General features: G+C 35.9%; 45 protein-coding genes, 1 tRNA gene and 4 pseudogenes (2 of these 50 running past the window's edge). 37 read left to right on the forward strand and 13 right to left on the reverse strand.

Annotation, left to right across the window (positions count from 1 at the left end; genetic code table 11):
* Nucleotides 1–51, forward strand: partial view of a PfkB family carbohydrate kinase gene (locus QZL88_RS04785; protein WP_296938908.1) — the final stretch only. The gene continues 1,026 nt to the left of window position 1, outside the view; 51 of the gene's 1,077 nt are visible here — the last part of the coding sequence; its start codon lies off the left edge, out of view; the stop codon is at nucleotides 49–51.
* A 33-nt stretch (nucleotides 52–84) separates the two neighbouring features.
* On the opposite strand, the gene QZL88_RS04790 is transcribed toward QZL88_RS04785, so the two are convergent.
* From QZL88_RS04790 to QZL88_RS04805, 4 genes are all read right to left on the reverse strand, one after another.
* Nucleotides 85–990 carry a glycosyltransferase family 2 protein gene (locus QZL88_RS04790; RefSeq protein WP_296938909.1) on the reverse strand — a complete coding sequence of 302 codons (906 nt, stop codon included), beginning with the start codon at nucleotides 988–990 and terminating at the stop codon, nucleotides 85–87.
* 90 nt (nucleotides 991–1,080) lie between these two features.
* Complete coding sequence (locus tag QZL88_RS04795) at nucleotides 1,081–3,657, reverse strand: hypothetical protein (protein WP_296938910.1); 2,577 nt, start codon at nucleotides 3,655–3,657, stop codon at nucleotides 1,081–1,083.
* 9 nt (nucleotides 3,658–3,666) lie between these two features.
* Entirely contained in the window at nucleotides 3,667–4,569 is a 903-nt protein-coding gene (locus tag QZL88_RS04800) for a class I SAM-dependent methyltransferase (protein WP_296938911.1), read from the reverse strand.
* Nucleotides 4,569–5,228 (reverse strand): HAD family phosphatase, encoded by a 660-nt coding sequence (locus QZL88_RS04805; RefSeq protein ID WP_296938912.1) that lies wholly within the window; start codon nucleotides 5,226–5,228, stop codon nucleotides 4,569–4,571. Before QZL88_RS04805 ends, QZL88_RS04800 begins: the two co-directional genes overlap by 1 nt.
* A gap of 437 nt (nucleotides 5,229–5,665) precedes the next feature.
* On the opposite strand from QZL88_RS04805, the gene QZL88_RS04810 reads away from it, so the two are divergent.
* On the forward strand, nucleotides 5,666–6,268 hold the full coding sequence (locus QZL88_RS04810; protein WP_296945010.1) for a nitroreductase family protein: 603 nt from the start codon (nucleotides 5,666–5,668) through the stop codon (nucleotides 6,266–6,268).
* A 145-nt stretch (nucleotides 6,269–6,413) separates the two neighbouring features.
* Here QZL88_RS04810 and QZL88_RS04815 read toward each other — a convergent pair whose 3' ends face one another.
* The 3 genes from QZL88_RS04815 to QZL88_RS04825 form a co-directional block, all read right to left on the reverse strand.
* On the reverse strand, nucleotides 6,414–7,796 hold the full coding sequence (locus QZL88_RS04815; protein WP_296938913.1) for a tyrosine phenol-lyase: 1,383 nt from the start codon (nucleotides 7,794–7,796) through the stop codon (nucleotides 6,414–6,416).
* 193 nt (nucleotides 7,797–7,989) lie between these two features.
* Nucleotides 7,990–8,508, reverse strand: a complete 519-nt coding sequence (locus QZL88_RS04820) for a thermonuclease family protein (RefSeq protein ID WP_296938914.1) — start codon at nucleotides 8,506–8,508, stop codon at nucleotides 7,990–7,992.
* A gap of 76 nt (nucleotides 8,509–8,584) precedes the next feature.
* Nucleotides 8,585–8,672: transfer RNA gene (locus tag QZL88_RS04825), tRNA-Ser, on the reverse strand.
* Nucleotides 8,673–8,807: 135 nt separating this feature from the next.
* Here QZL88_RS04825 and QZL88_RS04830 point away from each other — a divergent pair.
* From QZL88_RS04830 to QZL88_RS04855, 6 genes are all read left to right on the forward strand, one after another.
* Nucleotides 8,808–9,980: a site-specific integrase gene (locus QZL88_RS04830; protein ID WP_296938915.1), complete on the forward strand. Its 1,173-nt coding sequence runs from the start codon at nucleotides 8,808–8,810 to the stop codon at nucleotides 9,978–9,980.
* 571 nt (nucleotides 9,981–10,551) lie between these two features.
* Entirely contained in the window at nucleotides 10,552–11,646 is a 1,095-nt protein-coding gene (locus tag QZL88_RS04835) for a nitronate monooxygenase (protein ID WP_296938916.1), read from the forward strand.
* On the forward strand, nucleotides 11,639–12,685 hold the full coding sequence (locus tag QZL88_RS04840) for a hypothetical protein (RefSeq protein ID WP_296938917.1): 1,047 nt from the start codon (nucleotides 11,639–11,641) through the stop codon (nucleotides 12,683–12,685). The genes QZL88_RS04835 and QZL88_RS04840 overlap by 8 nt, the downstream gene beginning before the upstream one ends.
* A 64-nt stretch (nucleotides 12,686–12,749) precedes the next feature.
* The gene (locus QZL88_RS04845) at nucleotides 12,750–12,989 is read left to right on the forward strand and encodes a hypothetical protein (RefSeq protein WP_006844264.1); all 240 of its coding nucleotides are present in this window, start codon (nucleotides 12,750–12,752) and stop codon (nucleotides 12,987–12,989) included.
* A gap of 152 nt (nucleotides 12,990–13,141) precedes the next feature.
* On the forward strand, nucleotides 13,142–13,432 hold the full coding sequence (locus QZL88_RS04850; protein ID WP_288210246.1) for an RNA-binding protein: 291 nt from the start codon (nucleotides 13,142–13,144) through the stop codon (nucleotides 13,430–13,432).
* Between the two features lie 148 nt (nucleotides 13,433–13,580).
* Entirely contained in the window at nucleotides 13,581–14,141 is a 561-nt protein-coding gene (locus QZL88_RS04855; RefSeq protein WP_296938918.1) for an AraC family transcriptional regulator, read from the forward strand.
* A gap of 83 nt (nucleotides 14,142–14,224) precedes the next feature.
* On the opposite strand, the gene QZL88_RS04860 is transcribed toward QZL88_RS04855, so the two are convergent.
* Nucleotides 14,225–22,930 carry a glucoamylase family protein gene (locus QZL88_RS04860; RefSeq protein ID WP_296938919.1) on the reverse strand — a complete coding sequence of 2,902 codons (8,706 nt, stop codon included), beginning with the start codon at nucleotides 22,928–22,930 and terminating at the stop codon, nucleotides 14,225–14,227.
* 202 nt (nucleotides 22,931–23,132) lie between these two features.
* On the opposite strand from QZL88_RS04860, the gene QZL88_RS04865 reads away from it, so the two are divergent.
* From QZL88_RS04865 to arsM, 6 genes are all read left to right on the forward strand, one after another.
* Complete coding sequence (locus QZL88_RS04865; RefSeq protein ID WP_255351472.1) at nucleotides 23,133–23,267, forward strand: hypothetical protein; 135 nt, start codon at nucleotides 23,133–23,135, stop codon at nucleotides 23,265–23,267.
* 721 nt (nucleotides 23,268–23,988) lie between these two features.
* Entirely contained in the window at nucleotides 23,989–24,309 is a 321-nt protein-coding gene (locus tag QZL88_RS04870; protein WP_026625803.1) for a metalloregulator ArsR/SmtB family transcription factor, read from the forward strand.
* A 1-nt stretch (nucleotide 24,310) separates the two neighbouring features.
* Complete coding sequence (locus tag QZL88_RS04875; RefSeq protein WP_026625802.1) at nucleotides 24,311–24,775, forward strand: GNAT family N-acetyltransferase; 465 nt, start codon at nucleotides 24,311–24,313, stop codon at nucleotides 24,773–24,775.
* Between the two features lie 73 nt (nucleotides 24,776–24,848).
* Nucleotides 24,849–25,274 (forward strand): arsenate reductase ArsC, encoded by a 426-nt coding sequence (locus QZL88_RS04880; protein WP_026625801.1) that lies wholly within the window; start codon nucleotides 24,849–24,851, stop codon nucleotides 25,272–25,274.
* Nucleotides 25,267–26,301: an ACR3 family arsenite efflux transporter gene (arsB, locus tag QZL88_RS04885; protein WP_296938921.1), complete on the forward strand. Its 1,035-nt coding sequence runs from the start codon at nucleotides 25,267–25,269 to the stop codon at nucleotides 26,299–26,301. Before QZL88_RS04880 ends, arsB begins: the two co-directional genes overlap by 8 nt.
* 15 nt (nucleotides 26,302–26,316) lie before the next feature.
* Nucleotides 26,317–27,126, forward strand: a complete 810-nt coding sequence (gene arsM / locus QZL88_RS04890; protein WP_288210251.1) for an arsenite methyltransferase — start codon at nucleotides 26,317–26,319, stop codon at nucleotides 27,124–27,126.
* Between the two features lie 97 nt (nucleotides 27,127–27,223).
* Here the strand turns inward: arsM and QZL88_RS04895 are convergent, their stop codons facing one another.
* Together QZL88_RS04895 and QZL88_RS04900 are read right to left on the reverse strand one after the other, a co-directional pair.
* Complete coding sequence (locus QZL88_RS04895; protein ID WP_108821997.1) at nucleotides 27,224–29,221, reverse strand: BCCT family transporter; 1,998 nt, start codon at nucleotides 29,219–29,221, stop codon at nucleotides 27,224–27,226.
* Nucleotides 29,222–29,263: 42 nt separating this feature from the next.
* Nucleotides 29,264–30,442 carry a hypothetical protein gene (locus QZL88_RS04900; protein ID WP_080904972.1) on the reverse strand — a complete coding sequence of 393 codons (1,179 nt, stop codon included), beginning with the start codon at nucleotides 30,440–30,442 and terminating at the stop codon, nucleotides 29,264–29,266.
* A 398-nt stretch (nucleotides 30,443–30,840) separates the two neighbouring features.
* Between QZL88_RS04900 and nhaA the strand changes: the two genes are divergently transcribed.
* From nhaA to QZL88_RS04960, 12 genes and pseudogenes are all read left to right on the forward strand, one after another.
* The gene (gene nhaA, locus QZL88_RS04905; RefSeq protein WP_080904973.1) at nucleotides 30,841–32,169 is read left to right on the forward strand and encodes a Na+/H+ antiporter NhaA; all 1,329 of its coding nucleotides are present in this window, start codon (nucleotides 30,841–30,843) and stop codon (nucleotides 32,167–32,169) included.
* Complete coding sequence (locus tag QZL88_RS04910; RefSeq protein ID WP_108821998.1) at nucleotides 32,169–33,563, forward strand: potassium transporter TrkG; 1,395 nt, start codon at nucleotides 32,169–32,171, stop codon at nucleotides 33,561–33,563. The genes nhaA and QZL88_RS04910 overlap by 1 nt, the downstream gene beginning before the upstream one ends.
* Nucleotides 33,564–33,575: 12 nt before the next feature.
* Nucleotides 33,576–34,274 (forward strand): TrkA family potassium uptake protein, encoded by a 699-nt coding sequence (locus tag QZL88_RS04915; RefSeq protein WP_026625794.1) that lies wholly within the window; start codon nucleotides 33,576–33,578, stop codon nucleotides 34,272–34,274.
* Between the two features lie 99 nt (nucleotides 34,275–34,373).
* Entirely contained in the window at nucleotides 34,374–35,717 is a 1,344-nt protein-coding gene (locus tag QZL88_RS04920) for a TIGR00341 family protein (RefSeq protein ID WP_026625793.1), read from the forward strand.
* A 446-nt stretch (nucleotides 35,718–36,163) separates the two neighbouring features.
* On the forward strand, nucleotides 36,164–36,523 hold the full coding sequence (locus QZL88_RS04925; RefSeq protein ID WP_183308893.1) for a MarR family winged helix-turn-helix transcriptional regulator: 360 nt from the start codon (nucleotides 36,164–36,166) through the stop codon (nucleotides 36,521–36,523).
* 50 nt (nucleotides 36,524–36,573) lie between these two features.
* Nucleotides 36,574–38,223: pseudogene (locus QZL88_RS04930) on the forward strand (CoA-disulfide reductase); the annotation flags it as partial.
* A gap of 138 nt (nucleotides 38,224–38,361) precedes the next feature.
* A pseudogene (locus tag QZL88_RS04935) lies at nucleotides 38,362–38,550 on the forward strand (DUF6132 family protein); the annotation flags it as partial.
* Nucleotides 38,533–38,880 carry a rhodanese-like domain-containing protein gene (locus tag QZL88_RS04940; protein WP_349630702.1) on the forward strand — a complete coding sequence of 116 codons (348 nt, stop codon included), beginning with the start codon at nucleotides 38,533–38,535 and terminating at the stop codon, nucleotides 38,878–38,880. The pseudogene QZL88_RS04935 and the gene QZL88_RS04940, both read left to right, overlap by 18 nt.
* 4 nt (nucleotides 38,881–38,884) lie before the next feature.
* Nucleotides 38,885–39,121 (forward strand): hypothetical protein, encoded by a 237-nt coding sequence (locus QZL88_RS04945; protein ID WP_026625791.1) that lies wholly within the window; start codon nucleotides 38,885–38,887, stop codon nucleotides 39,119–39,121.
* 2 nt (nucleotides 39,122–39,123) lie between these two features.
* Nucleotides 39,124–39,594, forward strand: coding sequence for a thioredoxin (trxA, locus tag QZL88_RS04950; RefSeq protein ID WP_026625790.1), 471 nt, complete (start codon nucleotides 39,124–39,126; stop codon nucleotides 39,592–39,594).
* Nucleotides 39,595–39,618: 24 nt separating this feature from the next.
* Entirely contained in the window at nucleotides 39,619–39,996 is a 378-nt protein-coding gene (locus QZL88_RS04955) for a winged helix DNA-binding protein (protein WP_006800614.1), read from the forward strand.
* 428 nt (nucleotides 39,997–40,424) lie between these two features.
* Nucleotides 40,425–41,534, forward strand: a complete 1,110-nt coding sequence (locus tag QZL88_RS04960; protein WP_296938923.1) for a trehalose-6-phosphate synthase — start codon at nucleotides 40,425–40,427, stop codon at nucleotides 41,532–41,534.
* 97 nt (nucleotides 41,535–41,631) lie between these two features.
* Here the strand turns inward: QZL88_RS04960 and istB are convergent, their stop codons facing one another.
* The 3 genes and pseudogenes from istB to QZL88_RS04975 form a co-directional block, all read right to left on the reverse strand.
* Nucleotides 41,632–42,378, reverse strand: coding sequence for an IS21-like element helper ATPase IstB (istB, locus tag QZL88_RS04965; RefSeq protein ID WP_296938925.1), 747 nt, complete (start codon nucleotides 42,376–42,378; stop codon nucleotides 41,632–41,634).
* 22 nt (nucleotides 42,379–42,400) lie between these two features.
* On the reverse strand, nucleotides 42,401–43,921 hold the full coding sequence (gene istA / locus QZL88_RS04970; protein WP_296938926.1) for an IS21 family transposase: 1,521 nt from the start codon (nucleotides 43,919–43,921) through the stop codon (nucleotides 42,401–42,403).
* A 191-nt stretch (nucleotides 43,922–44,112) separates the two neighbouring features.
* Nucleotides 44,113–44,700 (reverse strand): annotated as a pseudogene (locus QZL88_RS04975) (Arm DNA-binding domain-containing protein); the annotation flags it as partial.
* 299 nt (nucleotides 44,701–44,999) lie between these two features.
* Here QZL88_RS04975 and QZL88_RS04980 point away from each other — a divergent pair.
* From QZL88_RS04980 to QZL88_RS05030, 11 genes and pseudogenes are all read left to right on the forward strand, one after another.
* Nucleotides 45,000–45,164: pseudogene (locus QZL88_RS04980) on the forward strand (tyrosine-type recombinase/integrase); the annotation flags it as partial.
* An 84-nt stretch (nucleotides 45,165–45,248) separates the two neighbouring features.
* The gene (locus QZL88_RS04985) at nucleotides 45,249–46,136 is read left to right on the forward strand and encodes an Abi-alpha family protein (protein ID WP_296938927.1); all 888 of its coding nucleotides are present in this window, start codon (nucleotides 45,249–45,251) and stop codon (nucleotides 46,134–46,136) included.
* A gap of 129 nt (nucleotides 46,137–46,265) precedes the next feature.
* Nucleotides 46,266–46,766, forward strand: coding sequence for a hypothetical protein (locus QZL88_RS04990; RefSeq protein ID WP_296938928.1), 501 nt, complete (start codon nucleotides 46,266–46,268; stop codon nucleotides 46,764–46,766).
* Nucleotides 46,767–46,856: 90 nt separating this feature from the next.
* Nucleotides 46,857–49,028: a hypothetical protein gene (locus tag QZL88_RS04995; protein WP_296938929.1), complete on the forward strand. Its 2,172-nt coding sequence runs from the start codon at nucleotides 46,857–46,859 to the stop codon at nucleotides 49,026–49,028.
* A gap of 76 nt (nucleotides 49,029–49,104) precedes the next feature.
* The gene (locus QZL88_RS05000; protein ID WP_296938930.1) at nucleotides 49,105–50,721 is read left to right on the forward strand and encodes a hypothetical protein; all 1,617 of its coding nucleotides are present in this window, start codon (nucleotides 49,105–49,107) and stop codon (nucleotides 50,719–50,721) included.
* A gap of 4 nt (nucleotides 50,722–50,725) precedes the next feature.
* On the forward strand, nucleotides 50,726–52,594 hold the full coding sequence (locus QZL88_RS05005; RefSeq protein ID WP_296938931.1) for an SIR2 family protein: 1,869 nt from the start codon (nucleotides 50,726–50,728) through the stop codon (nucleotides 52,592–52,594).
* A gap of 225 nt (nucleotides 52,595–52,819) precedes the next feature.
* Nucleotides 52,820–53,089: a hypothetical protein gene (locus QZL88_RS05010; RefSeq protein WP_296938932.1), complete on the forward strand. Its 270-nt coding sequence runs from the start codon at nucleotides 52,820–52,822 to the stop codon at nucleotides 53,087–53,089.
* Between the two features lie 126 nt (nucleotides 53,090–53,215).
* Complete coding sequence (locus tag QZL88_RS05015; protein ID WP_296938933.1) at nucleotides 53,216–54,244, forward strand: DUF3871 family protein; 1,029 nt, start codon at nucleotides 53,216–53,218, stop codon at nucleotides 54,242–54,244.
* 62 nt (nucleotides 54,245–54,306) lie between these two features.
* Entirely contained in the window at nucleotides 54,307–55,626 is a 1,320-nt protein-coding gene (locus tag QZL88_RS05020) for a hypothetical protein (RefSeq protein WP_296938934.1), read from the forward strand.
* 658 nt (nucleotides 55,627–56,284) lie between these two features.
* Nucleotides 56,285–56,857 carry a hypothetical protein gene (locus tag QZL88_RS05025; RefSeq protein ID WP_296938935.1) on the forward strand — a complete coding sequence of 191 codons (573 nt, stop codon included), beginning with the start codon at nucleotides 56,285–56,287 and terminating at the stop codon, nucleotides 56,855–56,857.
* A gap of 149 nt (nucleotides 56,858–57,006) precedes the next feature.
* Nucleotides 57,007–57,671 carry the 5' portion of a TIR domain-containing protein gene (locus QZL88_RS05030; RefSeq protein ID WP_296938936.1) on the forward strand. Its footprint extends 532 nt past the window's final position, so only the first 665 of its 1,197 coding nucleotides appear in the window; the start codon lies at nucleotides 57,007–57,009; its stop codon lies off the right edge, out of view.

Genomic DNA, 57,671 nt, shown 5'->3' on the forward strand with positions numbered 1-57,671 from the left:
ATCCTGGCAATTGGCCAAATAATCAGAAGTGAACTTATGTCAGAAGATTAGCCAATATAGTCGATCGGGGGGTGTCAGTAAATGCTATTTACCCAGCAATCCCTTACTTACATACCATCTGAATTGCAGCAATTTCAAGCCCTTGCCCGGAGAAAGCATCAGTGTGTATCCGGTAAACAGGACAAGAGATGCCATCCATTTCTTGCATTCCGCCAATACCCTGTTCCGGTATGCCTTCAGGGAGACACCTTTTGTGCGAATCCGCTCGCTTTTTCCTATGGAATATGTCAGTTCTCTGAAATGTGCTTTAGTCAGTTTCTTTTCGGGTATATAGTGATGAATTCCCATCTGTGGCAGATAATAGAATTGCTCATTACCACGCGTAAGCCTGTCATAAAGGTCTTTTTCTTCCGCCCCTATCAGTCCTGTACCTTTCCGTCCGAGTTCGACATTGAATAGTCCGTATTTTTCAAAAACTTCTTTTCTGAATGCAGAATTTCCTCCTCCGGGATACCTCCCGTTTCTGAACGGTTTCACTTTATCACCTTCATACAATGCACCTCCAAGAAGCTGCTCGGTATAATGGGATAGCCATTTCGGTTTTTCCACCTCATATACGGGGACAATAGGGCCTCCGCAAGCATTCACTTCCGGATAGCTATCAAAGAAGTTATTTATTGATGATAAATATGATTCGAATACAGTTGCGTCATCGTCCACAAAGACAAGAATATCTCCCCGACTCTCCTTCACGCCCCTGTTACGGGCATACGACAACCCCTGATTTGTCTCGATAAAATAGCGGAATCCGACCTGTGGATAATCTTCACTGAAGCGGTTGCATATACTTTCCGTACTATCTGTACTGTTATTATTTATAAGCACTATCTCATAGTCCGTGTATGGAAAGTCCTGTTCGGCAATGCTTTTCATGGCATTGTAGATATATTTTTCCCTGTTGTAAGTACAAAATATGACGGAAAATTTCATCCTATCTCGTTTTTCTCTGTTATTCTGAACGCAGTGAAGAATCTCATGTTTTGTAGATTCTTCACTTCGTTCAGAATGACAAGAGTATATTTATTCTTCTTGTTTTTTCCTGACAAAAGGCATTACCACCATACCGATCAGCAACAATATCAGGGCAGCGGATGAAGCAGTAGCAACTGTACGGCTCAGATAATAGTCTTTAGGTTCGAACTTGAATACAATTTCATGTTCGCCCGCAGGAACACGCATTGCCCTCAGTGTCCAGTCGGCACGGAAATGCGGCGCTTCCTTACCATCAATATATGCCTGCCAGCCGTCAGAGAAATAAACCTCCGATAATACGGCTAATTGCTCGGTTGCGGCTTTCGACTTATATTTAAGTATGTTCGGCTTGTATTCTGTCATTGTGATTGTAGCTGTCGAATCCGTAACTATATTCAGCCCCGACAACTCCTGTTCGAAGCGTTTATCTATAACTGCCATTTCAAGCGGGTTAAGGGTATTGACAGCCGTGATCTCTTCATCGGCATTATTCACAAACTTATATGCCGGTACAAACCATGCTTCACCCAGAGCATACGGATTCACTATCGGTGCCAGTTCCGGATGATAAATCACATATTTGGCATTCAGCATATTCAATGCTGTAGTGGCTCCAAACATCGGAGAAATACTATCTTGCATAGCCTGGTTGATAGTCTCGGGGCTTCCCTGTCCTTGTTGAAGTTTGGCGACTTCCTGCTGCAATAAAGCATTCGCTTTTTGCCGGATAAATCCGACTTCGTTAAACAAACGGTGGTCTATCAACTCCTGATAACGCTTCAATTTGGCGGCATGGTAACCACCTATAGATTTATGATAATAAGACGTATTTGCATCTTCGAATGTATTTGCAAGATTCAATACCCTGTATGATGGATATTTATCTTGCAGGATAATCTTATCAACTGTCGATTGTGGGAAACTTTGAGTTTCGTATGTATTTTTATTGACGAATTTAGAGTCATTCAGATAGCGCTTGTCTACACCCCAAAGATCAACCAATACCAACAATATAATAGCTATAGAACCATATAATGCCAGTTTTTGCTTTTCCATCTTTGTCCGGAGTGAGAAAAACAGCACTGCACCTGCCAGCAATACAAATATCAATGAACGCAGTGCATCGGATGATAACAGATCTTTACGGTCGGCAAGCAAAGCATTGTAATACCAATCAGGCACCTGTGTACGCCAAGCGGCATCGGATTCGGCCATAAAGTTGAAGAAGAAACCCGGAGCGATCCAAAAGAACAGGCACAACCCACCTATTATACCAAGAGAAATATAAAGCGCCTTTTTCAGTTTTTCTTTATCTATATCTGCCGTAAAGAATCCCTTCAGTCCCCATACGGCAATTATCACCATTGTGAGAGCCGGAATAACCAAGGCTGTAGATACCGCCCTGAATTTGCTATAGAGAGGAAAATGGTAGAAAAACAGATCATTGAACCATTCCATATTCTTACCCCATGCAAGAAAAATAAAGAATACAGTCGCAATCAGCAATCCCCACTTTACTTTACTACGGATTACAATCATCCCCAATACAAAAAGAAAACATATAATCGCCCCGAAATAAACAGAGCCTTGAGTAAATGGCTGAGCTCCCCAGTATGTATATGCCTGTACTCCTTTAGGGTCTACCTGCGCCCCCTGTTTTACCATTTCTTTATACAAATTCGAAGACTGGTCCAATGTACCGCCGGATACACCTCCGTGTATATTGGGTATCATCAGGGTGAAAGTCTCAGCTTTTCCGTAACTCCAAGCAAAGACATAATCTTTGTCGAGTCCCGTCGATTGTTTTTCTCCGGCAGAAGCCGCAGCAGCGGTAAGCTCCGATTTTCCCCGCGTACTTTCCCTTGCCATTTCCATATTGGCATAGATACTTCCCATATTACACAAAGCAGCGAGTACCAGCGCGACAGCCATCGCTCCGGATGCTTTAAGGAGGGATTTTATATCTTTCTCCGAAAGCATCTGCACGGCAAACGCAATGAACAGAATAGCACAAAGGATGCCTGTATAATAAGTTATCTGTAAGTGATTGCTTTTAATTTGCAATGCCAAACCTAAAGCGACGAGGAGACCTCCGAGAAGTATTTTCTTCCGGAACAGCACCATTATCCCCGCCACAATCAGCGGCATATAAGCGAGTGCCCACGCTTTGGTCACATGCCCGGCTTCGAGGATGACAATATTATAGGATGACAGCGAATAGGCGATTGCCCCAAGTATGGAGAATCCGGGCTTGAATCCCATCAGGCAGAATAATATATAAGCCATCAGCATCCCTGCAAAGACAGGTCCGGCTGAGCTTCCACCCAAGGCTTTCAACGGATATTCTATATAATCGAGAAAATTGGGGCTACCACCCCATATACCTATCTGGTAGGCAGGCATACCCGAAAACATAGCACCTGTCCAGGCAGAAGATTCTCCTTCATTGTTATAATATTCTCGTAATTCCTGCGATCCTCCGGTATAGTGCATCACATCGTTCTGAGACAATATCTTTCCTTCCATCAACGGGCTGAAATAAATCATCGTTATTGCCAAAAAAGCTATAATAGCAATAATATGTGGTACTATTTTCCCAACTAATGATTGTTCCTTTTTTATCATCCTATTTTATTATTTTTTGTTTTTCTTCAGTATATATATCAGCGAACTGCTATTCTTCTTATCGGCCAGTGTACGTAAGAAGAATATTCCACCTTTGGCTAAGCCTACTATAGTGGCCAGAAAAGTGCCCTTATTTTTCTCGCTAAGCATCGAAATATAGAAAGCATCGAAATACATCGGCTTCACATCTATCACTTCTAAGTGGTGTTTCTCTGCCAAACGCTCAAAATCGGGAAGAGAAAAATGCCATAAGTGGCGGGGTACGTCATAAGCAGCCCAGTATTCTTTATAATGAACGGCATCGAGCGAACTTTTATTAGGCAATGCGATAATAACTGTTCCGTCATTTTTCAATATGGCCGAAAGATGTTCCATCACATGGTTCAGATGCTCCATATGTTCGAGTACATGCCACATAGTGATCACATCTTTTGTTTTTTCACAAACATTATTAAGATAGTCGGAACATTGGCAATCGATATCAAATTTCTGTTTTGCATACTTGCGTGCAGATTCAGATTTTTCAATGCCTGTAACGATCCATTTTTCTTCTTTCATCTTATTCAGAAAATAGCCTGTGCCCGAACCGATATCAAGCAGCATTCCCGTTTTTTTAGAAGCATAGCGGCTCACTATCTTCGATTTGGATTTCAAGGACATCTTCCTAGCCAAATGGTACAAGGTATTTATAACACCTCTGCGAGTATCGGAATGCGAGATGTATTCCGGAGCATCGTAATAAGGGCCAATCTCCTCTTCGGCAGGAAAATCCTGCGTAAACGCAAAACCACAAGATTTACACTGGCAAATATCAAAGACTTCCTGTGTTGTCAGATAATCTTTACAAGACAGATACGGAACCAGTTCTATACTTCCGCAAACAGGGCATATATCGGTGTGTATTTTCTTCATCAACGCTTAATTTGTGTCCTGTCTACTTCATCGAAACTTTTGATAATCTGGCAATCCGCCCAATCAGTATAGTCATCGTCATTAGAGTCCACCACGATAATTTTTCCGGCTTGCGCATTTCTGGCAGATTGTAAACCTGCGACAGCATCTTCGAAAATAATTACTTCTCCGGGCTTTTTATTTATCACTGACAATGCTGTTTGATATATCTGTGGATCAGGCTTACCTTTTATCTTACCATTATTGTAAACTACCTTATCATATTCAAACCACTTGCTGAGCGGCAGATGCTCGAAGTAGAAATCAAGATTTTCTTTTCCTGATGCGGTTGCTATTGTAAAAGGAACATTTTCATCTTTCAGGAAATCGAGAAAACCAGTAACTCCGGGAGCCAGCTGCATGTCTGTGCTTAAACACAATTCCTGATAAAGCATTTCCTTTTCCATTGTATAATCAATTATCTGCTGATCGGAAAGTTGCCCGCCAAAAATAGAGATAAATAGATCACGGTTATTTTTTCCATGCATTTTGGAAAATTTATCCTCATCGGAAAGATATAAGTCATGCTTGGTCAGGAAAATATCCCATGCTTTGTTATGCAATTTGGTATCCCAAAACAATGTCCCGTTAAAATCGAAAATTACTCCTGAAAACGACATATGTTAAATATTAGAATCAGCCACAAATGTACGAAATACTTGGATATGGTCGCAGACCTTTTTATTACTTTTATAGATATAAGGTTTAATTTTAAATTCAGAGAGACTTTTATCTCGTCAGTCGATAAAATATTATAGATAAAAACACATCATTCTGCGGCCTATCTTACTTATATTCCATCTAAAATGGGTGCAAATTTAGTATAACATACTTAGACCTGAAGTACAGAAAGTATCTAACTTCCGCCACAGCTACAACCTAAAAAAATAACAGCGTAAGTTTAACTCAGCATACTTTGCAGCAAAACACGCATTAATTATATAAATATATATAAGAATATCTATTATTATTTTTATACCTTTAATCAAAACTTTTACGCTTACATTAATGTTAAATAGTGAAATAAACTATAATAGTAATACACAAAAACAGACACATTATGAAAAATTTGAAAAAAGCAATTGAAGGACGCCGAACTTATTACAGCATCAGTGACAAAAGCCCTGTATCGGATGAAGAAATAAAAGAAATCATCGATTTTGCTGTATTAAATGTTCCGTCAGCATTCAACTCCCAATCGACAAGAGTAGTTCTTTTACTGAACGACAATCATAAAAAACTGTGGAATATCGTAAAAAAAGTATTGAAAAAAATTGTTCCTGCTGATGCATATCCTTCAACAGAAGCAAAAATAAACAATGCTTTTGCTGCCGGCTATGGCACTGTGCTTTTCTACGAAGACCAAAGCGTTGTGGAAGGCTTGCAAAAGGCATTTCCTTCATATAGCGAGAATTTTCCTGTATGGTCACAACAGACATCAGCCATGCATCAGTTCACCATCTGGACAATGCTCGAACAAGTGGGATTCGGAGCATCGCTGCAACATTACAACCCTATAATAGATGAAGAAGTAGCTAAGTCTTTTTCTATCGATGCTAAATGGAAATTGATTGCCCAAATGCCATTCGGCACTCCTACCAGCGAACCTGCGCCAAAAGAATTTCAACCACTCGAAGAAAGAGTTGTGGTTTTTAAATAAGCAGGTGATTACATATAATTCAAAAGCGGATGAATATTGAGTTCATCCGCTTTTTCTGTTTAATCTCTCACTACTAATCTACAAATAAGGTCACAGACCTTTTGTTAGTTATAATAAAACTATTACGTCAAATCCTTTCTACATATCATAGCTCTTCGAAACGTGCCTGGAAGAAACGAAGATATTTCGGTTCATAAACCATTTTCAAACCTCTTGCTTTTTCCCTGTTTTTATACATTTCTATAATACTCCACGCAGCCACATCGAAATGCGCCTGCGTATATACACGCCGGGGAATAGTAAGGCGTACGAGTTCCAACGCCGGATAATAATGGTCGCCTGTTTCCTTATTCCGTCCTGCAGAAACAATTCCGCGTTCCATACCCCTCACTCCTGATTCGATAAATAAATCAGCGGCTAATTTCTGAGCTGGGAACTGATCTTGCGGAATATGGGAATAAAACTTTTTAGCATCCAGAAACACACCATGACCACCTATTGGTAAAACAATCGGAATACCCGCATCTTTAAGCAGATTACCAAAATATTCCACCTGCCTTACACGCGAAGCAATCATATCGTCCTGAACGGCTTCTATCAACCCCTGTGCCATTGCTTCCATATCTCGACCGGCAAGGCCTCCATAAGTAGGCATACCTTCGTAAACTACTATCAGGCTGCGTAATTCATCAAACAAATCGGGGTCATTACACATTACCAGCCCCCCGATATTTACATACAGGTCTTTCTTCGCACTTACAGTTGCCGCATCGCTATATGAACAAAATTCATGGTTGATATCCTCTACCGTTCTATTTTTATAACCCTCTTCACGCTGCTGGATAAAGTAAGCGTTTTCGATATTACGGGTTGCATCCAGCACAACCTTAATGCCATGTTTATGTGCAAGTTCAGACACAGCCTTCATATTGGCCATACTTACAGGCTGCCCTCCGGCCATATTTACGGGAGCACCTACTGTAATATATGCTATATTATTTGCTCCTTTATCATTTATCAGTTTTTCGAACTTATCCAAATCTATATTCCCTTTGAACGGATGATCGGACTGGCTTTTGTGAGCTTCGTCTATGATCACATCCACAAATGTACCTCCGGCAATTTCCTGATGTTGGCGTGTAGTGGTAAAATACATATTTCCGGCAACAAACTGTCCGGGTGTGATAGTACATTTACTCAAGAGATTTTCAGCCCCCCGTCCCTGATGAGTAGGTAAAATATATTTATATCCGTAATATTTCCGACAAACTTCTTCCAGATAATAGTAGCTACGGCTACCTGCATACGCTTCATCTCCTATCATCATACGCGACCATTGCATATCGCTCATAGCATTTGTACCGCTATCGGTAAGCAAGTCGATATATACATCATCGGCATGGAGCAGAAACGTATTCCATCCGGCCTCTTTCATTGCTTTCAAACGATGTTCACGTGTTGTTGTTTTCAATGGTTCTACAACCTTGATGCGGTAGGGCTCTGCCCATGGTTTCTTAGAGAATGCCATACTGTAGTATTTTAGGGTTAAACTTCTATATCGAGAATATACTAACCAATGCTAACAGCTATCTATTTGACTATAAAGACAGCGACATTCAACAAATATAAGATATTTATACGAGAAAATAAGCGATAAACATATTTATTTTTCTGTCATTTTATCACAAAGCAATTCACTTAACATTATAAACTCTCCATGTTTATTTATCTTTATTCCTTTTGTTCTTTCTGAATTCGTGAGGAGGAACCGGATTTTTCATACTCCATATGTTTAACCTCTGACGACGAGCGGATTGCTCCAAAGCCTCAAGTTTCGGGTCATTGGCATAATGGCTGTAATACCACGCCAGACCGTTGCGCACCATTTCTTCATTCAGATTCACGCCATCCGCAAATGCAATGCCCAGAGTACGGCCATATTGGTCTGTATCCTTTTTTTCTATAGTAACCATCTTCCCGTAACATAAATCATTCAGGAATTCGCGCGATTTGGTTCCGAAATCCTGTCCTCGCTCGGGCGCATCTATGGCATACAAACGAATTTTAACCCGTTCATTATTGTCCGTCAGCAGGGTAAACGTATCGCCATCGGCAACACTCACAACTTTACCTGTTAATGATCCTGTTGCAGCATCGCTCCCACCCTCTCCTGTATAGGCTGTATAAATAATCAGTGCTGTGCTTAGCAGAAGAGATAATATAGTTAGTATTTTTTTCATCAGAAGAGTATTGTTTAAAAAGAAAAAGGACCAAAATAGGGTAATACCCCGTTTTACTCCTTTTATTTTTCCTATGCGGAGAGGAAGAGATTCGAACTCTCGATACCCTTTAGGGGTATACACGCTTTCCAGGCGTGCCTCTTCAACCACTCGAGCACCTCTCCTTAATGTGGTTAAATCATTGTGGGTGCAAAGATACAAGATATTTTTGGATATGCAAGAGGTAAAAGTATTAGTAGTTTTTGATATGATTTTAGAAGCTTTTGAAGCATTGGTGTATACAAAAGTGTATACAAAAAATGAAAGCTAAAATTGATGTAATTGGAGAAAATCACAGACCTTCTGTAAATGGAGAAATTCCTTTATCAATAAGACTTACACAAAACAAAAAGAGGAAATATATTAGAATAGGAATTAATATACAACCTCAATATTGGGATTCAAAAAAGAATAAGTTAAAACCCAATTGTCCAGATAGAGAATACTTAGATAACATTATCACAGAGAAATTATCTAAATACCAAAAACAAATATTAGAATTTCAATCTATAGCTAAGGAGTATTCAATAAACCAACTTATTGAATCTGTAGAAAGACCAACAAAGAATATATCTATAAATGATTATCTAAATTCAGTCATAGAGAACCTGACAAAAGAAAATAGAATAGGCAATGCAACCCATTATCAAGCATTGTATAATTCTTTAGAAAGATTCACAAAAATTAATCAATTACAATTTGTAGATATAGATGTACCCTTCCTGAATAAATATGAAACTCATTTGAGAAACATGGGAAATAAAAACAATAGTATCAGCATAAAAATGAGGACTCTTAAAGCAGTCTATAATAAGGCTGTGAAGGATAACATTGTAAAGAAAGACTATTATCCATTTAATGAATATAATGTATCTAAACTGAAAGATTCTACGCCAAAGAGGTCTATTCTTAAAGAAGATATTCAGAAAATTATATCTTTGGATGTACAGACAATCAGCAAAAGACCTCAATCTTTATTACAGTTCAGTAAAGACTTGTTCCTATTCAGTTATTTAGGGTGTGGTATAAATATGGTGGATATGGCACATTTAAAAAGGAGTAATATAGTTTCAACCAGAATAGTCTATAAAAGGCACAAGACTGGAAAGCAAATAAGTTTCTTATTACAACCTTATGCTTTAGAAATTATACAGAGATATGAGAATGGTAATAATGACTATATATTTCCTATTCTGGATGATTCTATACATACTACAGCAGAACAGCAGTTCAGAAGGATAAAGAAAGTAACTTATGTAGCTAATAAGAATCTAAAGAAGATTGGGGAAAGTATTAATCTTTCTATACCTCTGACTACATATTGTGCAAGACATAATAAAGCTCATTATTATCTATTAATCAATCGATTACGCAGCATTCGCCTTTCGACAGGTAACGATTTAGAAACCAGCTTAGTTCTTAGATATGCTTAATTTCCTCACTATACAAAGAGCGACTTATCTTTTGCAAAGATATAAAATGCTTTATTCTAATGTTTCTTTTTCTGTACTTTTTTCTAATTTTCACTTGAAGAAGTTGGTCGCAAACTATAGATAAGAATTCTGTTGTATATGAACAAGCATTTCTATACAATTTCCATTTCTTCAAAAGGTATTCTGCATGTCTTTTGGGGTTTTCTAAGAATATATACTTTCATATGCTCCCTTATTATTTCAGAATTTTATTACTTTCAGCGAGATTCAGGTTGAGAGTATTACTAAAATGATCGAATATATCAATGTTTATGCTAAAGTTATAAATAAAAAAATGAAAATATTTTAATAAGATATTACAAAACAACAAATAAGTCGATTTGTTTCCGTATCTTACATGTCTAACAATATAGTTTTTATTGTATCTTTTCTTCACAATGATTTGCTCCGCCTCTGTTTGCGGATCTTCCCATCGTCAAAATCGACAACAAAATCAACTCGCTTGTTTATAGTATTAATCAGTTATGAGAGCCTATAATGCGGTTGATCATGACACATTTTTGTAAATAAGATGAAATCATTTTTTATAGGGAATATGGAAGTAAAACTTCCGGTTGTCCAAGGTGGAATGGGTGTAGGTGTGTCTTTATCCGGTTTAGCATCGGCGATGGCTAATGAAGGAGGTATAGGTGTTATATCATGTGCTGGTTTAGGCCTCATTCATAAAGGTCACGGAAATTTCATAAAGAATAGTATTTGGGGACTGAAAGAAGAATTGCGTTTAGCCAGAGAAAAGACAAAAGGTATAATTGGTGTCAATATAATGGTTGCCTTATCTAATTTTGCAGATATGGCACGTACCGCCATCGCTGAAAAAGCAGATATAATATTTGCAGGTGCAGGACTTCCGTTGGATTTACCATCCTATCAAACTGCCGATAGCAAAACTAAATTAGTGCCTATTGTTTCCTCAGCCCGTGCCGCAAAGATAATTTGTGAGAAATGGTATAATAACTACAGTTATTTGCCGGATGCGATAGTTGTAGAGGGACCAAAAGCCGGAGGGCATTTAGGATTTAAAAGAGACCAACTTGATGATGAGCAGTATTCTCTTGAACAAATAATTCCAGAAGTTATAAAAACGGTAGCTTCATATAAAGAAATAAAAACGATATCAGTTATTGCCGCAGGTGGGATATCTTCAGGAGGGGATATATACCGTTTTATCGAAATGGGAGCATCAGCTGTACAGATGGGAACAATATTTGTTACTACAGAGGAATGCGATGCTTCAGAAGCCTTCAAGCAGGTCTATCTTACAGCTAAAGAAGACGACTTAATGATAATCAACAGTCCCGTAGGGATGCCCGGGCGTGCCATCAAAGGAGAATTTCTCAAACGTGTTGCCGAAGGATTAGAAGTTCCTAAAAACTGTCCGGTACATTGTATAAAAACTTGTGACTATACTAAGAGCCCCTATTGTATAATGAAAGCATTATTCAATGCATCTAAAGGCGATATGAAAAAAGGATATGCTTTTGCCGGAATAAATGCTCATCTGGCCCAGAAAATAAGTAGCGTTAAAGAAGTTGTGTGCAAATTGAAAGAAGAATTTGCTATAGCAGAAAAAGTAGCATTATCAGCAATAGTTCTATCTCATGGATGATAATTTGATAGAAGAAACCGTCAAAAGATACATCAGAGAATATGATCGTTATAAAAAACTGGCCGATATAGTTTTTGATATATGCCAGATCATAGTCGAAAAGAATCTGACTGTCAGAGCTACTGTTCAACACAGAGCTAAAAGTCCGACAAGTCTGACAGAGAAATTAAGGAAAAGCAGCAAATACCAAACTGTAAACAGTGTATTTGATGGAATTAGCGACCTTGCAGGTGTGCGTATTATAACTTATCAGGAAACAGACAGGCCGAAAGTCGTAGAGGAGATTCGGCGAACTTTTATTGGTAAGGGTAATGATAAAATCAGAATTGAAGTTAAAGACAAGAATGGCGATAATGGCAAATACTATAAAGCGACTCACTGTCAGGTAGCTTTACCTTCCGAATATCTTATCGATAATCTTAATTTAAAAAATACGACGTGTGAAATTCAGGTTTGCAGCCTATTGTCACATGTATATAATGAAATTGAACATGACTTGCAATATAAGCCCCGGAAAGGAAATTTATCAAAAGATGAAAAGCTTTTGATCGATCAGTTAGGGCTTATAACAAAATCGGGAGATATAACTATTCAACGGTTATTGGAAGCTACAAATGAAAGATTGAAACTTCAGGAAGGTGAGTTTGTCGATGTACATGATTTTACTGTGAGAATGGGAGAATTACTGAATGTTGGGGAACTATTTGCAAATAATGCGGGGTTATTATACGATGAGTTTTTAAACTTAAAATTGGATTCTCCCGAAACAATTATCTCTGAACTCCTTACTAAAGGGGAAACTCTTATTGATGTTGCAAAATATGAATATGACAAACTGACCCAATATATAGCAAGAAGAAATATAAATATAACAATAGATAAAACATCTTCAGACCTCTTGTTATTAGTTCTATTAAGAAAAAAAAATATAACTATACTTAAAGATCACCCTGTTATTTCGGAAAATGATCGTTCATCCCGCTTATTGCGAATAGCTCAAATATATAAAGATATGGTTTCTGAAAAACAGATGAAATGATAGGCTATTGAACAACTCTTTCGTATCTCTAAAAATAGAAAAGGCAGATTTAAAAAAAACAAAAATGGCAGCAAAACAAAGCTCTTCGATAAACAGGAAAGAGGGCGAGATAACTCGCTCTGAAAGAACTTCGGCCACTCAGCAGGCTGAATCTGTATTGAAAAATGTAAAGGAAAAAAATGGGTCTGTTATTCATGTCATAATTAGCGAAAGGACAACAATTGAACTGCCGGCGCATTTGTCTCAGGAGGAAATAGATGCCCGAGTGGATAAATATATCAGATTGCATAAATCAAAGATATAAATCGCAGAACAGCTATTTCTATATAAACAAAGATATTTTAGCAATAATATGGTAACATCCAATTTGAAAAGTGGTCTAAGAGGCATGATGAATGCTGTAAGGATCGGCCTAACCAATAAGGATGTCTCCAATAATAATTAATAATAAAAAGAATGAACATTTACGTATCGAATCTAAACTTTAGCACAACAAGCGAGAGTTTGCAAGAATTATTTACAGCCTATGGCGAAGTAGAATCTACTAAGATTATTACAGACAGAGAAACTGGAAGATCGCGTGGATTCGGCTTTGTTGAAATGCCTAATGATGCAGAAGGGCAAAAAGCTATCGATGAGCTAAACAATGCTGATTATGAAGGCAAGACGATTACTGTAACTATTGCTCGTCCTAAAACGGATAGAGCTAGCGGAAGTTATAACAACCGTGGTGGAAATCGTTACTAATCAAACGAACTGATGTATAATTTCAAACGGGTAGGTGTAATTACTTACCCGTTTTTTGTACTCATTTAGAATATAAAACAATATATTTTATATCCTCCTTCAAATAAGCCTGAATAAATCAGCATATTACAATCAAATAAACACTCCAATGAAGATATATATCAAATATATGGTTAGTCGCCGTTGTATAATGATGGTGAAATCCAATCTTGAGGAGATTGGAATCAAATATTCTAGCGCTCAGTTAGGCGAAATAGAGACTTTAGAGAAAATTTCAATTGAACAGCAAGAGCAGCTTCGTACAATACTATTGAAATCGGGACTTGAATTGATGGATGATAAAAAGGCAATCCAGATAGAACAAATAAAAACTATAATTATAGAACTTATACATCACTCTAGAGAAGAATTAAAAGTAAACTTTTCTGATTATCTGAGTAAAAAATTAAATAACAACTACACTTATCTAGCCAATTTATTTTCGGAGGCTGAAGGTATTACGATAGAACATTTTATTATTATACATAAAATAGAAAAAGTTAAAGAATTAATTCTTTATGATGAATTGAACCTTGCCGAAATTTCCTACAAATTACATTATAGTAGTGCTGCTCACTTATCCAATCAATTTAAAAAAGTGACCGGCTTAACTCCTACTTTTTACAAAAACCTTAAAAATAAACGTCGCAATAATATTGAGAATTTATAAAAGCCTCCTCCAAAGGCTTTTACTTGAGCGTTGAATGAAGCTTTTATGTTTATTCTTCTAGAGGCTCTATAATTCACATCTTGTTACTTTCTAATCCACATGTCCACAAAATGTTCTGTACAATCATTCTTCATATGTAGAGTGTTTAAATCATTCTGCTTCTGCCCATCTAAAATAAGATAGGGTTCTATAGAATCTTCGACTCGATTGAACGTAATATGATAAACAGTGTCTTGAAAACGATAATGTACTTTGTAACTATTCCATTCTTTCTTCAAATGGGGAGTTAGAAGTAGTTTATCTCCCACACGATTTATACCTAGCAATGTTTCCACTAACAGCCGATACATCCATGATGCCGAACCGGTATACCATGTCCAGCCGCCTCTTCCGAGATGCTGAGGATTTGTGTACACATCGGCAGCTACCACATAAGGCTCAACTTTATAAATGGCAATAGCTACCGCTGTGGCCCCATGTTGTACCGGATTCAGTAAATCAAAAAGCTCCCATGCTTTATCCGTTTCTCCCATCATAGCAAAAGCCAACGCTGTCCAGATGGCTGCGTGAGTATATTGCCCTCCGTTTTCACGGACTCCCGGAATATATCCTTTTATATAACCCGGATTTAGAGATGATTTATCAAATGAAGGTGTAAACAATCGGATAAGTTTGGCTTCTCTTTCGACTAGCTGCATATCAACTTGCTTCATAGCCATTGCCGAACGCTCCTTATCTCCTGCACCACTAATTACCGACCAACTTTGAGCAATAGAATCAATCCGGCACTCTTCATTCAAGACAGAACCGAGAGGACTACCGTCATCAAAAAAGGCTCGACGATACCATTTGCCATCCCAAGCATGTAACCTGATGTTTTTTTGCAATTCTTTTGCTTGATTTACACAGTACTGAGCAAAAGATTCATCATTGCGAAGCCTTGCCACATCCGAAAACTTGACTAATACATCGTACAAAAAGAAACCGAGCCAGACACTCTCGCCTTTTCCTTCTTTTCCTACCAGATTCATACCATCATTCCAATCGCCACATCCCATGAGGGGTAAGCCATGTACGCCGAATTTAAGACCGTACTTAATACTTCTCACGCAATGCTCGTAAAGGGATGCTGATTCGGCTGAATGATTGGGCTGATCGTAATATGATTCTTCGTCTGCCCGTAGCTCCCGACCTTCGATAAACGATACAATCTCACCTAAAATGTCATTATCCCCAACACTCGAAATATATTGACATACAACATAAGGCAACCACAAATAATCATCCGAAAAATGCGTTCGAACCCCTCTGTTCATCGGAGGATGCCACCAATGTTGCACATCGCCTTCGGTAAATTGATGCGCGGCTGCACGAAGTATTTGTTTTCGGGTTATATCGGGTTCAACATGAACCAGAGCCATTACATCTTGCAACTGATCGCGGAAACCATAAGCTCCTCCCGATTGGTAGAATCCTGAACGTGCCCAAATACGGCTACTCAATGTTTGATATAGCAACCAACCGTTAGCCATTACATTGACAGTAGAATCAGGAGTATCTACTTTGATTCCACCAAGTGTTTGATTCCAATAATTACGAACATTATCCAATGTTTGTCGTGAAGATCCTATTTGTCGATAACGACGGACTAATTGTTTCATCTCCTCTTTATTCTGAGCAAAACCTAATTTGAAGCGAGTTTCTTTGGTTTTTCCTTCTGCTAAATCAAAAACAACTTGAACAGCTCCACAAGCATCAATGCCTGCTCCTGTTTTTCCTGATAGACGAGTATGCTTCATCGCATCAGGATCAGATAAACTTCCATTTTGTCCAATAAATTCTTTTCGGTCGCCTGTCACTGTTCGGGACTCATTGACATCTATAAAAGCAATCTTTCCTGCGAAATCTGAGTTATAAAAATTATGAGCAAAAAGCACTCCTGTTTCTATATCGACTTCTGTCTGAGTATGTAAAAGGCTTTTAGATTTTTTCTCTGCCAATATCCATTCATAATAGCCGGTAACAGATAAGTTCCGCGGACGATTGGATAGATTCTTTATTTTTAAGATTGTGAATTTTATTGATGTGTCCAAAGCTACATACATCCATAATTCTGATTCTATTTCATTTTCAGTATGCTCAAAAACAGTGTAGCCAAAACCATGTCGAATAACATAAGGGGTATTTCCTCTTGCGGGATAAGGTGTTGGTGACCAGTATTGTCCTGTTTCTTCGTCGCGAATATAAAAGGCTTCACCTGATGAATCCTGTATTGTATCGTTATGCCAAGGTGTAATACGGAATTCATGTGCATTTTCGCCCCAGGTATAAGCACTTCCACTCTCAGATACTACCGTTCCAAAATGTTCATTTGCCAATACATTGGACCAAGGAGCCGGTGTCGATTCTCCTGGTTTTAATGTAATAATATATTCCTGCCCATCGGGAGAAAATCCACCGATACCATTTGAAAGAATAACATCATTGGGTACAAAGCTTGTTGTACTCACCTCTTCGATAGCATGTATTGGTTTTAATATCGGAGTTTGAACATCCGTAGTTAACTTACCTTCCATTTGGTCGAATAATGTTCCTTGCTCATCATCGATTACAATTCGGGCAACAGACTGAAGGAGTAATATATCTTCGTGGGGCATATGCTCTACACGTCGAACAAAAATGCCACCTTGCTTTTCTAAGAATGTAGCTTCTACGCCACTATGTATCAGGCTTATTATCTCATCATACAACGATTGGCGATACACTGATGTATCTTCGTTCAATATAACAAGGTCGATCACTAAACCTTTCATCCGCCAGTAAGCATGCGCCAAAACCAATTGACGCACCAGTTCTATATTTGTTATATCCTTTATTCGTAATAACACTAACGGAATATCACCCGAAATGCCATAGCTCCACAATCCGCTTTGTCCGCGTTTGTTATGTTTTATAGTATTTGGATCTGTCCTGAACAAAGGATTTGCATAAACCAAAGATCCTGCCATTTTCGCAAAAACCTGAGCTTCGGTCTCGGTGATATTAAGTTGGTAAAGAACCACCTGACTGTGAGTCCATGCCAATTCGAAAGCACGATCTGTCATACGAATATTCTGGTATTTATCCGATAGGGACAATGCTCCTAAATGGGTTTCGGACATACCTAGTAGTACATATACTTTTACACTCTTTCGGGCCGGGATAACAATCGACCGTCGCAATGCAATACAAGGGTCAAGAACAGAACCCTCACTATTTGATAACGTTCCGGATTGCCTCATTGCCGAAGGCTTTGCCAATGAATGTCCACGACCAACAAAAGAAGCCCTGTCAGTTTCGCATGAAACGTCATTTTCCTGATCTTGCCCGGATAACAGCAAATGCAGCAAGTATGGTGGGGTTTCCTCCTGCGAACGGGGACGACGGGTACACAATATGGATGAGGCTGCTGCATTGAATTCGGTTTGTACAAACAAGTTATTGAAAGCGGGGTGTGCTTCATCTGCATCTTGTGATGATATAACTACTTCGCTGTATGTAGTCAGTTCTATTCTCCGTGACTTATTGGTATGGTTGGTTAAGGTTATTCGCCTCAGTTCCATGTCATCTTCGGGTGAAACACAGATGGTTGTTCCTACTTCTAATTTAGAATGTTGTTGTTTAAATTCGGCATAAGCCTGAGTGAATTTTACGCTGTAATCATCAGAAGAACTTGGTATCGGTTGGTTTCCAATCGACCAGTATTCTCCTGTATCAACATCGCACAAATAAACAAATAATCCATGACAACCTGCGGTTGCATCTTCACGCCAACGGGTGACAGCTAAATTATTCCATCGGCTATAGCCTCCACCACTGTTATTTATCATTACCTGATAACGTCCGTTAGATAGCAAGTTGATTTCGGGTGGTATGTTTTTATTATCGAAAACTCGAGTATAACTTACACTGTTAGATAATAACGGATTAGTCCCTTCTATCTCAAATTTAGAGTCATCCGATATAACATCGATCTTTATATTATGAGGATTTTTTTCCTGTAATAAAGGCTCAAAAGCCTTAATCATCGGGCAAGACATAAAACGCTCCTGCATCTTATTTCCTTTCATTATGTTGGATATCGATACAAGTCCCATACCTTGATGATGTGCCATATAGGAGTGAACAGCTATGCTTGTTTCATTTAACGGCAGATGCGATGGTGTATAATCCACAGCCTCGTAATAACCATACATGCCTTCAAAGCCGTCATCAGTAAGGCGTTCCAAGTTTTCGCACGCTTGTCGCGAATTAACCATCAGAGCCAGAAGAGTGGCATAAGGTGCAATCACCAGATCTTTTGACAGACCTCGCTTCAATCCTAAACTTGGTATCCCGAAAGCTTTATATTGATAATTGAATTGAGTATCAGTACGATTTAATCCTGATTCTGAAATTCCCCAAGGAATATTGAATTTTTTACCGTATTCGATTTGCTCATAGATTACTCCTTTGTAGGTTTGGTCGAGCAATGTTTGCTCATAATTTGGCATAACCAGCAGTGGCATCAGATATTCGAACATAGAACCGCTCCATGAAACCAATATCGGTTTTCCCTGCGAAAAAATAAGTAATCTGCTGAGCGAAAACCAATGCTCTAACGGAATTTGTCCTTGGGCTATAGCTACATAACTGCATAGGCGCGCTTCGGAAGCTAGCATATCGTACGAACCTTGATCCATCCGTTGTTCGATGACATTATATCCGATCGAGAATAACTTCTTTACTGGATCATACAAAAAGGCAAAATCCATTTTGGCAAAACTATCACTTTGCTGTGCCAGAACATTGACAATACGTATTCTTTGTTTTGCATTCTTTATTGCATCCTTCATACAAGCCTGCCATTGTGTTAAGTATTTTATTTCTCTATCAGCTGATAAATTATCTTTGCCGGACAATTGCTCTAATACAGATTGAATTTGTGAACAAATACCGGTAGTTTCTAAATTGGCTATTTGTGTTAACGTAGGCACATAATCTAAAGCTTCCAATGCAGAGATTATATGATTCATCTGTACATCTGCAATACTTTCTTCCGATCTTTCAACAGGAACAGAAAGTGATATGGCAAGCCAAGGGGCAAGAAAAAGCATTTCATCAACATATTCCTTGCAGTTTTTCTTTAATACCGCACCCCATGAGTTCAGTATGGCATCGTCGGATGATAAAGTATTATTGATCTGTCCGATTTGTTGTTCTGCCGATTTTAAAAGGGCAAACGCAGCAGTTAATGTTTCGGGCAAAGGCTTAGACAATTCCTTTTCGAATAAAATCAAAGCCTTGTTTTTGCAGTCAATGTTTCTCATTGTCTGTACAGTGTCAAGCATCCCTTCGAAAATAACAGGCTTGTAAATATTGTCTTTTTCTAATTCCCTTAGCCCTTGGGTGAGTGTAAGCAAATGCCCTGCCAGATTACCACTATCTACACTCGAAACATACAGCGGGAACATAGGCTCAAGTGTTTCAGTATTATACCAATTATACAGATGCCCCCTATGTTTTTGCAGTTTTGTCATAGTATCAAAGGTCAGCTTAGTTCGCTCTACAAACTTTCCGGCTGTCAGGTATCCTAAATCAAAAGCGGATAAATTGGCTAATAACGACAGACCTATATTGGTAGGAGAAGTCCGGGAAGCAATAGCAGGATTAGGTGTCTCCTGAAAATTGTCGGGTGCTAACCAATTCTCTTTTTCATTAACGAAAACTTCGAAAAAATGCCAGGTTTTACGGGCTATACGGTGTAATAGAAGATATTGCTCATTTGTTATTTTAGATATTTTGGGGATTATAGGACAACTTGCACGCCAAGCGATATATGGCGCAATTATCCATATAAATAATAACGGAGAAACGTATAGTAAGATCGGGTTGTATATACCTAACGATATTCCGCACAGAATAGCCATTACAGGCGAAAACCACATCCTGTTATAGAATCCCGATAGTGTATTAACTGCTTTTTTCTCTACATCGGCAGAGGTTTGCCATTCCATCAGATGTTTATGAGATATAGTCAGTCGCCAAAGAGTGACAATAATTGCTTTTACACATAGATAGGCTTCGTATGGGAGGACAACTAATGCAAATAAAACCTGTTTAAATTGATGCATACTTTTTTCTAAGACCTCCCATAAATGGAGTTTCCACGATTGGTCCTTTGCTTTGCGTAAAGAGTTGGTTATATTCTCCAATACAAAAGGAAGAGCGGTAATGAGAAGAATCAACAATAGACCTGACCAAAGTTTTTGAGGAAACAATGTTGCAAATCCGATCAAGAATAACAATGTTGCAGGCGAGACTATACTTCGGCGTAAATTATCAAGTATTTTCCATTTGCTTAAACTCGAAATAGGATTTCGGGAAAAACCTTTACCCGAATTAGGAACGTAAGGCAATACCCATTGTAAGATTTGCCAGTCGCCCCGTATCCAGCGAAAACGACGGTTTGCATCTATATTATAACCCGAAGGAAATGATTCGGAAACTTCTATATCACTAACAAGTCCGGAACGTATATAGGATGATTCCAACAAATCGTGGCTAAGTATTTTGTTCTCAGGAAAACGGTTATTTAAGCTGGTTTCAAAAGCATCTACATCATAAATACCCTTACCCACATAAGAACCTTCGTGAAATACATCCTGATAGACATCGGATACAGTTCGTGTGTAAATATCAATACCCGAGTCACCTGTAAACAAGCGTGAGAAAGGGGAACATTGACTGCTGACAAGATTGGACGAAACGCGAGGTTGAAGAATACCATAACCCCTGATTACAACATTTCGTTTCACATCAAGTTCTGCCTGATTCAGTGGGTGAGCCATTGTTCCTATCAGCTTATGAGCAGTGTCGGGAGACAATTGTGTGTCTGCATCTAAGGTTATCACATACTTAAAGCTCGGCAATATAGACCGGTCTCCATCAATGTGTGAGAAGCAATTGTTTTCCTTGCCTCTTAGTAGCGAATTAAATTCCATTAGTTTACCCCTTTTCCGTTCATACCCCATCCACGTTTTTTCTTTCGGATTCCATTGACGAGGGCGATGAAACAGATAGAACAGAGTGCCGTTATCAATCTTGTACTTTCTATTGAGATTTTCAATTCCCAAACGTGCCAGATTGAGCAAAAGATCATCGGAGGCCTCTTTCTCTTTAGGAGCATCCGGAAAGTCTGTCAATAATCCAAAATGAAGATTGGTATTTCTATTCGACAGATAATGAAGTTCCAATTGGGAAATTAGACTATCAACATTTTCCTCATTTGAAATGATGGTTGGAATAACCACCATTGTGCGGCATTCGGTCGGTATTGATTTGGAAAAATCAAGTCGGGGCAGAATATCCGGTTTTGCAAAAAGGGTAATTATCCAATTGACAAAGAATACAGCAAATTGGCTAATGAAAATAAAGAAAAGGAATGCTAAGATCAAGAAATGCCAATGTGTTATTGATATTTCTTTGGATTGAAAAACAGAAACAAATAAGATAAATCCAAGTAGGGACAATATAGTTGTAGATCCGGCATAAATAGCTAAAGGAGCACCTCTGAATACATTTTTTATTCTTGTAGTGATAGTCTTTTTTACATCAATTTCTTTTTTGAGTAAATATTTTCCATTACCTATTAAAAAATAGCCCACATGAGCTTGTTGTGTCCCTGTATCTTTATACAATTGGGTTAATGTAATTGCAGATTGAGCGATTTCAATCTCTGATCTAAGACTGTTTTGTGCTAATGATTCTATAATATGTCGATAATGATCACGAGTATTAAAGTCCATAGATCCATAAATTCCAGCTGGATCTTTAAGTAAAATTTGCTCTACAATACTTTGTCTTTCAACAAATATTTTCCAGTCGGTTGTATTTATAAACCGGAGACTATTTATGATATGACTGACAGATAATTGATTTACTGCCTGATTTTGATTTTCCTGATAAATCAGCTCGTCTATGAAAAGTCCATCTTCTGCCAGTTTTTGTTCGAGCCAATTGCGGGCTATTTGTAATGCCGAATTTTGAGACGATAACCGTTGACTGAATTCTGAGACAAAAGAACCGGATGTCGGGATATCGGAATGTGCCATATCAGCTACTATCTCAATCAATTTAGAGGGCTTTTTGAGAGCAATATCCTCCAGCTTGTCGACCCACATTTTTGCTATATCGCGATGTTTCGTATTTAACTGTAATCGAGTTGCAATACGTTGCAAATTTTCGATTAACGCTAACCGTAACATAATAGGGATTGCCCACAGCTCTCCTATCTTGAGGGCAGATTTTATTTGGTATGCCTTATAAAAAGCAGAAAGTGATTCTATATCAATCTGAGAATCTGTATGGGAGATGAGTTCTATGACTGAAGAATATATACGGGGTATCCCTTTATATTCACCTTTCAAGAGGCAAGGAAGTTCTTGGTTATATTCCTTGGGGTAGTGATGTCGGGCTAATAAAATATGCTCTTCAATTAAATAGAAATTGTCAATCATCCATTCGATAGCGGGAGTTACATAACTTCGATTGCTGCTTGTTAACATTTCATTATTGAAATCGTGCAGAATAACATCATTATAATCTAATTGCTCTCGCAGATAATTACTCTGTGTACTCCCTGTTGCCTGATGATCCTCTCCAAGCGCTTTCGAATACTCTGCCAACTGTTCTGTATTAAACAATTCACCGTAAAAAGGTTTATTATTGACTTTGTGTTGGGATTTCTTATAACCTCTAAAATCTAACATATTTGTTTCTTCTGTTTATTTTAAAAGGTATGCCGATTTATGGGAATTTGTGTTACATAACATTTTCAATAAGTTACATAATTCATAGATAAAGCCATGAAAACGGTTGAAACTATTAATTATGTAACTTATAGTTTTAATTATGTAATATATTTTCGATAAGAAATCCTGATCTTGAAAAAGTATTTAAAACAAAAAAACTATGTCAAAAGAACAAAAAGGAAAAGATAGAGCAGACAGAAAAGCTCCTCAAAAGAATCTAAAAGAGAAACGAGCGGATAAGGCTAATAAGCGAGCAGAAAAGAATCGCAAAGGGTTGGATGACTTGAAAAAATAACGATTAAAGTTTGGGCTTTATACTTGGTAGGAGTGAATATATCCTAAGGAGAAGAAACTGACTATAATTCAATGTCTTGTGCTTTTAAAAAATTACTTATACTAAATGCTTAATAAACTGATGTTAACGCAAAATATTAATATGTTGTAATTTGCTCTATTTTTCAGAGCAAATTTTTCAGATATATTTGGTAACTATTATACTTCTTCGTTTTGCACCATTTTGCTAATTGTAACTCTAAGCAAATGTATGTGTTTTAATATTTATTAACGATATAATTCTTAGATATGCTCTGATTTACGTTTTATTGACCTTACACCTTGCAAGACACAGTGAAAACTTTTTTTAGCTATTAATCAACAGATTACACGACCTTCGTTTTAAAACAGGTAACGATTTAGAAACCAGCTTAGTTCTTAGATATGCTTAATTTCCTCAATATATAAAGAGCAACTTATCTTTTGTAAAGATATAAAATTTTCGTTTTAGAGAACTGAATTTCTTAGATTTTCATCTTCAAATAGAATTTATGTAGTAGTAAAAAAATGATACTATATAGTCAAAGTTAAGATACTAAAAAACTTTTCCTCTTTCGTTACTCTTTGAAAACTTTAGATTAATATCTGGATATTTCTCTCTAAGATAATTTACAAAATAAACATTCGCAATCTTGCGAATCCGATCTTTATTCGTATATTTGCGAACAATAAATATCGAGTCTATGTCAAAGAAAGAATTAACAGCCGATCAGGAGCAATTAGCACGCTTTGCTAAAGCATTAGGACATCCTATTCGTATAGCGATATTAGAAATGCTTGCCAATGAGTCATGCTGCTATCATGGCGATATGTCAGAGGTGTTACCGATTGCCAAAAGCACGCTGTCACAGCATCTGAACGAACTGAAAGATGCAGGATTGATTCAGGGAACAATTACATTACCCACCGTGAAATATTGTATCAATAACGAGAACTGGAATAAAGCCAAAGAACTGTTTAGTGGCTTTTTTACCCAATTACAGAAAACAGACGATATTTGCTGATATGATGGACATCAGGTTTGCAACAAAAAAGGATATCCCTGCTATTAAAGAGCTGTTTCGTTCAACTATCCTTTCAGTCAATCTGAAAGACTATACACCCGAACAGGTCGGATGCTGGGCTGCAAGAGGAGAAGAAGCGAGTGTATGGGAGGAGCGGATAAATGAGCAATACTTTATACTTGCTGAGGAAAACGATACGATATTAGGGTTTGCCGCCTTAAAATTGTCAGGATATTTAAATTCTATGTTTGTCCATAAAGACTATCAGGGCAAAGGGATTGCAACATTCTTACTTAAAAAGATTGAAGAATATGCACGGTTGAAAGATATTTCAGAAATAACTGCTGATGTCAGTATTACAGCCGAGCCTTTCTTCTCAAAAAAAGGCTATGTTATTCTGGAACAACAGACCGTTTGCATTGGTATCTCCATGACAAACTATAAAATGTCAAAAGTTTTATCCTGATATTTTTTTAAGAGATATATTCGTTACTCGACGAAATAGGAACTGTTAGTGTAAATACGAAATTATAAACAATATGAGAATTTTAATTCTATGTACGGGAAATAGTTGCCGCAGCCAGATGGCTCATGGATTTTTACAATCATTCGATCCTTCATTGTCTGTTTATTCCGCAGGGACAAAAGCAAGCGGAAAAGTAAACTCAAAGGCAATAGAAGTCATGCAGGATGCAGGTGTAGATATTTCGCACCATACATCCGATAGTGTAGAGCAATATATGAATGATGAGTGGGACTATGTGATTACTGTTTGCGGTGGAGCAAATGAAAGCTGTCCTGCATTCTCGGGAAAAGTAAAGAACCGTCTGCATATCGGCTTTGACGATCCTTCCGAAGCTACGGGAACAGCCGAATTTATTCAATCCGAGTATATCAGGGTAAGGGATGAAATCAAAATAGCTTTTTATGAATTATACACCGATAAGATAAAAGGTCATGAGTAAAAAGAAAATGAGTTTCTTAGATAAGAACTTAACACTTTGGATATTCCTTGCGATGGCTATCGGTGTAGGATTGGGATATTTTATACCTTCTTTCAGTAACTACATAGATTCCATGTCGAGTGGGACAACAAATATTCCTCTGGCAATCGGTCTTATCCTGATGATGTACCCGCCATTGGCAAAAGTAGATTACAAACAACTGCCAAAAGTGTTTTCTAACGTAAAGATATTATCTATTTCGTTAATTCTGAATTGGATTATCGGGCCTGTCTTAATGTTCTTACTTGCCATTCTTTTTTTACGCGATTATCCTGAATACATGGTTGGGGTTATTCTGATAGGTCTTGCACGATGTATAGCGATGGTGCTTGTATGGAACGACCTGGCAGAGGGCAATACGGAGTACGGTGCAGGATTAGTTGCCCTGAACAGTATTTTTCAGGTATTCTTTTACAGTTTTTATGCCTGGATATTTGTAACAAAACTTCCTCCCTTATTCGGATTTGAAGGGGCAATCGTGGATATATCCATAGGTACAATAGCCGAAACAGTCGCTATCTATTTGGGTATTCCTTTCCTGATAGGTATTCTAAGCCGTTTGATATTGGTTAAAATAAAAGGGGAACAATGGTATAAGGATAAGTTTATCCCTGCAATTTCACCAATTACTTTAATCGCTTTACTATTTACCATTGTATTAATGTTTAGCCTCAAAGGTGAACTGATCGTACAAATCCCATTGGATGTAGTACGGATAGCCATACCGTTATTAATCTATTTCGTGGTGATGTTCTTCCTCAGCTTCTTTGCAGGAAAATTAATGGGGGCGTCTTACGATAAAAATGCTTCGATAGCATTTACGGCCACCGGCAATAATTTTGAACTGGCTATTGCAGTTGCTATCGGTGTCTTCGGCTTGCATAGCGGACAGGCTTTTGCAGGCGTAGTAGGCCCATTGGTTGAAGTGCCTGTACTTATCCTGTTGGTAAACATTGCCTTTTGGCTCAAAAAGAAATATTATAAATAAAATAACACTTTTAATATGAACACGAACGAAGAAAAGAAAGCTTTGGTAAAACAAAGATATAGTGAATTGGCTTTGAATAGTGATGCTTTAAAATCCAGTTGCTGTTGTGGAACGAGTCCTGCTACTCCTACAAAAAAGGTCTTTACGATCATGAGTGAAGATTATAGCGGGCTTAAAGGATATGAAGCCGATGCTGATTTGGGTGTAGGCTGTGGATTGCCTACTGAGTATGCAGATATTAAAGATGGTAATACCGTTTTAGACTTAGGCTCAGGTGCAGGTAACGACTGTTTTATAGCCAGGGCAGAAGTCGGAGAAAAAGGAAAAGTACTCGGTATTGACTTTTCGCCACAAATGATCGAAAAGGCACGGAAGAACGCAACAAAGCGAGGGTATACCAATGTCGAATTTATTGAAGGAGACATTGAAAATATGCCTTTGCCTGCCAATTCTATTGATGTAGTAGTAAGCAATTGTGTTTTAAATCTGCTACCCGAAAAAGATAAAATATTTAAAGAAATATATCGTGTATTGAAAAAAGAAGGTCATTTTTGTATCTCTGATGTTGTGCTGAATGGCGTATTCCCTAAAGAGTTTACAGATAATGCTTCCTTGTATGCGGGTTGTATTGCCAGTGCGATACAAAAGGACGATTATTTAGGAGAGATCAAAAAGGTTAATTTTACTGATATAAAGATTGAACGAACAAAAACAGTTGCCATTCCTGATGATGTTTTACAGGAGCATTTAGATGAATCAACGATAGCCAAATACAAAGCGGGAAATGTCGGCATTTATTCGATTACTGTAACAGGAATAAAATAGCAAAGTTTAAAGAATATGGTTGCAAATAAATGGATTCAGGACGATCATTCCTTCCTGAATCTATCAATTTATTCACAGCCTTCTTTTTCAGGTTTATCTACTTGTCAATAATAAGCAATTCGTTTTTATCATCAGAGATGAGACTTATAAATCTTTCATATTCTCTGAGGACATCAGCTATCACTTCCTCTTTTGTCATATACTGTATATCATTTCCTTTACGCCCATCATTAAAATAGGTAATCGGTATATAAGGCGTTTCCATATCAACATTCGGAGTATTCTCTTCCTCGATCATATACTCCGAGATCGTTTGAGGCTCAGCAACGACACCATATCGGAAATTTCGTATTTTATCATGCCTTATAAATAACTCTATGGATAGAGCAGTGTTTTTACCTGTTATTATTTGAGCTTCAATATCATTTTCGGATAACTCTTGCTGAAGTTCGCCGAATGCTTCTTTTACCGTGCCATTCAAAAAGTCCTTGACATCTCTTTTGTGGGAAAAGGTTAGTATTCTGTTCAGCCGTTCCTTCCATCTGCTCCCGTCCCATGCGATACTACCATAGGGCAGTTTGGTATTATGAAATAAATGATCGATTTGCAAAGCTTTCCATAAAGAAAAACATAAGAGTAGCATACTCAACCCAAAGGGTAATGCGGAAATGAGAGTCATCGTCTGCAGTGAGGCCAGACCTCCTGCCCGAAGCAGTGTAAGAGAGAGAATGATGAGTAGTACACCCCAAAATATATTTTGCCACTTCGGCGAGTTCTTTTTATCACCGGATGCTATACTGTTCATAACCAATATACCGGAGTCTGCTGAAGTAACAAAGAAAACCCCAATCATCAAGATTGCTATTATATTCAATAAGCCTGTAAATGGAAAATATTCAAAAAAGCGAAACAGGAGAGTATCCGGATCGTTCGCCAATAGGCTCAACTCTCCATTTGCTACGAATTTATCCAGCCAAACACCACTACTGCCAAATATAGTCATCCATAAGAAATTGAATAAGGAAGGAATCAGTAGTACAGCTATAATAAACTCACGTATGGTACGCCCTTTCGATATACGTGCAATAAACAACCCTACAAACGGAGACCATGATATCCACCAGGCCCAATACATAATTGTCCAGCCCGAGAACCAGCCCTGAGCTTCTGTTTCATAGGCAAAAGTATTGAAGGTCAGATTTGTTAAATTACTGATGTAATAACCGATACCTTCACTAAAGGTGCTAAGTATATATATTGTTGGTCCTGCAATCAAAATAAATACCATCAGAATAAAAGCGAGAGACAGATTCAGTTCACTTAATCGCTTCACACCTTTATCCACGCCTGTAAAAGCTGAAAATATAGCGATACCCATGACTACAATAACGATAATAGCCTGAAATGTAAAACTGTTCTCTGGCACCAATCCTATACTTTGCAATCCTGCATTTAGCTGTACAACACCAAATCCCAAAGTTGTCGCAATTCCGAAAAATGTACTGCATAGCGCAAAAGTGTCTACAATATTTCCGATTGGCCCATATATTTTATCTTTCAACAAAGGATATAAACCGCTTCGTATTGCCAACGGCAATTTATAACGATAGGCAAAATAAGCCAGTACTAATCCCACCACAGCATATATGGCCCAGGCATGTATTCCCCAATGGAAAAAAGTGTATAATTGGGCTTCTTTTGCTCGTTGAAGCGTATCGTCTATAGCCGGATTTGCATAATGAGACATTGTTTCTGCCACACCGAAATACATAAGCCCGATTCCCATACCGGCTGCAAACAGCATTGCTATCCATGAAAAGAAGCTATACTTGGGCCGGGAATTATCCGAACCTAAGCGAATATTACCAAGTTTACTTAAAGCTATAATAATAAGAAATAGAACGAACAAAGTTACCATCAATACATAAACCCAACTCAGGTTGTTAAAAAAATAGGTTTTCACAACCGACAGAGATTTATTGGCTTGTTCAGGGAAGAAGCCACAATAAAGGGATACAAAAAGTATAACAATTAGCCCTGGTAGAGCAACTGATTTGGTTAATGTCGTTCGAAAAGGTAATTTGCTTTTTATCATATTATATATTGTTTTATTTTTACTTGTTGTAATGTGTTAATTTTAAAAATAATATCCGATATTTATATTAAAACGGCTATTCCATCTGGCATTATCGCTATCTTGTGCAAGTCCTTCTCCAAAGTTGCTCGTAAGCCATGGATGATTCTTTCCTATAGCCATATCTATGTATGTGTAAATAGGTCCCGAAGCAATGGATACTCCGGGTATTAAATGATGAGTATTGTTATATCCGGCTCTACTTTTGTCAGCTATTGAGTAATCTACATATGCTTCTATACTTTTTATGAATTTCCTTTTTATAGGAATAGTATATGATATTCCTGCCAGGTATACAAATCCTTTGCTTGCCACATCATAAGGAGAGCCATAAGCAGCCATTTGTACGGCATCTAAAAGTTCTCCTTTGTCATTTTGAGATTTATAATTATACCCAATAATTTCAGCCTTTAAATTCCATCTTCGATAATTGAATACTGAGTGTATCGCCCAGGACAAGTTCCATTTCCTTTTATTTAAGGTCTCATTATAGATACTACCCAACTGTCCGGATAAGCCAACTTCTGCGATCTCTGTCAATTGATAACATATACGCATGTTAAATTGGTCTAGTTCGCGGATGGAAGCTTTACTTCTGTTAGCTCCAGTAAGCCCTGTTGTAGGAACAACAGCATATGAAAAACGGCTGTTTCCTACAGTATTATCTTCATACTCTGAACTTAAGAAACCTTTTGGTGCAGCCTGTCTGAAATATGCCATATCAACAGATAGCTTCTCGATCTTGTATTCAGCACCTATGCCGGTTGCGTAAGTATCTTCCAGTCCCATATAATATGGAAGTTGGAACCACCAAGAATGAGATGCAGACGGCGCTATTCCAAATGGTTTTTGAAAAACTCCTAATTTTGCATACCAACTATCATTTAACCTGTATCTAACATAGGCATGATGTATAAAATGTGCTTTTGATCCGGGATAAAGCCTATATTGAAAACTTAAATCAAAATCCTCATATCCTGCATCTACTGACAAAAACCATGTATCTAATTTAATATAAGAATCTAAAGGCCTAGCAGCAGATTCATAGTTTTCTGAAGCAATATTAAACCGTACAGCTCCACCTATTTTTATAGTTTTTTTTTGAGGCTCCCCATCCGATGCCCAAATATTAAGATTGGAAGAAAAAAAGATATAAATAATAACGGGAACAAATCTTGACATGTTTTTCTAAATAAGACTATTTAATTCATTATGGTAGAGAAATAAAAATATATGCTAAATAAAGCATCTAAAATATACCTCAATAGCAGAACTCATCATTACAAATGATATAAATAGTTCCTCGGTCATATAAGATTAAAAAAAGAGTTCAGGATATAGAAAGAAAGGTAATAGACTAATAATAAAACCACTCCTGAACAGTACCGGATTTTCCAGTATTAGGAACAAAAGTAGTAAAATTAGAGCTTGTTTAAAAGTTAATTTATGTTTAATGACTCATTATAAGTATGCTATGCCTATTAAAATAGAGTTAATCGGTAATATTTTTTCTAGTCGAAAAAAATAAATTATTTTTGATGTTTATTAAAATATTCAACATTTCCATAAAATCCGGATAGATGACAGGAGAAAAAAAAGAAGCTATCGATAAGGTGGTTCAACCCATTCAGCGATTTATATTACAGGAAAAGGCCGGAGGTATAGTCCTCGGGCTGAGTGTTATCATTGCTATGATCTTAGCTAATTCCCCATGGTCGGAAGACTATTTTCATTTATTGGAGCATAAACTGGGATTTATATTTGATGGCATTCCATTCTTTGAATATAGCATTCATCACTGGATCAATGACGGACTGATGGCTGTTTTCTTCTTTGTAGTGGGCTTAGAACTCAAAAGGGAGATTGTAGGAGGAGAATTATCCAATCCGCGTAAAGCCCTTTTGCCTATCGGTGCAGCAATCGGCGGTATGCTCGTACCCGCACTTATCTATATTATCCTGAATCCATCAGGAGAAGTTCATCACGGATGGGGAATACCGATGGCAACCGATATTGCTTTCGCATTGGGTGTTTTGTATCTGTTAGGGAGTAAAATACCACTATCACTGAAAGTGTTTCTAACAGCATTGGCTATTGTTGATGATCTGGGGGCTGTCTTGGTTATTGCATTTTTCTATACATCCGATATTTCATTTATGAGCCTTGCTATTGGTTTTGGCTTTGCTCTTATTATGTTCGTTGGCAATAAAATGGGTGTGCGGAGTATTTTGTTCTACGCCATATTTGGTATTCTCGGAGTGTGGACATCTTTTCTCTTATCAGGAGTACATGCTACAATAGCTTCTGTTATTGCCGCCTTTATGATTCCTGCAGATGTGAAAATAAGAGAGAATCTATTTGTGGAACGGATAAAGAACTATCTGAATAAATTCAGGGAGGTTGATCCTAAAAACGAAATTCCGACGCTTACAAATGACCAGTTGCATTTGTTGGAAGAAATAAAAATAGATACCAATAAAGCCATTCCGCCATTGCAACGCTTAGAACATCGAATGCATCCTTTAGTGACATTTGTTATCATACCGATATTTGCTCTGGCCAATGCCGGGGTTTCACTCAATATTGATGTTGAGCAACTATTCAGTACGAATATAGCTTTAGGCGTAGCTCTAGGCCTACTATTGGGCAAAGTGTTAGGTGTGGTTGGCTTTACTCTTTTGTTGATAAAGCTGAAAGTCGCACCATTCCCTCAAGGGATGAATGTCCGTAATCTGTTTGGTTTAGGTTTGCTGGCATCTATTGGTTTTACCATGTCGCTATTTATCACTTCTTTGGCATTCACTCATCCCGAATATATGGTACAAGCCAAGATTGGTATTTTTGCAGCTTCTATCATTGGCGGAGTATTAGGATATATCACATTAAGCCGTTCCGTAAAGCATAAATAATGTTATCCCGAATAAAATATATAGGATTAAACCCGGCTCGCTTATTTGTTCTCAGTTTTTTAGGACTGATTCTTATCGGGACAATTTTACTGTTATTACCGGTATCCACAACCGGGAGCATCAGCCTGATAGATGCTCTTTTTACAACAACGAGTGCAGTTTGTGTAACAGGTCTGGTAGCACTGGATACAAGTAAAGATTTTACACTGTTCGGACAAACAGTCATCATGGTCATGATTCAGGCCGGCGGTTTAGGTATATTGACTTTTGCCAGTTATTTCAGCTACTTCTTTAAGGGAGGCTCGTCTTATGAGGATCAATTAACGATGGGCAATATCTCTAACATAGAGAAGATTGATGAAATTTTTAAGACCTTAAAGCGGATATTAATTATAACAGTTGGTATTGAAGCTGTCGGGGCTTTCTTTATTTTTACTAGTTTAAGTTCTGCTTTGATGCCTGGTCTGAGTGATCGGATTTATTTTTCAGTATTTCATTCCATATCCGCTTTTTGTAATGCAGGCTTTTCCACATTGCCCCATGGTATCATGGAAAACGGATATGTGGATAACTACAGATTCCAATTGAGCCTGATATTCCTTTTTGTTCTCGGAGGATTAGGATTCCCGATTGTAATCAATTTGTTGAAATACCTGAAACATTTAATCAGAAGAACATTCTTACAGATTTTCAATCATAAAAAAGACGTTTACAAGCCTTGGGTGATGAAACTGGGAAGTAAGATAAATCTGGTTACAACTATCTCTTTAATTGTTATCGGAACCATCCTTATTTTTATCAACGAGTATAATAATATACTGGCTTCTCATCAGGGAATCGGGAAATTCGTCACAGCACTATTTACAGCGACAACGCCCCGTACAGCAGGGTTCAATTCAGTTGATTTTAATCAGTTACATCTATCGTCACTCATTATTATAATCATCTTGATGTGGATCGGAGCTTCTCCTGCCTCTACGGGAGGAGGTATAAAAACCAGTACATTTGCAATAGCCGTTCTGAACTTTATCAGTTTGGCCAAAGGGCGAAAGAATATTGAGGTGTATAGTCGGGAGGTATCAGAAACATCCATAAGACGAGCTTTTGCGGTGATGACACTTTCTGTTGTTGTTTTGGGGATAGGTTCATTACTTATTTCCTATTTTGATGAAGGCTTGCGGCTATTAGATATTATATTTGAATCGGTTTCGGCCTATAGTACAGTCGGGCTGAGTCTGGGGATAACTCCCGGTTTAAGTTCTGCCAGTAAACTGGTGCTGATAATACTGATGTTTATAGGACGTGTAACAACACTCACGCTGCTTATTGCTTTCTTTAAGCAAGTGAGGATGTCTAATTATACTTATCCATCGGAGGAGATACTGATTAATTAAAAAGAAGAAAGAATGAAATATATTATTGTCGGACTCGGTGTATTCGGTTCTTCACTTGCTGAGAAGTTAGCATCACAGGGCAATGAGGTAATCGGAGTAGATACAAAGATGCAACGGGTAAATGAACTGAAAGATAAAATAACACATGTTGCATGTTTGAATGTAACAGATGCTGCTGCAGTAGAAACATTACCCTTGAAGAATACAGATGTGGTCATTGTCTGTATAGGAGAAGATCAAGGTGCTAATATAATGGCGACAGCCATGTTTAAAAACCTGAATGTAAAACGGCTTATAGGAAGATCTCTTAATCCTCTGCAAGAAAATGTTTTACAGGCAATCGGCGTACATGAGATTGTCCGGCCGGAAGAAGAAACCGCAGAAAGATGGGCCAAGAAACTAACGCTTCGGGGAATGGTAGATTCTTTTGAGTTAAATGAGAATTACAGCATGGTAGAGATTGTAGTGCCGGATATTCTTGTTGGAAAGACAATCGAAGAAATCGGTTTTCGTAAGGAATATAATATGCTCGTGTTGACTGTTATCAAAAATGTAGAAAAGAAGAGCATAATAGGGAAAACCAGAGTTGTTGCCGACGTTCAAGGTATACCAACACCCGATACCATGTTAGAAAAAAATGATATCTTGGTTGTTTATGGATCTAACAAAGATATTAAACAGTTTATAAGCAAGAACAAAAATCATAAATAGAAAAAGTGTGATTGGTAAATATATAATTGATAAAAAAGAAGTATCTTTTCCATGGTTATTCAAATCAGGTGTATAGTCTGAATACTAATAATATATAGCATGTATAACTTCATACGAAAAGTAGTCACTTACGTTAGTCTGCAAAAGCAAACCGAAGACTTTGAAGAAATCCATAATTCGATAACACAGGGTATTTCGTTCAAGGGGACGAATATATGGATATTAGTTTGCGCGATAATCATAGCATCCGTAGGGCTTAATACCAATTCAACCGCTGTGATAATAGGAGCCATGCTTATTTCTCCACTGATGGGGCCAATCAATGGAATGGGTTACAGTATTGCTATTCATGATTTTGGATTGCTTCGTCAGTCATTAAAGAACTTTGGTTTTGCGGTGCTGGCCAGCCTTATAGCATCCACTGTTTATTTTTCGATAACCCCCGTTCATACAGCCCATTCAGAGCTTTTAGCCCGAACCAGTCCGACGATTTATGATGTTTTAATTGCTCTATTTGGTGGATTTGCGGGTATTATAGCAATCAGCAGTAAGCAGAAAGGAAATGTTATTCCCGGTGTTGCTATTGCTACGGCCTTGATGCCACCTCTCTGTACAGCCGGCTACGGTTTAGCTACGCTCCAATTTTCTTTTTTCTATGGAGCATTCTATCTGTTTACCATCAACACTGTTTGTATTGCTTATGCTTCGGTTTTAATTTCTCAAATGTTGAAGTTTCCGATCAGAGATACCAACATAAGTGAGACAAGAAAGAATCGTATCAATCAGGGCTTATCAATCGTTCTTATTATAATCATATTGCCCAGTATATATTTGGGTTACCGGATGTCCCAGAATGAGAAATTCAGAGTAAATGCCGAAAAATATACACGTTATGTAGGAATATACAAAGGGAATTATTTATTAAACAATGAGGTTGCTGCAAACAGGAAAGAAATTAATTTGGTATACGGCGGATCTTCGTTGACAGAAGAAGACAAAGATGCAATTATCGGTCAGGCAAGCTTATTCTCTTTAGATGATGCGAAAATAACAATAGAACAAGGGTTGGCCATAGATAATGATATAGCTAAGGATAGACTAAAAGCTCAGTCTGAAGAAGAGAGGTCCCGGCAACAAATAGTCCGCTTAAATGTAGAAATTGCTGATTATAAACAAAAAATAGACAGTATACAAAGCCAATATCTTATAGGCAAACAATTACTGTCTGAGTTGACTCCTTTATACCCTCATATAGAGAGTTGTTCGTATGCCCAATCATATATCTATACCCAGAATGATACTTTGCATAGAGCGAAAACTGGTGTATTTATGATCACATCTAAACGCATTCTTCCAAAGAACGATCAGGAGAAAATAAAGAATTGGCTAATGAAAAGATTAAATGAAAAAGAAATTAGGGTCTATTTTGACAGAATTAATTGATTGATCAAGACCGAACTTGTAGAAATATTTTAATGGAATAATCAAGGGTCTTTTAAATTATTCCTCTACCTGTGTTAAATTATATTGTAGAAATGCCAAATATCAGAACGTGCTATTTCTTTTGATGCATTAGTTTTACTCCATTTATCTTATCTGAAATAAATCTCCCCCGGCTGTCTAAATAACTGTTTTAGAAATAAAGGGTGTATACTTCGTCATAATCATAGAAATTACTCTGATTAGATAAGCTCCCGAACTTCTATCCTCTGGTATTTGAGTAGTGTCTATTAGTAGTCTATATAGACGAACTAATAGAATGGTATAACCGATGTTGTAAATTTCTATTTTTCACAAAACGTATATGATCAAACATTTCATGAAAGAAAGTTTGCTAATCTTAAAATATTTATTTCCTTTGTTTATTATTTCCAGTGGAATTATAATATATGTGCATAATTACAAAAATAAAGAATATACAGAAAATACTTTATAGACTCGAAAAAGTGTTTTTAGAAAACAATGGCATCACATTAAATGAAGCTATTATTATATATTCTTTGCCCGAAACAAGAAGCTCCTGTGCGGGTTATCTGTCCGGCCAGCTTGACGTATCGAACTCCCGGACATCTAAAATTCTGAGTAGCTTAGAGCAGCAGGAATATATTATAAGGACAATGGGACAAGCCGATAAAAGGCAGATGCTTTTTTCATTAACGGAAAAGGGACTGGAGAAAAAGAAAGAAATACAGAGATCTGAAGGTGAATATAGAGAACTTATTAAGTCATTGGCTAAGTTTATGGACTAACCAAAATTTCAGACAGATCTTATAAACCATTTTATTAAAAAAATAAATATATGAAAATATTAATTGTAGGAGGAGTTGCCGGGGGAGCATCTGTTGCAGCCCGTTTAAGGAGAATGGATGAACAGGCTGAAATTATTTTATTTGAAAGAGGCGAATATATTTCTTATGCCAATTGTGGATTACCATATTATATCGGAGGTACAATAGCGGACAGAGATAATCTTTTCGTCCAAACTGTAGATGGATTTTCTAAGCGATTCAAGATAGACATCAGGGTATTGCAGGAAGTAATCTGTATCAATAGGGAAAATAAAAGTATAACCATACAAAACCTTATCACAAATAAAGAATATACTGAATCTTATGACAAACTTATTCTATCTACCGGATCAGAACCGGTGAAACCTCCAATCAAAGGCATCGATAGCAGAAAGATATTTACACTCCGTAATGTACCTGATACCGATAAAATCAAAAACTTTCTTATAACTCATAAACCCCAAAAAGCAGTTGTCATCGGCGGAGGATTTATCGGACTGGAAATGGTAGAAAATTTACATAATGCAGGACTTGAAGTACAGTTAGTGGAGAAGGCGGATCAGGTTATGGCTCCAATTGATTTTTCCATGGCCGCAATAGTTCATCAGCAACTTAGGCAGAAAGGAGTAGAGCTTTATCTGAAAGAAGGAGTGACTTCTTTCCTCGAAGAAGAAAACGGCGTTAGAATAGTATTGGAAAGCGGTAGAGAACTTATCTCCGATATGGTTATTTTCAGTATTGGTGTTCGTCCCGATATTAAGATTGTAAAAGATGCAGGGCTGGAACTTGGAACGACAGGAGGGATTAAAGTTAATAGTTATATGCAGACGAGTGATAACAATATCTATGCCTTGGGTGATGCCGTGGAAGTACTGAATCCGGTAATAACTAAACAGATGTTGATTCCTTTGGCGGGTCCGGCCAATAAACAAGCCCGTATTGTTGCAGATAACATACTGGAGGATAACAAATATATCTACCCGGGAACTATCGGCACATCTATAGCTAAGGTGTTTGACCTAACCGTTGCGGCGACAGGACTTTCATCCAAAGTGCTGAACAGGGAGTGTATTGAGCATATATCATCTTTTACTCATGGAAGTTCACACGCGGGATACTATCCCGGAGCATCTCAATTGTCAGTAAAGGTTAATTTCTCCCCCTTGAATGGAAAGCTTTTGGGAGCTCAGGTTGTAGGAAAAGAAGGAGCCGACAAAAGAATTGAGTTGTTTTCTGAGGTTATAAAAAAAGGAGGTACAATTTACGATCTGATGGATATTGAGCATGCATATGCCCCGCCTTATTCATCGGCTAAAGACCCTGTCAATATGGCTGGTTTTGTAGCTGATAATATTCTTAAAGGAAAGATGAAAGTAGCCCAATGGCGGGATATTGGAAAAATAAATCTCGCCAAAACGACCCTGTTAGATGTCCGTACTTCAGAAGAATGCAGCGAAGGATATATCAAGGGTGCGATGAACATCCCCCTGGATGAACTGCGTTCCCGGATTAAAGAAATACCAAAAGAGAAGGACGTTTTAATCTATTGTGCTGTCGGCTTACGCGGGTATATTGCTTCGCGGATATTAGCACAATATGGATTTTCTAATGTTCTAAATCTGTCAGGAGGTTATACAACCTATGCAACAGCAATAGCAGAATACTCTTTATAATAGAAAAATTCAGCCATCACTCCGTATTTAAACAAAATTAGAGTTTTAAATACATTATTTCTTATGGAACTATATTCTAATGGAAATAATATATTATCTTTGTAAGAAATATAAACGCAATTAAATATGCAAATAATAAAAAACAATTGGACATATCTCTTAGGAGCACTTATCGGAGCAATAGGTGGATATATGTATTGGAGGTATATTGGATGTAGTACCGGTACTTGTCCCATAACGTCATCACCTACAATCAGTACTCTATACGGAGTTTTATTGGGAGGCTTATTCGGAGGAATTTTTAAAAGAAATAAAAAAAACAAAAATAAAATAAATAATATGGCGGGATTTCTTAGCAGATTACTCGGATTGGAGGACAAAGCTGATTTTAAAGTTCTCTTAGAGAATGGAGCTATACTTCTGGATGTCCGAACAAAAGAAGAATATAAACAGGGAGCAGCAACAAACTCAGTCAATATTCCTCTGGATAGTTTGAATAGTAATTTATCGAAACTAAAAAAAGATAAACCGATTATTGCTATATGCGCCAGTGGTATGCGTAGTCGCAGTGCGGTGACTCTCTTAAAGAATAAAGGTTTTCAGAAAGTATATAATGGCGGAAGCTGGTTTAATTTTAATGAGTAACAGAATGAAACGCATATTAAAGAAATGGGATGCAGCCCGGATAATTCGTTTATTGTTGGGAGTGTTGATAGCTATCTATTCAATATCTACGAAGGATTATATGTTTTTAGTTTTAGGTGGATTGCTACTTTTTCAGGCAATTATGAATATTTCCTGTTGTGGCTCCGCAGGGTGCTATACAGACAATAAGTACAAAGAAAATATTTATGGAGATCAGATAAAAAAATATAAACCGGATTAAAAATGAAGTATACAATACTACTTCCACTTGTGGCATTATTGCTTATTTCTTGTAATAACACAGCTGAGACAAAAAGTCAAACAAAAGAAACAATTAAAAAAGAAGATAAAATGACAACAATACATTTAACAAAAGCAGAATTCTTGTCAAAAGTTGCTAATTTTGAAACAAATCCTACTGAATGGAAATATTTAGGGGATAAACCGGCATTGATTGATTTCTATGCTGATTGGTGTGGCCCTTGTAAAGCTATAGCTCCGGTGCTGGATGAATTGGCCGCAGAATACGGAGGTCGTATATATATTTATAAGATAAATACGGAAACTGAACCTGAACTAGCGTCTGCGTTTGGGATAAGAAGCATACCTTCTTTACTGTTTGTTCCGATGACCGGACAACCTCAAATGGGTGCAGGAGCATTACCAAAACAGCAACTGAAGGAGGCTATTGATAATCTTTTATTAAAAGAGTAACAGTAAATATAAATTTAGACTAAAATGGCAGACAATACAAATAATTCGCAAGTAAGAACATTATGCCAGATCAGGGATGTGTATCGGGCTATTTATGACTTTGAGTTAAACTTTCAGCAATTATATGATCTTGGACTGAACGAAGGGATGCTGCTATGTTCGCTGAATGCTCAGAAATATTCATCCAATGAATTGGCTAGTGTATTGGGATTGAGCAATTCGAATACATCGAAAGTGATAAAATCGGTCGAAAAGAAAGGGCTTATCAGACGTATTGTAGGTAAGGAGGATAAGCGCCAGATGTATTTTGCTTTGACTGATCTGGGCAAGAAGAAACTTGAATCGATAAAATGTGCTGAGTTTGATATACCTCAAACACTAGAATCTATTATAAAAAGATAAAATTTTTATCTATTGACGATTTGTTCTCTCTTTTTTCTACTATAAAACAAGTTGCAAATACGCAACAAGAACCACTACGTATTAGTAAGTTAGATTTTGGATAAAAGATCTAATTTCCGTGTAATTTCATAGGTTAGGCAAATTTTATTATCTTTGTAAAAGTCTTGAATACATTGAAAACAATATTGTTTTTTCTTCTTTAAAATCTACTTATTCGGTAGATACCTTATTTAAGCGGAGTTGATCCGAAATATAGCCAATATATAATTCAGTTTTCTTAAAGGAATTTAGGTTACTCTTTTGGGCTTCATATGATAATTAATCTGAGGATAATAAAGTTTCTATAGGTTCACTACATCCTTCTGTGTTCAAGCGAATTATTCCATTTTTAATAATCGGACTGCCCTGCCCGATACAAAAATTATTTTATGAAGTTGATTATTATATCTAATAGATTACCACTGAAAGTAGTGGAAGAGGAAAATGAGTACAAGGTCGTTCCTAGCTCAGGTGGTCTTTCAACCGGACTGAACTCATTAGAGACAAATATGGAAACACATTGGATCGGTTGGACTGGAATGTATCTTGATGATCTGCGTGAACAAGAAAAAATAGACAAACAACTGGCTGATCTAAACTTTCATTCGGTAAATCTTACCCCTTCACAAATAGAAAATTATTATGAAGGATACAGTAACAGTGTAATTTGGCCGCTTTCTCATTATTTTTTTAGCAATGTAAGGTACAATAATGACTACTGGTCTGTATATAAGGAGGTGAATGCTTTATTCTGTGAAAAAGCAATGCAAATAATAGAACCTAGTGATATTGTTTGGATTCAGGACTATCAATTGATGCTTTTACCTCGAATGATAAGAGACCGAATACCTGGAGTCAGTATTGGTTATTTCCATCATATACCATTTCCTTCTTATGAATTATTTAGGTGCTTGCCCGAAAGAAGTGATATTTTAAACGGTCTGTTAGGTGCCGATCTTGTTGCTTTCCATACGCATGGATATATGAGACATTTCATTAGTGCTGTTTACCGGGTACTGAAATTAGATTGTAACCTCGATGAAATTCATTTAGATGACAGAATCGTAGATGTGGATGCTTTTCCAATGGGAATAAACTATGATATGTATCACAATGCTTTACTAAATCCGGATATAAAGAAGCAAGCTGATAAACTACGAGGTGAGTTTGGTAACAGCAAGCTTATATTATCTGTAGATAGGCTCGACTATAGTAAAGGTATTCTTATGCGTTTAAGGTGTTTTGAAGACTTTCTGGCGAACCAACCCCAATACAGAGGAAAGGTTAGCCTCATTATGATTGTCGCTCCATCAAGAGACAATGTTGATATTTATGCAAAACTGAAAGAAGATATAGACCAGAAGGTGGGAGCTATCAATGGTAAGTATGCGACAGCAGGATGGCAACCAATCAATTATTTTTATAGGTCATTCGTCTTCGAAGAGATCGCCGCTTTATATGGAAATAACACTAAAATAGACCCCCATCCGCCAATCTAAATTGACCCCTTGGAAAGTTTTTGTTTAGGAGTAAAAAAAGCAGTCATTTTTTGTTTGTAAAAAGCCATCATTTTTGTCGGTTTTTACTAATTAATTTTTACAAATATAAACATTCCTGATTAGATTTTTTTCTTCTGAGTGATTCACCATGTAGTTCAACCCTCAGTGATTGATGTACTATCCTGTCCAATACAGCATCCGCAATGGTTTTCTCTCCTATAATGTCATACCATTCCTTGACAGGTATCTGGGATGTAATCAGCGTAGACCTTTTCCCGTGCCTGTCTTCTATGATATCCAGCAATGTAACTCTTGCCTGTGAGTCAAAAGGTTGCAATCCAAAATCATCCAAAATAAGCAGGTCTGTCCTTTCTATCCTCTTGAGTTCAGTCAGGTTGGTACCTTTGGCTTTAGCCAGTTTAAGCTGGCCCATCAATTTAGCTGTTGAAGCGTATAGCACCCTGTATCCCATCTGACAGGCATGAAAGCCTAATGCAGATGCCAGATAGCTCTTGCCTGTCCCCGTACTACCTGTAATAAACAGATCCTTGTGTTCCTTGATAAAGTCTAAAGAAGCCAGCCTGTGTACTTCATTCTTATCCAGCCCCCTTTCTACAGAGTAGTCCAGTTGTTCCAATGATGCCTTGTAACGGAAGTTGGCCAGTTTAATAAGCCTGGCTATGGACTTATTCTTACGGTCATCCCATTCACTGTTTACCAGCATAGCGATAAACTGATCAGGTGTTAATGTCTCTTTAATGGAGCCTTCCAGGTTGGTCTTAAAAGCTTCATACATGCCAAATAAGCGCATCTGGCGTAACTTGTCCAATGTTTGATTGTTCATGATTTATTCTTGGTTTAAATGTTTACTGATAATAGTCTTTGCCCCTGATATTTTTATGATTGGGTATGCGTGCAGCTTCATCCTCCAGTTTTAGCTTATCCAGACGCTTGTTCAGGATCTCTTCTATTACCCTGTATCCGTATTGCCCGAAGGCTTGGGCACAGCGGCAGGCATCTATCAGGCGTTCGTTACCCACCCGCCTGGAGAAACTTAGTATGCCTGAACAAGACTTGTAGGCCTGCTCAGGGTATGTTTTTTCCTCCAGCACTTTGGCTATATACTCAGCCACATCCTCATGTATATCCATAGCCTGGGATATAAACTTCTCGGCAGACCACTCGGTCAGGAACTGGTGTTGGGAGGCCAGATGTTCCGTGTTGGTCGTATATTGGTATTTACGTCTGTTACGCACATGTTGGGCAATGAGTTCATGCCGGTAGTAAACCTCTACTGACTGCGAAGTATAAAGGACTTTGACTGTTTTTCCGATATATTTATAGGGGACGCTGTAATAATGGGTATCCACTCCTAAGCGTATATATCCGTTCTTCCAGACAGTAAGCTGAGCCTGTTCTTTCAGCTCATAGCGGATCGGGTTCAGGTCCTGCAACACATCACGCTCAATCTCTTCGAACTGTTGTCTGCGGCTGTACTCCCGTTTATACATAGGTGTGTTGTTGTGTATCTCCAGGGCGACCCGGATAGCAGCGTTCAATGAAGACAGGTCATAGAAGATACGCTTGTCCAGCTTGGTAAAGATTGTTTTATATACCAGTTTTACCGCACCTTCCACCAGGGACTTGTCCCGTGGTTTGTAAGCCCTTGCCGGAAGGACTGTCATCGAGTAATGCTCCGCAAAGCAGGCGAAGGACTCGTTCAACACCGCTTCGTATTTACTGCCCTTGGTTACGGCTGCTCTCAAGTTATCGGGTACAACCACCAAAGGTGCGCCCTCAAAATAGATCAGAGCGTTCTCACAGGCCCGTATCAGGTCTTCTTTCTTCTGGCTGGCTACTGCTTCCACATAAGTGAGTTGGCTACATCCCAGAATAGCAACAAAGACTTCCGTCTCTGTCTTGGTCCCGTCTCCATTATCCAGATGTAGCTTTTGACCTGTAAAGTCGATATACATCTTGTCGCCGGCTTTATGTTCGATGTGCATAACAGGACGATGCTGGGCTAAATACAACCGGATAAAACCGCAAAAGCGGGAGATGCCGTAACCTTCAGGGTACTTCTCTATATACTGCCTGTAGAGCATCTCTTTAGTAACGCCCTTACGCTTGAGTTCCCTGCATATACCCGGAAGCAGAGCCTCCAGATCTACTTGACGCTGGCTCTTCTCAGGATGGGCGGCAACCAGAAACTTCTGGGATAACTCCAGATCGCTCATCCCTGAAAAGGCTTCGTAACTAAGACCTGAACTAAGGAATATGTGCAGGTACTTCTTAATGGTATTGCGTGAGATAAACAACATTCCGGCAATGGCTTTGGTGCCTTTGCCCTGATTATAAAGACGGATTACTTGTCGTAGTTTTAACATACTAATGGTTTTGTTAGACATGATGATAAATTTTTGTTGCTCAGCTTTTAAGTAACAAAAATTTTAACACTTTAAAACAAAACTGACAAGCTTCTGTTTTACTCTTCTTTACCGGGGTCAATTTAAACTGCAGCCAGGGGGTCAGTTTAGATTGTTACATGGGGGTCAATTTGGATTGGCGAGATGGGGTCAACTTTAGCAAATTTTTCCACCAAGTAATGGCGAACGGTTTGCATCGCATATCCCTGTTCACCTAACACCGAATCTTGATACTCCCGAATGAATTGTTCATTCAACTGTCCGAAAGCAATATCTTTAGTCTTAAATTTCTTTTTGATGAATTTACCTAACGAGCGGTGCGTATATTTATATGTAGAAAGCGTAGTTGGCGCAACATCAATTCCAACACGAGCTTCTAGTTCTTCTATGTGGCGACTCAGAAGAGCAAGCAGGGTCATTTGTGCACCCATACTACCTTGATAGAGGTTTTTAACCGCTTCTGCATCGAAAGGTTTCTTTCTATCCACAAGGCTATTGAATGCCGAATGGACACCAAGTAGAAGTTTTTCTATTTTTAGATTAATTTCAACTGCCTCACGGCTCTTACCGTTTAGTCGGCTTTCTCGTGGATTCCATAAGTCAGGAGTACAGGATAACTTACAACTAAATTGAGACATAGAACTGTTGACAGTAATACGCCCCATAATCGGAGTCTTGCCCGATTTGTCGGGAGAGCTTTTTTTGAGGTAAAGCAAAACCTTGAATTTTTCTTGTTTCATATTCGCTTATATTTTTTGAGGTTTCTGCCGTCGTTGCTACGACGGCAAAGTTACTTGTTATATAAGCGCTCTTTATTACGCAAAAGTCAGTAAATCAAAGAAATAGAATCGGAGTTTCAAGCTATTACCTGCTATCAGTTACCTATTCATATTCGGTAACTGAGTGGCTAACGATTTGGTAACCGAACCACTTCTTAAATTAGCTTAGTTGGTTTATGCCAAAATCAGCAAATCTATTAAGTATTAACCTGTTGAAGTTTTACTTCTTACATCTGCATACGGTTCTTTTACGGCTAATTACTTACGTCGCCAGACATTCATTTGCAACCATTTTGAAAAGGTCTGGTATTAATGTAGCTATTATAAGTGAGGCTTTAGGACATTCAGACTTAAAGACCACTCAGATATATTTAGATAGCTTTGAAAATAGTCAAATTGATGAGGCTATGAAGAATTTATTGTAGATTTTATTAAATATATAATTTATTGGATTGAAAATTCTTACAATTCAATAGATTATGTATTTTTGTCTAAAATGAATTATAATTATGGTACAAAAATTCTTTGAACAATTACCTATTGATGAAATATATAAGGACTTATTCCAACCAGGAATGAAGAAAGCAGGAGAAGCCTTAGCTACAGTCGTAGATGGTGCTAACTTAATTTTATTACCATTAAAATTACTAAATGAGAAATCTAGAATTTATTTTAAGAAGAATATAGAACTATATTCTGATAAAATAAATAAAGTTGAAGATTTAACCCTAATCCAAGTTCCTCAATATGTAGGTTTACCAGTGATTGATAAATTAACATATTTAAATCAAGGTGATTTAGCAAATGCTTTTATAAACTTATTAAGCAAAGCTTCTTTTGAAGAAACTTTAGTTTTTGTACATCCTGCATATATAGATATTCTAAATAGAATGTCAGCTGATGAAGCAATAATACTATCCCAGATTAAAGACGAAGAATGCATTCCCTATATAGATATTAATGTAAGAAAAAATAGAAAAATCTCTGATTCAGAAACTGGTATAAATGCTTTGAGGCAAAAAACAGAGGCTTTAATGGATAACAATTGTGGTGATTTTGAACTTATCAAATATCTAACAGGAATGGAGAAAGATTTAAATCTAAACTATCCTAATAATATAAATATATACCTAGAAAATTTAATGTTGAATGGGTTACTCTTTTATAAAAAATCGTATAACAGAGAAAGAGTATCTGTTTATCAAAAATTAGAAGAACAATATAAAGAGGATATAGATAATGCAACTTTAATTATAAATGAATTATATGAAAAGGAAACAAAATATAAGGCTGAGATTATAATTCAATATGGAGAATTGAGATTCACAGAGCTTGGTAAAGGTTTTCTAAAAGTATGTATTCAAGATATTAGTGAAAACCCTATTGATCAAAAATAATCTGCCTCTTTCTCACTTACCTCCTATAATACTATACACCTAAGTGAGCTAAATATAGTCTCAGATAATCTAAAAAATATGTTTATAAAATGTTTCTATACTCTAGTTGAACACTCTTAATTTTAAATTATGAAAAATATAATCTTAATATTCCTATTTACTTTTGCAATTCATATATATGGTCAGGATTCATCCAAATATGAATTTAAGCCCAAATATAGCGTAGTCCTATCTTCTGAAACAGGAGAAAAGATGTTAAATCAGTGTTCTAGAGCTATCCCTCAAAAAGTTGGTAAATATTTTGATTTAACAGATGGAGATATAGTGTCTCTTGAAAATAATTATAAAAAAATACTATCAATAAAAGCTACTGAATGCTGCTTACAAGGGTGGAAAATTCCCAAACTAGATGATTATGGTTTTCAATATATTGGTGTAATAATTAATAATCATAAATATATCTATATTAATGCTTTCATGATTGAAGGAGAAGATGATTTCACCAGTTGGTATAAAGATTGGAAAATAAGACCAATAGTTATTTGTGATGGAGGTGATGGATTTTGGGGTGCATTATTTGACATAGAAAAGAAATCATTTTCACAATTGGCTGTAAATGGGGTTGGGTAAAATAATTTTATAACAATATATTCCTCACTTACTTCTCTGTAATATACAAACCTAAGTGAGCTAAATGCAGTCTTAGGTACATTAAAAAAAATGGCTAAAACAATAAGCATACTAGATAGTTTAAAAAAGTATGGAGTTGCAAAAGAAGAAAAAATAACTCCTAAAGAGATAATAGAAAATCAAGTCAAAGATTTATTTTCAGTAGCAGTCTTAGATACTCTGGCAGGAGCAAACCCAGAAGCAACAATCACTTCCATTCACAAAGGTTATTTTATGATTTGGGGTTCATCTCAAGGTTTCACAGATGAATACAGACTATCTAATTTTATCCAAAAGTTGCCTCATGGAATTGTAGACAAAAAAGCTACAGGAGTAGGTGCAACAACCTTAGAACTCAAATCACCCAGACATTCAATAATAGTAGTACCTACAAAGAAACTAGCCTATAGCAAATTTAAATGGGCTGAAAATAATCTGAACCCTAAAAAAGTACTATATGTTGGCACTTCCATAGGAGAATTTACAGACAGGGTAAGTAAAGATGAAATCATTAATTATTTGGAGCAAAATACTACTCAGCCTCTAAAGTTTTTAGTGGTAGCAGACAGCTTAGATTATTTGATGAATATACTAGGGGAAGAAGCCTATAAACATTGCTTCCTAATGGTAGATGAAATAGATCTTCTCCAAGCAGACAGTAACTACAGACCTAATTTAGAAACAGTAATAGACCACTATTTTAAGTTTGATGTAAAGAACAGATGTATTGTAACTGCTACAATGGGTGAATTCTCCAATCCTCTATTCCTGAATGAATGCAGATTTGAAATAGAAGAATTATCCCACAAGAAAAGAGATATAAGGCTTATACATATCAATCAGTCTAACAGCATCAATCATGCAGTCACAGGGTTGATAAAAAAATATCCAGAAGATAAGATATTGATAGCCTATAATACAGTCTCACAGGTAAAGAATATTATATCTATGCTGGATGAATCTACACAGAAGGAATGTGCTATCATGTGCAGTGAATCAAGCAGGAATGATGCAGGAAATTATTATTACCCATTGAAAGATGATTCTACCTTACCCAAGAGAATCAATTTTATGACATGCAGCTATTTTTCTGGAATAGATATTAATGATATATACCACCTTATCACTGTTTCTAATGTAAAATATGCACACCAAATGCTTACTACAAAGAAGATAACTCAAATCTATGGAAGGTGCAGGGTTAAAGATGGGATATTAAGTGATACTATAATCTATAATACTACTGACTATGAGCCTAAGTTTAAAAGGACTACAGCTAAATATAGAAATACACTGATTAAAAAGGCTAATAAGATCTTAGATGTAATAAAAGCTACTGATATTATACAGGATAAGGATAAAGATTTGGAGGACTTATTCAAAGTAGTAAAAAATGCTATTTCTGATAAAGCCCTTGAAACCCCATTCAGAGGTCAGCCAATTCCACTTATAAGACCTACTATAAATGAAGGAAAATATGACATAGCCTACCTTAATATTGATTTTCTGGTAGAAAGAGAACAGCTATTTAATGATTTATATGTTAATCAAGAGGAACTATATAAAGCCTTAGTTTCAGATGGACATCAGGTCACAGAGATACAATATAAAGATAATATGACTGATGAAGAAAAATCAGCAGAACAGGGAATAGACAACCATTTCACAGATAGCAGAAAAGAATTAATAGATTCATTACAGGCTGCTTTAGTTGCAGACTTGAAAGAGAAAGCAGAGAAGCTGCCTACAGGTGTTCTGAATAAATATGTTGCAGAGAAACTAAGAACCTGCACTAAAGAAGAGAAACCTATCCTTGAAAGATTTATAGATTTGAACGAATATGTAGAATCTGATAAACTATTAGACTACCTCTATGAAATAAGGCATATGAATATTAAAGCTTACAAGGGGCTTATCAATGCTATTATGTTCTGGTGTCTGGCAGAAGACCACCCTCTAAGAATAAGTATGAGAGAAGCCTTTGAAACAGGAAAAGGATATACACCAGAAGAAATACATGAGAAGATAGAACCAATAGTCAAATATCATTTCCACAAGACTATAAAACCAAGAACTTCTATCAGCCTATTTAAGGCTTATTTTGAAACATCCAGACCAAGGAATAGCTATGTAGCCATAAAAGAAAATCCTCTGAATTTTGAAGAGAGAAAGATCTCTATAGACAAGGTAGAGAATAATTTGCTTAGATATTTTATAATATAGTAAATCTCACTTAATTTGTATATTTAATAAAAAGTAAATGAGATTTTGAATTATTTCCTAACATAATGGATGAGAGATGGGGTGGTTGTATAGGGTTGTAAGAAATATTGTAGAGAAGTTTAGGATGAATGGAGACTCTCATGTAGTCTTATACATAAAGAGAGCTTATTCTGGATATTTTGCCCTTATACCAGATAACTTGGATATTGACAATCATTTAAGAAACTACCCTCTTGTTGATTATAGTGCATTTGAATTGAATGGAGACAAGATTTTAAGCTCAAAAGGACTTAAATTTGACAAGGATAAACTAATGTATCTTATTGGTCTGATTAGTGCTATACCTGCAAAGAATAAAGACTCTATTACAAAAGATGGATTTATACCCCTTAATTCAACTTATCTTCAAAAATTCTTTAAAGATTATAAAGACTATTTAGATTATTTGATTGATACAGGAATTATTATCTCAGATGGTTATTATATACCAGAAGAAAAATCTATTGGTTATAAATTCTCAGAAATATATGAGAATACAGATTTAGTTAGATATTCATATAGAAGATTTGAAAATAGTATTGAACCTATTGAGGAATCAGTTTATAATGAAGATACAGGAGATTTTGAAAGAAATCAATTATTAGATTGTTCATATTTATCCCATTGGTATAATGAAAGAAAACTGAGAATTGATTACCAAAAGGCTAAAGAATATGGTAGAATATTGAAAAATAAAAAATTACAGGAAGGGCAAGAAGCTTGGGATATAAATAGAGACTCTGGAGAGAAGAAAAATCCAATAAGCCAATATAATGCCTTGATTTATAATGTTGAAGCAGTACAGACTCATGATTACAAAGCTAAGATTGACTCAAATATTCATAGATTACATTCTGTATTAACCAACATACAAAAAGATTATAGGAACTTTATAACCTATGATGGACAACCCTTAGTCTCAATAGATATAAAGAACAGCCAACCCTACTTAGTTAGTGCATTGACAAACCCTAATTTCTGGTCAAACACAAACCCCAATTTAAAATTCAGTCAAATGCCCAATAATATTCAAGGGTTATTCAATACACCTACAACATTCAACATAACCCCCATATCCATTATGTTAGGAAATTTCTTTGACAATCTAAGTCCTTCTGATTTTGATGAATACAAAAGGATTGTTTCATCTGGAGAGATGTATGAAACTGTGCAAAGGTGGATTTTAGAAGAAAAGGAAATTGATATATCCAGAGAAGATGCTAAAACAACTATGTTTACATTAATTTTCTCCAGTAACAGGGATAATCCTAATGATGAAAACCATTGGTTAAAAGTTTATTACAGAGAAAAATTCCCTTCTATTGCAGAATTATTTAAAATAATAAAAAGACAATATAAAGGTGTTGATAGGAAAAAACAGCATGCAAGATTAGCTTGCCTTCTCCAATCAATAGAAAGTGAAATTGTATTGCATAGATGCTGCAAAAGGATATGGGAAGAAGGGGAGCAACAAGTGCCTATATTTACTATCCATGATTCAATAGTAACCACTAAAGGAAATGAAGATTTTGTAAAAAGGATAATGGAAGAAGAGCTAACCAGAGCAATTGGAGTCCCTCCCACATTACAGGTTGAAGAATGGAGAGAAAATAAATTAAAACACCAAGACATATTAATACAGATAAATAGCTAAAAGCATGAATAATAAAGAAAGACTTTTTGAATTAGTTCGTAAAGAAGATGTTGTATTATGGATTGGTGCAGGCTTTTCTAAATATGCAGGTTATCCTATGGGAGGAGAACTAGCTCAAATAATATATTCAAATTGCACAAAAGAAGAAAAAGAAGTTATTGGAGGTAATAAAGCACTCCAAGATATTGCTAATGATTTTGTAAATATAAGAAATGGCTCTAGGAATCAATTATTAGAGCTATTAAAAGAAAATATAATCTATAATAAACCTACATCTACAGAATACCATGATTTACTTTCTCAAATACCTCATATAAAAACTATTATAACAACAAATTATGATACTCTTTTAGAGGATGCTTATAAAGAAAGGGGACAAAAAATAGTTATTGATTCAGATGTTCCTTATATAAAAGAGGATAAAACTTCAATAGTAAAGATTCATGGGGATTTTACTAATTCAGATAAGATAGTTATAACCAAAGATGACTATACTAACTTCTATAATATTGATTATAATACCCCTATTTGGCATTTAATAAAAGAAAGGATTGTAACAAAGACAGTTGTGTTTATTGGCTATGGAATGGAAGATTCTAATATTTCAGCAATCTTTAATAAAGTCAGTGATACTCTAGGCAGCAATAAAAAAGAAATGTTTTTTATTGCCCCTAATCTCCCATCTCTCAAACAAAATGAATTAGTAAGGAAAGGTATTTGTTATGTAAATTCTACAGGAGAAGAGTTTATTAGTGGACTTATAGAGAATATAAATAACAATTTACTATTTGATGTTGAAAGAAAATATGTGTCGCTAGATACAGCCAATAAATATACAGTTCTCAATTCAGGGATGTATGTAGGTGTTAAACCTGTGGCAGAAGGTAATATTATTGAATCTTTAAAACCAATAACAGGAAAAGCTTTAAATCAAATTTTCAAATTTAATCTTAATGATAAAAACTTTTCTGAAAAGATAATGAACTCCTCTATCACTGATGAAATTGTAATTCCAGCTGAGTTAATAATGAATCCTCAAATGGTCATAAATGGAATTAAACATCCTTTATCTGACAGACTCAAAGAAATAACACTACTTCCTATACCAGAAAAAACTTTCATTAACTTTTATTTTAATGATACAGATGAATTCACAGATATACCTGTTGACTTTTATAAAGGAAAAGGAGAGTTGAAACTTAAATGTAGATTAAAAGCAGGAATATTGACTGTATTAATAACCTTAGATACTGAAAAAGATGAAATGAAATTCTCAATAACTTCAGAGCATAAAGATAATGGCAAATTAGGTAGAATTAATGATGAAATACTATTCTACAAACTCACATTAAAACTATTTGAAGGGAATAAGATGAAACTAGTTACAGGTAACAATTTCAGTATATCTTTAGACATTCCTCAAATGGAATTTGATAAAGCTATTATTAGAAGGCTTGAATATCTAGAGAGATTAAAAATAATAGAAAAACATTATTCTGTTATTTTTGACAATCTAGTTAAAATAACTACAGCAGATTATAAAAATGTAGATTTAATCTATAAAAATATTGTTCATAACAATATATTGGACAATTCAGAAGATGGCACAATCTCAATAGAGACTTATAATAGGTCAGGAAGAAAAGATTACAAAAAAGATATTTTAAAGAAAGATAGCTTTGAGGCTGTTAATGATAAAAAGCAAATAGCAAATCTACATGGGCATAAATTAGACATAGGCTATCAATACATAAAAATAGAAGAACCTATATATCTTAATAAAGAAAGATATATTTCTGGAAAAGACAAAAGATTACATGTTTCATGTAAAGCTAATAAATGTATTGTCTGTTTTATTGAGAGCATTGAATAATCTCAGGAAGTAATTAAATAGATAAAATTTAGCTTCACTGACTCCTTTCTAATTAGTATAATATTAACTATTCTTACTCTTTGAAAAATTGAAAAAAAAATTTTATTATTTTTTTCAAAAAGTTCTGTATATCCACAAGCACTAAATAACCAAACTACACCCCCTCCATCTTTTGCAGAGATGGGATAGTCCCCCTGCACAACAACAACAATAATATTTAAAGTTATGAATGGACTAACATTTTTAGAAAGTTGGAGTGTGAGCCAATTTAAGCAAAACCACCATGTAGAAAAGATTGAGATTAAGAAAAATGAAGCAACAGGAAAATGCTTCTTTGTCTATGGATTTGAAACAGGGGCTTGCAGTAGTAAGGTCAAAACAGGGGAATTGAATAATCCTGTAATATCACAAGTCTGTGCATCTGAGACAGGAGAACTGTTCTATCTTCTGCATCAGAAAGGAGAAAGCAAGGCTATGACTTTAGCTGTATTATAATAACCAGATACAGGGAAGATTAAAGTCTTCCCTTTTTATTTTAAAGTATATTTTACTCACTTAGATATATAAATAATATAGAAACAAAGTGAGCGTATTAATCATTTAATAAAAATTTTACTCCATATGGAAACAATACAATTAGTACCAGTAAAAAGCAATCATAGAGAAGTAATGTCCTCTCAATCCCTTCCTTATCAAGATATAATAGAAATTACACATACCTGTGACTGCAATCCAAGCCCTTTTATAGAAGCCAATACCAAAGAGGTAGGTTTATATCATTTGAAGCATGAATGTATTGTACCTGTCTTTTCTAAGGATAATGAGGTTACTATAAGCCATACTAACTTTATAGAAACAGTTTGGGATGCTGCAAGTAGTTTCTTTCCAAATGAGACTATTTTACAGCCAGATATAAGAGTTTCTCATGTAGTCAAAGGTAGGATTCCAGGAGCCATAAATAAACCTGTCAGTCAGCTCTTAGAGAGTGATAAGACTATTTACTATGAAAGGATGGCTTTCTGTTTTGAAGTACCTACAATTTATCAGGATATAGAAGGAAACAGGCTTAATCTTTCCATTGGTGGAGTAAGAGCCTTAAACCATGAAAACCTTTATTCTAAAAAGAGTGTAGAGAAGTTTAAGATATTTATAGGATTTAAGAATCTGGTTTGCACAAATCTATGTGTATCTACAGATGGCTATAAGTCAGAATTAAGGGTTATGAGTTTGGAAGAACTATTCAAAGCTTCTCTATTATTATTTCAGCAATATAACCCTAACAGGCATTTGCAACTTATGTCTTCTTTTCAGAATTCTTACTTAACAGAACATCAGTTTGCACAGTTGATAGGAAAAAGTAAGCTTTATCAATGTCTACCTAATGCACAGAAGAAGTTATTACCTAATATGGAATTTGGAGATACTCATATCAATGCAGTAGCCAAAGCCTATTACAATGATAAGAATTTCAAAATAGAAGAGGGTGCAGATGCTATTAATTTGTGGAAAGTCTATAACCTGTTTACAGGGGCTAATAAGAACAGTTATATTGATAATCTATTGGATAGGTCTTTGAATGCTACTGAATTAGTAGAAGGTATTAATAGGGCTTTGCATGGAGATAGGGAGTATAGATGGTTTATTGAGTGAAAAAAAATATTACAAACTGATTATTTGATTATATTTATATCATAAATCTTAAACTGAATATTATGAGAATATATTGTACATGTCTGTTATTTTATTTCTCTTTTTCTCTTGGATTACAAGGGCAAATTCCATCTATGGATAATCTTGACATAAAGGAATTTACTTTCTTTTATAAAGATAGCATTAAGAATGAAGTAACTTTTGGTAATTATGAACCTACAGGAATACTCTCTACTAATGATAACTCACTAATAGTTTCAACTCAATTTTCCATTTCTTTTCCAAATCAATACAAAATGCCTGATCAACATAAGATAGTAGCATCAGAGGCTTATACTAAAGAGTATTTTGAGGAACAGAAAATATACAGGCAAAAATCTCATGTTAGTAGTGGTAGTATTTTTAAGTTAAACTCCCAGAGAAAAAAAATCTGGGAGACCTTCTTTAAAGAAAAGAGAGTAGTTAGAATTAAACTTTTATCTGACAGTACTATTTTAGCTGTAGGAGAAGATGTGTCAATGAATTTATTTTGGATGGCAAAACTAGATCAAGAAGGTCAAATTTTATTTGAAAAGCAATATAAATTTAAGAGACAACCTAATATTGAGAATATAGAAACAGATAGTCTAAATAATGTATACTTATTACTTTCAACAGAGAGACTCAACCTTATTTCTGTTTCTAAAATATATGGAAAAAGGAAGATTCATTTTTTTAAAGAGACAGAGAATGAGAGTGATTTGTATTTAGTTAAAATTTCATCTAAGGGAAGGATGGTATGGAAGAAAGCTATTGATAACAGGAAGAATTACATGACTTATGGATATGATCTTCTGTTAAAAAAAAACATTTATATAACCTCTCGATATGAAGGTTTTGAAAAATTAAAAGGGGTAGAAAATATAGATGAAGGTAGAATGTTATACAAGTTGGATAGAAATGGAAATATAATTGATAAATCTCAGATAGACAACAAAAGGCTATTATTAATAGACAATCAATTATATTTAACAACATTCGAACATGAAGATAGCTTAGTTTTATATAAACATAGCAAGAGCTTAGACTACTTACCCTTTAGAACTATTCTATTAAAGGACATGAAAAAAATATGGATTCAGAAAGCTCTATCTGGAAAAGAGTTCAATTATATTGTAGGCACGCATCATCATAATTTAGGGTGCTTATTAATTGAGCTAAATAAACAAAGCCAAGCTATTGGATATTGGAAAAATTCAGAGAATAATTTGCCTAGTTTTGTAGATGCTATATTAACAAGAGATAATTCTGTAATTATTGTTGCAAGAGAATATTCAAAACCTAATAAAGAAATGAACAAATCTGTAAATTCTGTCAAAATCTATGAAATAGAGAAAGATTAATCTCACTTACATCTATATATAACAAATAATCTAAGTGAGATATAAGATAAAGAGAGATAATTTTTAGTTATTGCTGTAGTACAATTAGAAATTTATCTCTTTTTTATTATTGTTGTATTAGCCTCATTCAGTAATGGATGGGGCTTTTTAATTATTAATTTATGGAATTATTTTTACAAATAATAGGTCACATTATTATAGGGTATATTATTATGTATATAATATGCTATGAGGATAGACCTACTAGAAAGAAGAAATAGTAAACAGAGAAAGTATTATTTAATGAATTTATTATTACCCTAACTCACAGCCACACCTATATATGAATTGGAAGGACTTAAATCAAAAAGTGGTTGAATATTTGATGTATATCTGTTTAAATCTTGTATTTTTGCAGTATACTAAGAATTAAATAATTGCTAATGAATATATAAGTTTAACTAAGACATATTTTTAGAAAGAAGTATTTGCTTTTTACTAGTGTAGTCCTAAAATACCACATCAAGACATCACAGCAGTAACAAAGTAGGTGCTACATCTTTTATAGGTGTGGTTTTCCTTATTTTGTGTGATGTGGGTAGTGGTATACCTAGGACTCCAATCTAAGTGTTAAGCCACATCTTCTTTTTGTGGGTATGCCTATTAAAAAGAAAACATTATGGAAGATAAAACAGACTCAAAAAGTATTGAAACAAAAAAGAGGATAGCAAAAGAGATTATTCTCAATTTTAAGTTATTAGGTATATGCTGTTTACTTAGCATTCTATTCTATATAGGATACTATTCTGCAAACAACCCTGAAAACCTATCAAGACAGGAAAATAGTGAAAAACTCACTGACATTGAAGTGATAGCAAATACTCAAGATATAAAAGATACAACAGAACTGAATACATCTAGTTTAAAAGGAATTAACCATCCTGAACCAGACTTTGGGCTTTCTACTAATGCAGCTGATTATGTAGCTAGACAGAAAGCTTTTAGACAAGCCTCAGCTCCTATGCAAGATGTAGGATTTGCTGGCGTAGGAGATAGTAAATACGATGAACAAATTACTTCTCTAACTGAATTAAATAATCTACATGAAACTAGAATGGAATTTTTCAAAGAAGATGTAAAGAATAAAACAATCAATTGTTTTTTCATATGTATTTCTATTCTCATATTAGGTAGATACATCTTAATAGGTATTTCTTCTGCTAGTAATTGGTTAGAAAAATATTCCAAATAAGTATATAATGAAATAGTAAGTAGCCTTTAATAAAGTGTTAAAAGTATTATGTTAGCTAATTTGTTTTTAGATACAATACTTGTATATTTGTTTCAGAAATACAAAGTGATTTTATCAATGGATGTGAAAATAATTCTAAAAGATCTTAGATGAAGAATTATAATAAAGTATTTATTAGTTATGCTAAAGAAGATATTGAAGCAGCTAATAAATTATATGATTATTTGAAAAGGTTTTGCTTTGAACCATGGTTGGACAAAAAGGAACTCCTTCCTGGACAAGATTGGAATTATGAGATAAGGAAAGCTCTTAGAGAAGCTGATTTCATAGTACTGATGTTATCAAATATATCTGTAGCTAAAAGGGGATATGTACAGAGAGAATATAAATTAGCATTGAAATACTATGAAGAAAAATTAGAATCAGATATTTATATTATTCCATGTAAAATAAATGACTGTGATGTCCCTGAAAGTTTATCAAAATATCAGTGGGTAGAGTTATATCGTAGAAGTGAAAAAGATGAATACTATCAAATAATCCAATCTTTAAATATACAACAACAAAAATATCTAAATGTAGATAAACTCAAAAGTATATTAAATACACCTTTAGAGTATAAAGAGATTGAGATTAAAGAAATGATAAAAGAAATATATCCTTATACACAAATAGATATTAATTACCCACAATTCATACACACTGAAAATATTGAATTAAAGATCCTTAACTCTATAATAGAAAATATTATTTACCCTATTTATACAAACTATAAACTATATTCAGCCCAAAGTCTCTTAAGCAACTCTTTGAC

The organism is uncultured Dysgonomonas sp. (assembly GCF_900079725.1).
Lineage (GTDB): Bacteria > Bacteroidota > Bacteroidia > Bacteroidales > Dysgonomonadaceae > Dysgonomonas.

Excerpts from the sequence above, each read along its gene's own strand:
- QZL88_RS05005 (WP_296938931.1), top strand. The coding sequence starts at position 50,726 with ATGAATAATAAAGAAAGACTTTTTGAATTAGTTCGTAAAGAAGATGTT.
- QZL88_RS04995 (WP_296938929.1), top strand. The coding sequence starts at position 46,857 with ATGGCTAAAACAATAAGCATACTAGATAGTTTAAAAAAGTATGGAGTT.
- QZL88_RS05020 (WP_296938934.1), top strand. The coding sequence starts at position 54,307 with ATGAGAATATATTGTACATGTCTGTTATTTTATTTCTCTTTTTCTCTT.
- QZL88_RS05010 (WP_296938932.1), top strand. The coding sequence starts at position 52,820 with ATGAATGGACTAACATTTTTAGAAAGTTGGAGTGTGAGCCAATTTAAG.
- QZL88_RS04840 (WP_296938917.1), top strand. The coding sequence starts at position 11,639 with ATGGATGATAATTTGATAGAAGAAACCGTCAAAAGATACATCAGAGAA.
- nhaA (WP_080904973.1), top strand. The coding sequence starts at position 30,841 with ATGACAGGAGAAAAAAAAGAAGCTATCGATAAGGTGGTTCAACCCATT.
- QZL88_RS04815 (WP_296938913.1), bottom strand. The coding sequence starts at position 7,796 with ATGGCATTCTCTAAGAAACCATGGGCAGAGCCCTACCGCATCAAGGTT.
- QZL88_RS04805 (WP_296938912.1), bottom strand. The coding sequence starts at position 5,228 with ATGTCGTTTTCAGGAGTAATTTTCGATTTTAACGGGACATTGTTTTGG.
- QZL88_RS04845 (WP_006844264.1), top strand. The coding sequence starts at position 12,750 with ATGGCAGCAAAACAAAGCTCTTCGATAAACAGGAAAGAGGGCGAGATA.
- QZL88_RS05025 (WP_296938935.1), top strand. The coding sequence starts at position 56,285 with ATGGAAGATAAAACAGACTCAAAAAGTATTGAAACAAAAAAGAGGATA.
- QZL88_RS05015 (WP_296938933.1), top strand. The coding sequence starts at position 53,216 with ATGGAAACAATACAATTAGTACCAGTAAAAAGCAATCATAGAGAAGTA.
- QZL88_RS04945 (WP_026625791.1), top strand. The coding sequence starts at position 38,885 with ATGAAACGCATATTAAAGAAATGGGATGCAGCCCGGATAATTCGTTTA.
- QZL88_RS04910 (WP_108821998.1), top strand. The coding sequence starts at position 32,169 with ATGTTATCCCGAATAAAATATATAGGATTAAACCCGGCTCGCTTATTT.
- QZL88_RS04870 (WP_026625803.1), top strand. The coding sequence starts at position 23,989 with ATGTCAAAGAAAGAATTAACAGCCGATCAGGAGCAATTAGCACGCTTT.
- QZL88_RS04835 (WP_296938916.1), top strand. The coding sequence starts at position 10,552 with ATGAAATCATTTTTTATAGGGAATATGGAAGTAAAACTTCCGGTTGTC.
- arsB (WP_296938921.1), top strand. The coding sequence starts at position 25,267 with ATGAGTAAAAAGAAAATGAGTTTCTTAGATAAGAACTTAACACTTTGG.
- QZL88_RS04960 (WP_296938923.1), top strand. The coding sequence starts at position 40,425 with ATGAAGTTGATTATTATATCTAATAGATTACCACTGAAAGTAGTGGAA.
- istA (WP_296938926.1), bottom strand. The coding sequence starts at position 43,921 with ATGTTAAAACTACGACAAGTAATCCGTCTTTATAATCAGGGCAAAGGC.
- trxA (WP_026625790.1), top strand. The coding sequence starts at position 39,124 with ATGAAGTATACAATACTACTTCCACTTGTGGCATTATTGCTTATTTCT.
- QZL88_RS04925 (WP_183308893.1), top strand. The coding sequence starts at position 36,164 with ATGTGCATAATTACAAAAATAAAGAATATACAGAAAATACTTTATAGA.
- QZL88_RS04900 (WP_080904972.1), bottom strand. The coding sequence starts at position 30,442 with ATGTCAAGATTTGTTCCCGTTATTATTTATATCTTTTTTTCTTCCAAT.
- QZL88_RS04855 (WP_296938918.1), top strand. The coding sequence starts at position 13,581 with ATGAAGATATATATCAAATATATGGTTAGTCGCCGTTGTATAATGATG.
- QZL88_RS04920 (WP_026625793.1), top strand. The coding sequence starts at position 34,374 with ATGTATAACTTCATACGAAAAGTAGTCACTTACGTTAGTCTGCAAAAG.
- QZL88_RS04915 (WP_026625794.1), top strand. The coding sequence starts at position 33,576 with ATGAAATATATTATTGTCGGACTCGGTGTATTCGGTTCTTCACTTGCT.
- QZL88_RS04790 (WP_296938909.1), bottom strand. The coding sequence starts at position 990 with ATGAAATTTTCCGTCATATTTTGTACTTACAACAGGGAAAAATATATC.
- QZL88_RS04990 (WP_296938928.1), top strand. The coding sequence starts at position 46,266 with ATGAAAAATATAATCTTAATATTCCTATTTACTTTTGCAATTCATATA.
- QZL88_RS04830 (WP_296938915.1), top strand. The coding sequence starts at position 8,808 with ATGAAAGCTAAAATTGATGTAATTGGAGAAAATCACAGACCTTCTGTA.
- QZL88_RS04865 (WP_255351472.1), top strand. The coding sequence starts at position 23,133 with ATGTCAAAAGAACAAAAAGGAAAAGATAGAGCAGACAGAAAAGCTCCT.
- QZL88_RS04795 (WP_296938910.1), bottom strand. The coding sequence starts at position 3,657 with ATGATAAAAAAGGAACAATCATTAGTTGGGAAAATAGTACCACATATT.
- QZL88_RS05000 (WP_296938930.1), top strand. The coding sequence starts at position 49,105 with ATGGGGTGGTTGTATAGGGTTGTAAGAAATATTGTAGAGAAGTTTAGG.
- QZL88_RS04820 (WP_296938914.1), bottom strand. The coding sequence starts at position 8,508 with ATGAAAAAAATACTAACTATATTATCTCTTCTGCTAAGCACAGCACTG.
- QZL88_RS04880 (WP_026625801.1), top strand. The coding sequence starts at position 24,849 with ATGAGAATTTTAATTCTATGTACGGGAAATAGTTGCCGCAGCCAGATG.
- QZL88_RS04860 (WP_296938919.1), bottom strand. The coding sequence starts at position 22,930 with ATGTTAGATTTTAGAGGTTATAAGAAATCCCAACACAAAGTCAATAAT.
- QZL88_RS04985 (WP_296938927.1), top strand. The coding sequence starts at position 45,249 with ATGGTACAAAAATTCTTTGAACAATTACCTATTGATGAAATATATAAG.
- QZL88_RS04850 (WP_288210246.1), top strand. The coding sequence starts at position 13,142 with ATGAACATTTACGTATCGAATCTAAACTTTAGCACAACAAGCGAGAGT.
- arsM (WP_288210251.1), top strand. The coding sequence starts at position 26,317 with ATGAACACGAACGAAGAAAAGAAAGCTTTGGTAAAACAAAGATATAGT.
- QZL88_RS04800 (WP_296938911.1), bottom strand. The coding sequence starts at position 4,569 with ATGAAGAAAATACACACCGATATATGCCCTGTTTGCGGAAGTATAGAA.
- QZL88_RS04895 (WP_108821997.1), bottom strand. The coding sequence starts at position 29,221 with ATGATAAAAAGCAAATTACCTTTTCGAACGACATTAACCAAATCAGTT.
- QZL88_RS04875 (WP_026625802.1), top strand. The coding sequence starts at position 24,311 with ATGATGGACATCAGGTTTGCAACAAAAAAGGATATCCCTGCTATTAAA.
- istB (WP_296938925.1), bottom strand. The coding sequence starts at position 42,378 with ATGAACAATCAAACATTGGACAAGTTACGCCAGATGCGCTTATTTGGC.
- QZL88_RS04955 (WP_006800614.1), top strand. The coding sequence starts at position 39,619 with ATGGCAGACAATACAAATAATTCGCAAGTAAGAACATTATGCCAGATC.